The organism is Duganella sp. Root336D2, from assembly GCF_001425005.1.
In the GTDB taxonomy this organism is placed as follows: domain Bacteria; phylum Pseudomonadota; class Gammaproteobacteria; order Burkholderiales; family Burkholderiaceae_D; genus Rugamonas.
In genome coordinates, this window is record NZ_LMDB01000022.1 from 461,374 (window position 1) to 518,223 (window position 56,850).

Annotated in this window: 54 protein-coding genes and 2 tRNA genes (2 of these 56 cut by a window edge); 38 read left to right on the plus strand and 18 right to left on the minus strand. The window is 60.0% G+C overall.

Annotated features, from left to right (window positions below; genetic code table 11):
• From ASD07_RS17825 to ASD07_RS17955, 26 genes are all read left to right on the plus strand, one after another.
• Positions 1-658, plus strand: the end of a protein-coding gene (locus ASD07_RS17825) for a VapE domain-containing protein (RefSeq protein ID WP_156398048.1). The gene continues 1,856 nt to the left of window position 1, outside the view; 658 of the gene's 2,514 nt are visible here — the last part of the coding sequence; its start codon lies beyond the left edge, outside the window; its stop codon occupies positions 656-658.
• Between the two features lie 465 nt (positions 659-1,123).
• Positions 1,124-1,588: a hypothetical protein gene (locus tag ASD07_RS30915; protein ID WP_156398049.1), complete on the plus strand. Its 465-nt coding sequence runs from the start codon at positions 1,124-1,126 to the stop codon at positions 1,586-1,588.
• Between the two features lie 76 nt (positions 1,589-1,664).
• On the plus strand, positions 1,665-2,264 hold the full coding sequence (locus tag ASD07_RS17835) for a phage tail protein (protein WP_055933312.1): 600 nt from the start codon (positions 1,665-1,667) through the stop codon (positions 2,262-2,264).
• Positions 2,265-2,354: 90 nt separating this feature from the next.
• On the plus strand, positions 2,355-2,867 hold the full coding sequence (locus ASD07_RS17840) for a hypothetical protein (protein ID WP_055933315.1): 513 nt from the start codon (positions 2,355-2,357) through the stop codon (positions 2,865-2,867).
• Positions 2,764-4,863 (plus strand): phage terminase large subunit family protein, encoded by a 2,100-nt coding sequence (locus ASD07_RS17845; protein WP_373922085.1) that lies wholly within the window; start codon positions 2,764-2,766, stop codon positions 4,861-4,863. The genes ASD07_RS17840 and ASD07_RS17845 overlap by 104 nt, the downstream gene beginning before the upstream one ends.
• Before the next feature lie 6 nt (positions 4,864-4,869).
• Entirely contained in the window at positions 4,870-5,424 is a 555-nt protein-coding gene (locus tag ASD07_RS17850; protein ID WP_055933321.1) for a hypothetical protein, read from the plus strand.
• On the plus strand, positions 5,421-7,088 hold the full coding sequence (locus tag ASD07_RS17855; protein WP_055933324.1) for a phage portal protein: 1,668 nt from the start codon (positions 5,421-5,423) through the stop codon (positions 7,086-7,088). The genes ASD07_RS17850 and ASD07_RS17855 overlap by 4 nt, the downstream gene beginning before the upstream one ends.
• A gap of 67 nt (positions 7,089-7,155) precedes the next feature.
• Positions 7,156-9,201 carry a phage major capsid protein gene (locus ASD07_RS17860; protein ID WP_055933327.1) on the plus strand — a complete coding sequence of 682 codons (2,046 nt, stop codon included), beginning with the start codon at positions 7,156-7,158 and terminating at the stop codon, positions 9,199-9,201.
• Positions 9,202-9,257: 56 nt separating this feature from the next.
• On the plus strand, positions 9,258-9,545 hold the full coding sequence (locus ASD07_RS17865; RefSeq protein ID WP_055933330.1) for a hypothetical protein: 288 nt from the start codon (positions 9,258-9,260) through the stop codon (positions 9,543-9,545).
• 3 nt (positions 9,546-9,548) lie between these two features.
• Entirely contained in the window at positions 9,549-9,836 is a 288-nt protein-coding gene (locus tag ASD07_RS17870) for a hypothetical protein (RefSeq protein ID WP_055933333.1), read from the plus strand.
• Complete coding sequence (locus ASD07_RS17875) at positions 9,833-10,270, plus strand: hypothetical protein (protein WP_156398050.1); 438 nt, start codon at positions 9,833-9,835, stop codon at positions 10,268-10,270. Before ASD07_RS17870 ends, ASD07_RS17875 begins: the two co-directional genes overlap by 4 nt.
• Positions 10,271-10,325: 55 nt before the next feature.
• On the plus strand, positions 10,326-11,036 hold the full coding sequence (locus tag ASD07_RS17880; RefSeq protein ID WP_055933340.1) for a hypothetical protein: 711 nt from the start codon (positions 10,326-10,328) through the stop codon (positions 11,034-11,036).
• Positions 11,033-11,530 carry a hypothetical protein gene (locus ASD07_RS17885; RefSeq protein WP_156398051.1) on the plus strand — a complete coding sequence of 166 codons (498 nt, stop codon included), beginning with the start codon at positions 11,033-11,035 and terminating at the stop codon, positions 11,528-11,530. The genes ASD07_RS17880 and ASD07_RS17885 overlap by 4 nt, the downstream gene beginning before the upstream one ends.
• A 251-nt stretch (positions 11,531-11,781) precedes the next feature.
• Positions 11,782-14,418 (plus strand): phage tail tape measure protein, encoded by a 2,637-nt coding sequence (locus ASD07_RS17895; protein ID WP_055933347.1) that lies wholly within the window; start codon positions 11,782-11,784, stop codon positions 14,416-14,418.
• Positions 14,415-15,011 (plus strand): DUF2460 domain-containing protein, encoded by a 597-nt coding sequence (locus tag ASD07_RS17900; RefSeq protein ID WP_055933351.1) that lies wholly within the window; start codon positions 14,415-14,417, stop codon positions 15,009-15,011. Before ASD07_RS17895 ends, ASD07_RS17900 begins: the two co-directional genes overlap by 4 nt.
• Complete coding sequence (locus ASD07_RS17905) at positions 15,008-15,859, plus strand: DUF2163 domain-containing protein (RefSeq protein ID WP_055933354.1); 852 nt, start codon at positions 15,008-15,010, stop codon at positions 15,857-15,859. The genes ASD07_RS17900 and ASD07_RS17905 overlap by 4 nt, the downstream gene beginning before the upstream one ends.
• The gene (locus ASD07_RS17910; RefSeq protein WP_055933357.1) at positions 15,856-16,284 is read left to right on the plus strand and encodes a C40 family peptidase; all 429 of its coding nucleotides are present in this window, start codon (positions 15,856-15,858) and stop codon (positions 16,282-16,284) included. Before ASD07_RS17905 ends, ASD07_RS17910 begins: the two co-directional genes overlap by 4 nt.
• 4 nt (positions 16,285-16,288) lie before the next feature.
• Positions 16,289-20,023: a phage tail protein gene (locus ASD07_RS17915; RefSeq protein ID WP_055933361.1), complete on the plus strand. Its 3,735-nt coding sequence runs from the start codon at positions 16,289-16,291 to the stop codon at positions 20,021-20,023.
• Positions 20,020-20,421, plus strand: a complete 402-nt coding sequence (locus ASD07_RS17920; protein ID WP_055933364.1) for a hypothetical protein — start codon at positions 20,020-20,022, stop codon at positions 20,419-20,421. Before ASD07_RS17915 ends, ASD07_RS17920 begins: the two co-directional genes overlap by 4 nt.
• Positions 20,411-20,836 (plus strand): hypothetical protein, encoded by a 426-nt coding sequence (locus tag ASD07_RS17925; RefSeq protein WP_055933367.1) that lies wholly within the window; start codon positions 20,411-20,413, stop codon positions 20,834-20,836. Before ASD07_RS17920 ends, ASD07_RS17925 begins: the two co-directional genes overlap by 11 nt.
• Before the next feature lie 80 nt (positions 20,837-20,916).
• Positions 20,917-23,634 carry a tail fiber domain-containing protein gene (locus ASD07_RS17930; RefSeq protein WP_055933370.1) on the plus strand — a complete coding sequence of 906 codons (2,718 nt, stop codon included), beginning with the start codon at positions 20,917-20,919 and terminating at the stop codon, positions 23,632-23,634.
• A 1-nt stretch (position 23,635) separates the two neighbouring features.
• Entirely contained in the window at positions 23,636-24,001 is a 366-nt protein-coding gene (locus tag ASD07_RS17935; protein WP_055933372.1) for a hypothetical protein, read from the plus strand.
• 2 nt (positions 24,002-24,003) lie between these two features.
• Complete coding sequence (locus ASD07_RS30920; protein ID WP_156398052.1) at positions 24,004-24,483, plus strand: hypothetical protein; 480 nt, start codon at positions 24,004-24,006, stop codon at positions 24,481-24,483.
• Positions 24,484-24,542: 59 nt separating this feature from the next.
• Positions 24,543-24,821, plus strand: a complete 279-nt coding sequence (locus ASD07_RS17945; protein ID WP_156398053.1) for a hypothetical protein — start codon at positions 24,543-24,545, stop codon at positions 24,819-24,821.
• Positions 24,808-25,326 carry a lysozyme gene (locus ASD07_RS17950; protein WP_055933381.1) on the plus strand — a complete coding sequence of 173 codons (519 nt, stop codon included), beginning with the start codon at positions 24,808-24,810 and terminating at the stop codon, positions 25,324-25,326. Before ASD07_RS17945 ends, ASD07_RS17950 begins: the two co-directional genes overlap by 14 nt.
• Before the next feature lie 43 nt (positions 25,327-25,369).
• Positions 25,370-25,834: a hypothetical protein gene (locus tag ASD07_RS17955; RefSeq protein ID WP_156398054.1), complete on the plus strand. Its 465-nt coding sequence runs from the start codon at positions 25,370-25,372 to the stop codon at positions 25,832-25,834.
• Positions 25,835-25,850: 16 nt separating this feature from the next.
• On the opposite strand, the gene ASD07_RS17960 is transcribed toward ASD07_RS17955, so the two are convergent.
• Together ASD07_RS17960 and ASD07_RS17965 are read right to left on the minus strand one after the other, a co-directional pair.
• Entirely contained in the window at positions 25,851-26,066 is a 216-nt protein-coding gene (locus ASD07_RS17960; RefSeq protein WP_055933387.1) for a hypothetical protein, read from the minus strand.
• A 155-nt stretch (positions 26,067-26,221) separates the two neighbouring features.
• Complete coding sequence (locus ASD07_RS17965) at positions 26,222-26,962, minus strand: TraB/GumN family protein (RefSeq protein WP_055933390.1); 741 nt, start codon at positions 26,960-26,962, stop codon at positions 26,222-26,224.
• Between the two features lie 485 nt (positions 26,963-27,447).
• On the opposite strand from ASD07_RS17965, the gene ASD07_RS17970 reads away from it, so the two are divergent.
• Complete coding sequence (locus tag ASD07_RS17970) at positions 27,448-27,867, plus strand: hypothetical protein (protein ID WP_156398055.1); 420 nt, start codon at positions 27,448-27,450, stop codon at positions 27,865-27,867.
• An 87-nt stretch (positions 27,868-27,954) separates the two neighbouring features.
• A complete protein-coding gene (locus ASD07_RS30925) occupies positions 27,955-28,584 on the plus strand; it encodes a hypothetical protein (RefSeq protein ID WP_156398056.1) in 630 nt (209 codons plus the stop codon).
• Here ASD07_RS30925 and ASD07_RS17975 read toward each other — a convergent pair.
• Positions 28,554-30,116: a hypothetical protein gene (locus ASD07_RS17975; protein WP_156398057.1), complete on the minus strand. Its 1,563-nt coding sequence runs from the start codon at positions 30,114-30,116 to the stop codon at positions 28,554-28,556. The two genes, ASD07_RS30925 and ASD07_RS17975, sit on opposite strands and share 31 nt — an antisense overlap.
• A 49-nt stretch (positions 30,117-30,165) precedes the next feature.
• Entirely contained in the window at positions 30,166-31,185 is a 1,020-nt protein-coding gene (locus ASD07_RS17980) for a site-specific integrase (RefSeq protein ID WP_055933398.1), read from the minus strand.
• Positions 31,186-31,254: 69 nt separating this feature from the next.
• On the opposite strand from ASD07_RS17980, the gene dusA reads away from it, so the two are divergent.
• From dusA to ASD07_RS18010, 6 genes are all read left to right on the plus strand, one after another.
• Positions 31,255-32,280, plus strand: a complete 1,026-nt coding sequence (gene dusA, locus ASD07_RS17985) for a tRNA dihydrouridine(20/20a) synthase DusA (protein WP_055933402.1) — start codon at positions 31,255-31,257, stop codon at positions 32,278-32,280.
• A 338-nt stretch (positions 32,281-32,618) separates the two neighbouring features.
• The gene (locus tag ASD07_RS17990; protein ID WP_055933405.1) at positions 32,619-34,349 is read left to right on the plus strand and encodes a methyl-accepting chemotaxis protein; all 1,731 of its coding nucleotides are present in this window, start codon (positions 32,619-32,621) and stop codon (positions 34,347-34,349) included.
• 51 nt (positions 34,350-34,400) lie between these two features.
• Positions 34,401-34,733 (plus strand): energy transducer TonB, encoded by a 333-nt coding sequence (locus ASD07_RS17995; protein WP_055933408.1) that lies wholly within the window; start codon positions 34,401-34,403, stop codon positions 34,731-34,733.
• A gap of 35 nt (positions 34,734-34,768) precedes the next feature.
• Entirely contained in the window at positions 34,769-35,101 is a 333-nt protein-coding gene (locus tag ASD07_RS18000; protein WP_055933573.1) for an energy transducer TonB, read from the plus strand.
• Positions 35,102-35,181: 80 nt separating this feature from the next.
• Positions 35,182-35,745 (plus strand): hypothetical protein, encoded by a 564-nt coding sequence (locus ASD07_RS18005; RefSeq protein WP_156398058.1) that lies wholly within the window; start codon positions 35,182-35,184, stop codon positions 35,743-35,745.
• Between the two features lie 81 nt (positions 35,746-35,826).
• Entirely contained in the window at positions 35,827-36,168 is a 342-nt protein-coding gene (locus ASD07_RS18010) for a hypothetical protein (RefSeq protein WP_055933414.1), read from the plus strand.
• A 214-nt stretch (positions 36,169-36,382) separates the two neighbouring features.
• On the opposite strand, the gene ASD07_RS18015 is transcribed toward ASD07_RS18010, so the two are convergent.
• The 6 genes from ASD07_RS18015 to ASD07_RS18040 all read right to left on the minus strand — a co-directional run bounded on the left by ASD07_RS18015 (position 36,383) and on the right by ASD07_RS18040 (position 41,853).
• Positions 36,383-36,823: a hypothetical protein gene (locus ASD07_RS18015; protein WP_055933416.1), complete on the minus strand. Its 441-nt coding sequence runs from the start codon at positions 36,821-36,823 to the stop codon at positions 36,383-36,385.
• 78 nt (positions 36,824-36,901) lie between these two features.
• On the minus strand, positions 36,902-37,606 hold the full coding sequence (locus ASD07_RS18020; RefSeq protein WP_055933419.1) for an NIPSNAP family protein: 705 nt from the start codon (positions 37,604-37,606) through the stop codon (positions 36,902-36,904).
• A gap of 31 nt (positions 37,607-37,637) precedes the next feature.
• A complete protein-coding gene (locus ASD07_RS18025; RefSeq protein WP_055933422.1) occupies positions 37,638-38,960 on the minus strand; it encodes an adenylosuccinate synthetase in 1,323 nt (440 codons plus the stop codon).
• Positions 38,953-39,930 (minus strand): hypothetical protein, encoded by a 978-nt coding sequence (locus ASD07_RS18030; protein WP_055933425.1) that lies wholly within the window; start codon positions 39,928-39,930, stop codon positions 38,953-38,955. Before ASD07_RS18030 ends, ASD07_RS18025 begins: the two co-directional genes overlap by 8 nt.
• 19 nt (positions 39,931-39,949) lie before the next feature.
• A complete protein-coding gene (locus ASD07_RS18035) occupies positions 39,950-40,873 on the minus strand; it encodes a hypothetical protein (protein WP_055933428.1) in 924 nt (307 codons plus the stop codon).
• Positions 40,874-40,932: 59 nt separating this feature from the next.
• Positions 40,933-41,853: an NAD(P)-dependent oxidoreductase gene (locus ASD07_RS18040; RefSeq protein WP_156398059.1), complete on the minus strand. Its 921-nt coding sequence runs from the start codon at positions 41,851-41,853 to the stop codon at positions 40,933-40,935.
• 65 nt (positions 41,854-41,918) lie between these two features.
• On the opposite strand from ASD07_RS18040, the gene ASD07_RS18045 reads away from it, so the two are divergent.
• A complete protein-coding gene (locus ASD07_RS18045; protein ID WP_055933434.1) occupies positions 41,919-42,245 on the plus strand; it encodes a helix-turn-helix domain-containing protein in 327 nt (108 codons plus the stop codon).
• Positions 42,246-42,278: 33 nt separating this feature from the next.
• On the opposite strand, the gene ASD07_RS18050 is transcribed toward ASD07_RS18045, so the two are convergent.
• The 4 genes from ASD07_RS18050 to ASD07_RS18065 all read right to left on the minus strand — a co-directional run bounded on the left by ASD07_RS18050 (position 42,279) and on the right by ASD07_RS18065 (position 45,427).
• A tRNA-His gene (locus ASD07_RS18050) sits at positions 42,279-42,354 on the minus strand.
• Between the two features lie 82 nt (positions 42,355-42,436).
• A complete protein-coding gene (gene murI, locus ASD07_RS18055; protein WP_055933436.1) occupies positions 42,437-43,273 on the minus strand; it encodes a glutamate racemase in 837 nt (278 codons plus the stop codon).
• Entirely contained in the window at positions 43,274-44,800 is a 1,527-nt protein-coding gene (locus ASD07_RS18060; protein WP_055933439.1) for a fumarate hydratase, read from the minus strand. It lies immediately after the preceding gene.
• Positions 44,801-44,818: 18 nt separating this feature from the next.
• A complete protein-coding gene (locus ASD07_RS18065) occupies positions 44,819-45,427 on the minus strand; it encodes a TIGR00645 family protein (RefSeq protein ID WP_055933441.1) in 609 nt (202 codons plus the stop codon).
• Between the two features lie 113 nt (positions 45,428-45,540).
• Between ASD07_RS18065 and ASD07_RS18070 the strand changes: the two genes are divergently transcribed.
• From ASD07_RS18070 to ASD07_RS18080, 3 genes are all read left to right on the plus strand, one after another.
• Positions 45,541-46,689, plus strand: coding sequence for an acyltransferase (locus tag ASD07_RS18070; RefSeq protein WP_055933444.1), 1,149 nt, complete (start codon positions 45,541-45,543; stop codon positions 46,687-46,689).
• Positions 46,690-46,749: 60 nt separating this feature from the next.
• Entirely contained in the window at positions 46,750-48,741 is a 1,992-nt protein-coding gene (gene acs, locus ASD07_RS18075) for an acetate--CoA ligase (protein WP_055933447.1), read from the plus strand.
• Between the two features lie 123 nt (positions 48,742-48,864).
• Positions 48,865-48,955: transfer RNA gene (locus tag ASD07_RS18080), tRNA-Ser, on the plus strand.
• A 548-nt stretch (positions 48,956-49,503) separates the two neighbouring features.
• Here ASD07_RS18080 and ASD07_RS18085 read toward each other — a convergent pair.
• The 4 genes in view from ASD07_RS18085 to ASD07_RS18100 are tightly spaced (at most 19 nt apart) and all read right to left on the minus strand, a layout consistent with a single transcriptional unit that may run on beyond the window.
• Positions 49,504-51,096, minus strand: a complete 1,593-nt coding sequence (locus tag ASD07_RS18085) for a di-heme oxidoredictase family protein (protein WP_082507402.1) — start codon at positions 51,094-51,096, stop codon at positions 49,504-49,506.
• A gap of 11 nt (positions 51,097-51,107) precedes the next feature.
• Entirely contained in the window at positions 51,108-54,725 is a 3,618-nt protein-coding gene (locus ASD07_RS18090) for an Ig-like domain-containing protein (protein ID WP_162246572.1), read from the minus strand.
• 19 nt (positions 54,726-54,744) lie between these two features.
• Entirely contained in the window at positions 54,745-55,422 is a 678-nt protein-coding gene (locus ASD07_RS31285; RefSeq protein ID WP_162246573.1) for a hypothetical protein, read from the minus strand.
• Positions 55,423-55,439: 17 nt separating this feature from the next.
• Positions 55,440-56,850: the end of a hypothetical protein gene (locus ASD07_RS18100; RefSeq protein WP_055933460.1), read on the minus strand. Its footprint extends 1,874 nt past the window's final position; 1,411 of the gene's 3,285 nt are visible here — the last part of the coding sequence; its start codon lies off the right edge, out of view; the stop codon is at positions 55,440-55,442.

Here is a 56,850-nt window from a genome sequence, read left to right on the forward strand (position 1 = left end):
GCTGCTGTATGAGGTGGCGGAACTTGAGCAGTTCAATCGCTCCGAAGTCACGGCCATCAAGGCGTTCATGTCCAGCACAGTGGATCGCTTCCGGGAGCCGTATGGGCGCCGCATGAAGAACGTGTTGCGTCGATGCGCCTTTGCGGCGACCACCAACGAAGACGCGTACTTCAAGGACTCCACCGGCAACCGGCGGTTCTGGCCGGTGAACACCGGGAAGATTGATATCGAGGCGCTCAAGGCGGATCGGGATCAGCTTTTCGGCGAGGCCATTGCCATGATGCGCTCTGGTGTTCAGTGGTGGCCAACACCCGACCAGCAACGACGCCTGATCGATCCGGTGCAGGACGACAGGGAGATTCCTGATCCGTGGCGTGGTCGCCTCTACGAATACGTGGAAGGAAAGGACTCCGATGGTAAGCCGACGCTCTCGGGCAAGCTCAAGCGCGTTACAGCGCGAGAGCTGCTCACGAAGGCGCTGCACTTCGAAATGTCCAAGCTTGGGCCGGCCAGGGCCGAGATGATGCGCGTGGGCGCCATCATGCGCAAGTTCGGTTGGCTAAAGAAACGCGAGCCGAGCGGCGCGCGCGAGTGGTATTACGAACGCCCCGAGGCGGAAGCGGAGCAAGGGGTAGGCAGCCATGGAGGTGCGCAATGAGCGCGCTCGTGGCTATTCAGAAGCGCGGCGTTGTGCCGGCGTCTCACCAGGGATCGTGGGCGGTACAACCGCGTGCGGAAAAGGTGACGTCGTTGGTGAACGGCATCGGTGCTTCCGTCCATTGTGGACAATCCGTCCAACCTGCGAATTTCGAGGTTAGACGGCTGGAACCCGCATGGATACGGGCTTCGTCTAACCGTCCAACCTCGCCAACCGACACGCGCACGCATGTGCGCGCCACGCGTATACGTGCGCGACGAGTGGGCAAGGTGGAAATCCGCATTGGCAAACATCGAAAACAAGTTAGACGGGTTAGGAGGTTAGACAGACCTAGCATTCATGCGGGTTTCAGCCGTCTAACCTTATGGACCAACCTTTTTAAGGTTAGACGGAATTGAAGGAACGGCGGCAATATTTGGTGGGCTGGCGGTGGGCGAAAAGCGGGCAAAGAGCGAAAGGTATCGAATGGGCATAGAGATTGAAGTGAATGGCGTGGTGTACATGGAGGAAGCAGGTCCGATGACCACGCGCCGTGTGAACGCGAGTGACATCGTAGTTCCTGTAGCTGCACGAATTGAGACAAAGGCGTTGGATTACTGCCTGGATGTGTGGATGCGCTGGCAGCGGCGTGACGATACGCGCCTGGGCTGGCGTGGACGCAGTGCGATGCTCCAAAGCGACTACGACGATGACGTCGAAGGCGATTCGGAAGAACTGTACGAAGACATGGACACGCGGGTGGCAGAGGCAGTCGAGGCCATGATGGTCAGTCTGCCTCGTCATCTTGACTGGGCGATTCGTCGGCGCTGCAATATCGCGACGGTATGGCGCTTTCCATCACTCGATTTTACGAACGTGCTGGGCGAAGCCGAAGGCGCGCTGGAGACATTGTTGCGAAAGAATGTTGCAACGCGCGTTTTCTTTGATTAGAATTCGCCTCGGGGCAAGTCACGCCCATACAAAACGAACCTCGCTTATGCGGGGTTTTTTTTCGCCCGGAGATTCGATGGCAGTCCAGTTCAATGTGCGTGGCGGTATGGACAAGATCATTGCGGACATCCAGGGCAAGAAGTCGGGCGTGGTTGAGAAGGCCATACCACGCGCCCTTAACCGTGTGGGCGCTATGGCTATCACGCAGGCATCGCGTGAACTGCGCAGTGAGGGGTACAACTTCGGCGCATCGGAGATCAAGGCCGCCATGTACCAGCGCAAGGCATCGCCGTCCAACTTGGTGACGACCATCAAGGTCCGGCGCAAAACAAAGAGCCTGATGGAGTTCAGTCCCCGCGAGAGCAAGGCCGGCGTGACGGTTCGCATTCATGGCCAGGCCAAGCTGATCAAGGGCGCATTCATCGCCCAGCGCCTCAACGGGAGGGCGGGCGTGTTCATTGAAGATAAGGCGGCCGGGAAGATTATCTTGCGCCGGCAGAAGCAGTACAAGCGTGGCAGCCGTGGTGGCTGGCATAGCCTGCCTGCTCGCAAGCTGTACGGCCCAAGCGTGGGCGGCGTGTACGCGAACGATAAGGTGCAGCAGGTCATGCGCCGGTTCATCACCGAGAAGTTCGCGGAACGCCTGAAGCACGAGATCAAAAACCTCTCCCGATAAATTTCCCGGGTCCTTCCTGGCGTTGGGAACACGCGGGTGCCATGACCCCGAATTCTCTCTAGTTTTGAACAACCCAAGGGGGCTATAGAAATGGCACTGACCCAGACGGAGATCGCATCGCATCTCGACCTTTCGCAAGCAGAGGTAAGCAAGTTCTTGCATGCAGTCGGCATCGACTGGAAGGAGTCCTCACTTGATCATATCCGAATCCAGTACATCCGCAGACTGCGCGGTAACGCCGCCGGCCATAAGACCGATGACGGCGCCGACCTGGTGCACGAGCGCGTGTTGACGGAGCGGGTTGACCGGGAGTTGAAGCTGTACACCCTCGCCGAAAAGAAGAAGTCGCTCGTCAACGTCGAGCAACTTGAGGGCGAGCTGCAGCAAATGGTCGGTGCTTTCAAGGTCGAATTGCTGGGGCGCGATGACAAACTAAAGGCTGAACTCGATGCCGCGCATGGCATCGACGTTGACGTGGGCCTGCTAAACGAACACACCTATGCTGCCCTCTCTCACCTCGCTCGATACGACGCAGGCGAACCGCCTGCTGGTGTCGCGCCTGGCGCAGACGCTGCGGCCGCCGGAACGAATCGGACTGACTGAATGGTCCCGTAAATACCGGCGCTTGTCCGCCAAGGCGTCCGCAATGCCAGGTCGATACGACCCGGACAAGACGCCATGGATCAAGTTCATGCATCAAGCCCTGGATGACCCACGGGTCAAAAAGCTGGTTGCCATGAAGTCGGCGCAGATCGCGTGGACGGACGGCGTGCTACTGAACTACATCGGCAAGAAAATCGATGTAGACCCGACGCCGATGATCGTGATGTTCGCCAAGGAGAAGGCGGCGAAAGAGTTCAACGTGGAGAAGTTCGGCCCGATGGTCGAGGTTACACCGCAGGTTTCGGCGAAGCTGCAGATCACCAAGGAAAGCACCTGGGATAACAAGGCTTTCCCCGGCGGCTTTCTCAAGCTGGTTGGTTCGAACTCGCCCAGCTCGGTCAAGTCCACGCCGGCGCCGGTTGTCGCTATTGAAGAGCCGGACGACTGTAACGACAACGTTCGCGACCAGGGCGACACGATCACCCTGCTGGAGGAGCGGGTTAAAACGTTCGCTCGAAGCAAGGTCATTTTTGGCGGAACACCGACCATCGAGGACATTTCGCGCATCAATGCCGCCTACCAGGCCAGCGATAAACGCGTGTTCATGGTCCCGTGCCATGAGTGCGGCGAGGCCCATGTCCTGGCATGGGAGAACGTCAAGTACACGGAGCAGCCCGATTTGGGCCATGAGGTCTACGGCAAAGTCGATCTGATGTCGGCACGGTACTGCTGCCCGCACTGCGGCTGCCTGTGGACCGATGAGCAGAAGCGTCAGAACGTTAAGAATTTGTACCCGGTAGCGACGGCGCCGTTCTACGGCATCGCAGGCTTCTACATCAACGAGCTGTATTCGTCATTCCCTGGTAGTGCGTTGCATCTCCTGCTGGCCAAGTACCTGACCGCGACGTCACAGCTTGCGAAGGGGGACGACACGAAGATGCGGTCGTTCCGCAACAACACCGAGGGCCTTCCCTACGCATACAAGAGCGACTTGCCGAAGGCAGAGGCCTTAGCCGAGCGCGCACTGGACTATGCGGAGAAGTCGGTGCCGTGGGGCGGCATGGTCCTTACCGCAGGGGTGGACGTGCAACACGACCGCTTGGCAATCGTGATCCGTGCTTGGGGCCGGGACATGGAGTCATGGCTGGTGTATTGGGGCGAGATCCACGGCCAAACCTTGATTGCCAACGCTGGCGCCTGGACGGACCTGGACCTGTTGCTGGACCAGCAGTTCCGGCACGGCAGCGGTAACTTGCTGACGATCCGCGCCGTTTCGGTGGACTCGTCGGACGGTACGACAACCGATGCGGTGTATGCCTATGTGCGGAAACGTCAGCATAAGGGATACATGGCCATCAAAGGCGCCTCTGAGCAAAGCGCCATGTCGAAGGAGATCTTCAGCAAACCTCGGGAATCCGTTGACTTGGGCGGTAAGAAGCACAAGCCTCATCCGTCCGGGGTGACGCCCTACATTGTCGGCACGCAGCGCGCCAAGGACCTGATGATCGAGGGCCGACTGCGACTTGAAGGGAACGGCCCCGGCCGCATCCACTGGTACAAGACTGTGCGCCCCGACTATTGGGACCAGATCACTAGCGAGATTAAGGCGCCACACAAGAGCATCAAGAACCGCAAGGTTTGGCAAAAGCGGGCCGGCGTGCGGAACGAGGCGCTGGACTGCGAGGTGTACGCACTACATGCGGCGATGTCGCTGAAGCTGCATTTGATGAAGCCGGCAAATTGGGATGGCATTGAGCTGCAGTTGCGTCAGCGGCAGATCTTCGCGGACACGTCGCTGGATGCCGAGGAGTTGCCAGCACAGCCCGACGCAAAGGAGGAGGGTGAGCCGGTCATCGCGGAGGCTTCTGTGCAGACGTCTGTACAGCCATCGGCAACCGTGCCGCCGCCGACGCCACCGCCACCGCCACTAAAACCGCCCGTAAGGGCCAGAACCCGTAGTCGTGTAAGCAGCGGCTACTCAGCCAAGAACTGGTAAAGGACTATGAAAATCTTCTCCGTATTGACGGCGGGAGACTCGGCCAATTGGCTGGAGCCACCGCTGAAACGTCGTGACCATATCGAGCCGCTAATTAGCGCGGCATGGACACTGACGTATGAGCTGCGCGGGCCGTCCAGCCTGACGCTGGCCGGGGTGCCAGATGGTGACGGTTGGCGCGTCAAAGTCTCTCCGACCGATAGCGCGGCACTGGAGCCTGGTGCATATACAGCAGTCATGCAGATCGTTCGACCCGATGAGCGTCTGACCGTTGGCCGCACGAACGTGACGGTCATGCCTGATCCGTTGAAGATCACAGCGCCAATTGATGCCCGAAGCATCGCGGAAAAGGCGCTGGCGGATTGCGAAGCCGCTCTTGCATCCTTTAGCGGGTCAAACGGGAAGATCAAGAGCTACACCATTGGCGGGCGCAGCACCGAGTTTCAAAGCCTGGCTGACATCATGTCGCTACGCAATTTCTGGAGCAGACAGGTTCGGCTCGCTCGCGCCAAGGCATCCGGCCGAAAGAATCCATCAGCGTTGATTGCGAGGTTCCCATGACACATTGGTTTAACGAGGCCCGCGTACGGCAACCCGGCTCCGTAGTGCTGCAGGAGTGGAACGCGAAACGTTCGGCGGCGCGTGCGACGTTGGCAAACGCCAAGGAACGTAAGCGCCAATATGCGGGCGCGGCGATGGGGCGTAGCGCGTCGGATTGGAACGTGCTGAATACCTCTGCGGACAGCGAGATCATCACAAGCTTGCGGACGCTGCGCGCCAGGTCGCGCGAGCTTTGCCGTGATAACGAGTACGCCAAGGCAGCAAAGCGGATCATCGTCAACAACGTCATCGGGACCGGCGTAGGAATGCAAGCGCAGGTTTCTACTGCCGGCAAGAAGCTTATCGGCCGGATTAATCAGGCCATCGAGGATGAGTACACGGACTGGTCCGATAAGGATACTTGCGACCCGGCCGGCAAGCTGCACTTTCCCGATATGGAGCGGCTAATCCTCGGCTCCCTGGTGGAGAACGGCGAAGTCCTGGTGCGGAAGATCCGCCGTCCCTTCGGCCGTGGGCGCATCCCATATGCCTTGGAGTTGATCGAGGCCGACCGCCTGGTCGATCAGTGGAGTGTCGCTCGGGCCGGTAACGGCAATCAAATCCGCATGGGCGTCGAGCAGGACGAGTGGGGCCGTCCAGTTGCGTACTGGCTGTACCCGACCCATCCAGGTGATTACCAGTTCTCGGCGTTCGTGGAAAGCGCTTTGATCCGCGTGCCGGCTGACGACATGTTCCACCTCTTCATACCGGACCGTGTCGGCCAGACGCGCGGCGTGCCGTGGTTCCACGCGATCATCAAGCGGTTGCGCAACATGGCGGGTTACGAGGAGGCTGAAATTGTCGCCGCCCGAGCGGCCGCATCTATCGTGGGCATTATCCAGACGCCTGACGAGCTGGTGCCTGATAGCGAATCGTTCGTGGGCGAAGGCGAGGCGGGCGCGCACCAGGGCCCGACGTTGAGCATGGAGCCGGGAACGTTCCAGCAATTGGGACCGGGTGAAACGTTCACCGGCTTCAATCCGAGCCGGCCCAACCAAGCTATGGACCCGTTTATGCGTTTCATGCTGCGGGCCTTCGCTACCGGTGTTGGCGTCTCGTATGCGAGCGTATCGGCGGACTACTCGCAGTCGAACTACAGTTCGTCGCGCTTGGCTTTGCTGGACGAGCGGGATTGCTGGCGGGCGCTTCAAGGCTGGTTTATCCGTGCCTTCCGCCAAGAAGTCCACCGCGACTTCATGAACGCCTCCGTGCTGGCCGGTGCGTTGTCGTTCCCCGACTACTTCTCGAACCAACGCAAGTACTGTGCGGTCCGCTTCAAACCTCGCGGCTGGTCGTGGATCGATCCGACGAAGGAAGTGACAGCATATCGAACGGCGGTCCGTGCTGGCTTTATGACGGTGTCTGACGTGATTGCACTGACATCCGAACACGCGGATGCGGAGGACGTATTTAACGAACGCGCGGCCGAGCTGGAGATGATGGCCGAGAAAGGGCTGGTATTCGACACGGACCCCGGCCAGACGGACCAGAAAGGGGCTGCGCAAGGAGCTGGAGCTGATCCAGCTTCCGCCGAGGCTGACCAGGCAGAGCCGGCTTTGGACGAGGAAGAACCAGATGACGAATCATTAGACGATCAGGAGGAGTCAGCCGAAGCGACGACATAACCACACCGCAATCTATCAACCAGGCCCGCCGGGAAACCGCGCGGGCCTTTTCTTTTTGGAGTCAGCAATGTCCAAGAAACGCAAGCTCGACGTTGGCACGCAAAAGATCGGTCCGCTCTATCGCGGCGCCCGGCTGCTGGCCAGCGTCGGCGAAGCGGACGAAGTACAGGTCGGCATCGTTGATGTGGAGACGCGAACGGTCACTTTCTCGTTTTCGAGCGAAGCCCCTTGCGCTACGTACTGGGGCGCCGACGAGATCCTGAGCCACGAGCCTAGCGCTGTGAAGCTGCAGCGCATCAACGCCGCTGGCCCATTCGTCTTTAACCACAACCTGGACGACGTCTTGGGTGTGGTCGAGAAGGCGTGGCTCGGCAACGACCGCCGCTGCTACTGCACCGTGCGCTTTGGCAAGGACGCGCGCGGCGAGTGGGCGATGGGACAAGTCAATGACCGCATCCTGCAGAACGTGTCGTTTCAGTACCGCGTCTTTACCTACGTCACCGACGTGGACAGCGATGTCTACACCGCCACCAGTTGGGAGCCATTCGAGGTCGCCCTGGTCAGCGCGCCCGCCGATATCACCGTCGGCATGGCGCGTAGCGCCGCAAACGAAGAAATGGACGTGGTCATCACCCGTTCGCAATCCAATCCGGCAAACGCCGACAACCCTGAAAATGAGGAAGATCCAATGTTCATCATCAAAAAGCATAAGAAGCAAGAAGTGGCCGAAGGTCAACGCAGCGTTGGCGGCGCACCAGCCGCACCGGCACCGGCCCCGTCGCAGCAGGCCGCGGTCGATCCGCAGAAGCTGGAGCAAGACCGCGTCACCGAGATCGAGGCCATGTGCCGGCAGTACCAGATCGCGGACGAAACCCGTACTGCGCTAGTTCAATTGCGCACGCCTATCGAGCAAGCGCGCGGCGTGGTCCTCAACGAAATGCTGGCACGCGGCCGTGGTACGGCGTCCCTGAACAACAGCCACAACCCGGACCTGACCGAGAAAGAAAAGGCGCGCTATAGCATGCTGCGCGCAATCAATGGCTCGATTCGCCAGATGCAAGGTGACTCCGCAGCATGGAAAGAGGCGGGCCTGGAGCGCGAGGTGTCGCTCGCTATCGCTCAGCGCAGCGGCAAGCAAACGGCCGGCGTGTTCATCCCGACCAACTTGCGCTTTGCAGCGCGCGCGGCGGACTACAGCTTCGGCACCGGCGCCGGCCTGTCGGCCTCCTCGGGCGGCGCCAATCTGGTTGCCAACAACCTGATGGCAGGCAGCATGATCGAGCTGCTGCGCAACAAGGCGCGCGTGCTGAGCCTGGGCGCGCAGATGCTTTCCGGCCTGGTGGGCAACGTTGACATCCCGCGTCAGAAGGCCGCCGGCTCGACCTACTGGGTCGGCGAAGGCCAGCCCCTGGGCCAGACCGGGGCGCAGTTCGACAAGATCAGCCTGACGCCAAAGCATATCGGCGCGATCACCGTCATCACCCGCAACATGCTGCAGCAGTCCACCCCGGACATCGACATGATGGCGCGCGCGGACCTGCTGCAGACGCTGGCCCTGGGCATCGACCTTGCCGCGCTGTCCGGCAACGGTGCCGGCAACATGCCGCTGGGGATCGCGAACCAGCCAGGTGTCAACCCGATCATCGGCGGCGCCAACGGCGCCGCGATTACGCTGGATCACTTGATCGACATGGAAACCGCAGTTGCAGACCGCAATGCCGACAGCGACAGCATGGCCTATCTGTGCAATGCCCGTACGGTCGGCGCGTTGAAGAAGCTGAAATCGACCACCGGCCAGTATCTGTGGACGAACAACCCAATCGGCCAGCGTAGCGGCACTCCTGGCGAGATCAACGGCTACACCGTCTCGCGCAGCAATCAGGTACGCAAAAACCTGACCAAAGGCACCGGCACCAACCTGTCCGAGCTGTTCTTCGGCGACTGGTCGCAGGTAATCGTTGGCGAGTGGGGTGTGGTAGAGATCCTGCCGAACCTCTATGCGCCTGGCGTGTACGAGGCCGGCGGCGTCGAGCTGCGCGTGCTGCAGACCGTGGACGTCGGAGTACGTCATGGCGAATCCTTCTCGATCATGGCCGACGCCATCACCAACTAAACCGCTGTGCGGCGCCGGCCTGGCGCCGCGCTTCATTGCCGTAGAAAGGAAACAACATGCCAAAGCAATACAAGGTCCGTGAAGGCTTCTCATTCGTGGACGATAACAACCTCATCGCCGGCGGCGAGACGATCAGTCTGGAGGCCGATGTCGCTGAAAAGCAGATGCATAAGCTGGAAGAACTCGAATCCGCACCAGCGCCGAAGCAAGTCAAGGGCTCGAAGGCGCCGGCTGCGAAGACCGCGGACGACCAGGCTCCGGTAGGCAACCCAGCGCCGGCGGTTGACGAGTTGCCTGCAGGTGCTGCAGCTGTGACCGGTGACGACGCTCAGAAAGCCGACTAAGCAATGATCCAGGAAGATCTAGACGCGTTTCTCGTCGATCACGGCGTCGAGTTCAAGGTCGGAGCGGTTCCCTTTATGGGCATCCTGGATAAGGTCGATTCCGAGCTGGATATCGGCAAGGTTCGCACCACGTCCACGATGTACACGCTCCTGGTCAAGTCCTCGGTCGTCGCTGACTACAAGTTGCGTAACGGCAGCGAGATCACCATCGGCGCCAACCGTTACGCAGTGCGCGAGCCGGAGCAAATTGACGACGGTGCCTTTACTCAACTCAACCTCACCAAGAAATGACAACCTCCTCCGTTTGCAAGAAGGTCATCGACCGGATGGTTGCTGCATTGGTCAATGCGACAGGTGCTGGCGACCGGGTGTTCGACTCGCGGGAGGCAGCAATCGCGCGGGATGAAATGCCCTGCATCGCGATCACGCCGCCGGACAGCGAGGATACGCAAGCCTTTGCGCAGGACGTGGACCAGAACACGGCGCTCGTCACCATGGAGGTAATCGTCCGCGATGACGACTGGCGCCCGCTGGCCGACGACATTGCGGTCGCGGCGCATCGTGTCCTGAGCTGCGACAGCGAGCTGCAGGCGCTCGTCGTCAGTTTGCGAAAGGACGGCCGCAAGTGGGCCGGCGCTGAGGCCGACCAGACGGCGGGCATCGACTCGATCACATACCGCGTGACTTACCTGTCCCTGTCGAACGACCTGACATCAACTATTTAACCAAGAAGGAAAACACATGCGACATTTCGGTTCTGGCGTTCTGTGGGCAACCCCCATGCAGAATGCCCTCGGCAGTGCATATGCAACGCCAACCCCGTTTCAGTTCGGCATCCTGCAGGACGTAGGCATTGACGCCTCGTTCGAGGAAAAGCTGCTGTATGGAACAAACAGCTTCCCGGTCGATAGCGGCCGTGGTAAGGGCAAGATCGGCTTGAAGGCCAAATTTGCCAACATCAACATCCTGCCGTTCACGGCAGCGTTCTTCGGCCAATCGTCCGTGAAGGGCCTGATTGTCACGGAGCGTGATGAGGTCGGCAAGCCGGCGGCCGCTAACATTACTGTGGCGCCGCCAAATGGCGCTACCTTCTTTGCGAGTCTGGGCGTGCGCATCGACGCGAACGGCACTCCGATGATCCGCGTCGGTGCGAATCCCAAGTCAGGCGAGTACACGACCGACGGCGCCGGCGCCTATGTCTTTGCTGCAGCGGACGTGGGCCGCCGGGTGTTCATCGATTACCAGCACATTACGCAGGACATCGGCGAGCTGCTGACCGTGCGCAACCTTCCGATGGGGCTGACGCCCACGTTCAGTCTGGACTTCTCCATGCGTCGTAACGGCAAGGTTCTGACGCTGACCTGGCCGAACGTTACCAGCTCGAAGCTGGCCCTGTCTTCGAAGCAGGAGGACTTCATGGTTCCTGAACTCGATATGAGTGCGCTGGCTAACGAGGCCGGCGAGGTTTGGAAATGGAGCGCAAGCGAATGATCGTGAGAATGTTGAAATGGCTGTTGGTACTCTGTGGCCACCAGCACCAGGAGGCCGCGCAAGTCGCTGTGGCCTTGCCTAACCCCGGGCCGGAGTCTCCGGCACCAGTAGCGGCCCAGCCGGCACCGGAAGGTCTACCAGTGGTCCATGCGCAGGGCACCATGCGGGTGCCAGGCCGCGAGCTGCAACTGGCAGGTGAAATGTACGTCATCGCGCCGCTCAACGCTGCAGCCGTGAAACGCTTCCGTGACCAAATCAAGAACGTTTTCGTCGGGGGGCTACCGGATATCGAGCTGGTAGCACAACTGGCGCTCTGCAGCCTGCAGCGCAACTATCCAGGCATGACGCTGGCCAGGGTCGAGGAGCTGATCGACTACGACAACTTCTTCGAAGTCTGGGAGACGCTGTTGAACGTGTCCGGCCTGGTCGCGCAGGCAAAGGAGATGGCGCGGCGGGTACAGGAGCAAATGGAGCAACCAGCCTCGATGGGCTGATCGCGCTCCTGGTGGCTAGTACCGGATGCACGCCGCAGGCGGCGTGGTCTGAGTGGGACATCCCCTCGATCATCGCGCAAATCGAGTATTGGCGACTGCATCCGCCGGTACACATCCTGGTCGCAGCTCATGTGGGCTATCAGGCTCCCCAAGAAGGGAAGCCGGAAGCAGAGCTTGGCCCGGACGAACTAATGGAAATGTTCCCGATGCCCGCCTGACCTGGTGGGCATTTCTTATTGGAGGACGACGAAATGGCCAGCAACGAGAACGAGTACGAGATCTCGGCCAACCCCAACCGCTACCTGGCGGCGATGAACCGGATCGCGGACGAGACTCGGAACACGGCCAGGAGCATTCAGGCGAGCATGAGCAGCATTGACTCGCACTTGGGGCAGGTCTCAAACACACTCAGCACGATCACCGGCATGTTCGGCAAGATGACGGCGATCATCGCCGGCGGCGCCGCGTTCAAGGAGGTGATCGGGAAGTCTGTCGAGTGGATTGGCGAATCGAAAACACTGGCGAATCAGCTGGGCGTTACCACGGAGCGCGCAAGCGTGATGATGGTCGCAATGCGCCACTTGGGTATGGATTCGGAGCTGGTGACACGCGGTGCTGTCAATATGACAAAGCAGATGGTGTCCAACGCTGATGCGTTCGAGAAGCTTGGCGTCAAGCTCAAGGACGCGAACGGGCAGTATCGCCCGACGACAGAACTGCTTGCTGAGGTCAATGACAAGCTGCGAGAAATCAAGAACCCCATCGAGCAAAACATCGTGGGGATGAAGATCTACGGGGAAGCCTGGAACGAGGTGCGCGGCGTCCTCAAGCTTTCGTCCGAGGAATTGAAAGCTGCCGAACAAAAGGCGAAGGGCTTGGGCCTCGTGGTTGGCGAAGAAGGCGTCAACAACGCGAAAGCCTACAAGCAGTCGTTGAACGATATGAAGCTGGTCATCACTTCGTTAGAAGTGCAGACCGGTAACGCGTTGCTGCCTACGTTGGTGAAGATGGGCAGTTGGATGAGCGGTATGGCGCCGGCCGCCGGTAAGGCAATGGGCATGGTGCTGGAATCGCTCGGGGAAATTATTGAGAGCCTGGCCGAGATTGTGACGGAGCTGTGGCAACTGGTGTCACAAGGGTTCAAGGAAATCGGCGACCTGGTGGCGGAGGTAATGGGCGGCAAGGCGCCGGATGCCTTTGAATTCTTCGGGAACTGCCTCAAGGTGGTCGAGATCGCATTCCTCGGCTTCAAGGTGTTGTGCCAAGAGGTCATCGCGGCCGTGGTCGGCTACATCGAGCTGCTGGTGGCCAATGCCATGCGTATGGCTAGTACCACAGAGCGGGCGCTGAGCGGCGACTTTAGCGGCGCAAAGCAGGCCTGGGCAACCGGCACGGCCAACATCGAGGACCTGCAGAAGAAGCATTGGGAGAAGATGAAAGGCATCGCCAGTGCCGGTAAGGATAAGTTGGACGAGATCATTTCCCGAGGTGCGGCAAAGGCACCGGAGATCAAGGACAAGAAGATCGAAGGCGGTCCGACCTACGGCTTCGATAAGGACAAAGATAAGGAAAAGAGCCGCTTTCAGGAGTGGGACGCAAAGCTGGCGGCGGACAAGGACGGCTATGCCAAAGAGCACGCCATGAGCGGCACTGCGATGGAGTACAGCCTGGCTATGGAGCGTAACTACTGGAAGCGCATTCTCGACACGGTGTCGATGAACAAGGAGGAAAAGGCTCAGGTCGAGCGGAAGTATTACACCGTCATGGCTGCTATCCGAAAGGAAGACTTCGAGAACGATATCGCCGGCGAAAAGCTCAAATTAGAATCGTTCAAGAATAACCATTTGGAGCGGCTGGAGATCGCAAATCGGATCTACCAGCAAAACATCGACCGCTTCGGCATGGAGTCCAAGGAGGCGCAAGCGGCCCTGGGCGAGGTGATGAAGGTGCAAGCCGCTTACAAGGACCAGGTGCTGGCGACAAACAAGGTGATTGCCGAGTCTCGGCGAAACGCGGAGCTGGCGAGCATCGATGCTGCGGAGCAGGACGCCGAGCAGCAGCTCGCGATGCGGCAATTGACGGTCGGGCAGATGTTGGAGCTGGACCGCCAATTCGAAGCGAAGCGCTACCAGATCCGAATGCAAGCGCTCCTGCAGCAAGAAGCGATGATGAAAGGGCCGGACGAGGACCCGGTCGCCCTGGCACAGATTCACGCCCAAATCGAGGCCGTCGAGGATCAGCACCAGCGCCGACTCACGCAGATCAAGCGTAAGTCGGAACAGCAGCAGACGGCTGGCACCCGGGCGATGTACGGGACGATGCAGCAGGGCTTTGCCAGCGTGATCTCCAACACCGTCAAAGGCACGATGACGATGTCTCAGGCGCTGCAGGGCGCCTTCACTGCTGTCGCCGGTTCGTTGATCGACATGGCAGCGCAGACCGCCGCCGAGTGGTTGATGAATATGCTGCTTGCCGACTCCGCGTCGAAGGTGTCAGCGGTAGGGCAGATCTCGGCCAATGCTGGCGTAGCCGGCGCGGCAGCGACCGCATCCGCCGCCGCGATTCCATTCTATGGCTGGGCCATGGCGCCGGAGGCAGGTCTGGCGGCTTCGGCGGCGGCAATGGCATTTATGCCGATGGCCTCCGCTGCCGGCGGTTATGACATCCCGGCTGGCATTAACCCGATTGTGCAGACGCATGCACAAGAGATGATCTTGCCGGCCAAGTACGCGAACGTGATCCGCGATATGGCGGGTCAGGGCGATTCTGGCGTCAGCGGTGGCCAGACCATCAACTACCACGATTACTCAGGAAAACTGTCGCCGGCGGAGATCCGCCGGAACGTCAAGGTGATCGCGGATGCATTGAAAGACCATTCGAAGAAATGAGTGACATTCGTTATCCGGTGCTACCAGGTGCGACGTGGGATCTGACCTGGTCGCCGAAGTTTCATACCAAGATCCAGTCGGCCGTCAGTGGCAAAGAGTACCGCGCCTCGATGATGGCCAACCCGTTGTATTCCATCTCCATCAAGTACGAGTTTCTGCGCGCCGGCGCCCGCCAGGAGTTGCGCCAGTTGGTCGGCTTCTACTTGGCGCGGCGCGGAGCTTACGAGAGCTTCCTGTTTAAGCATGACGAGGATTGCTCTGTAGTAGGCCAGGCGGTGGGCGTCGGCGACGGCCTGGCCAAGTCGTTCCAACTGGTGCGCAGCTATGGAGAGTTCAGTGAGCCCGTGCAGAACATTGACCAGGTAACGGAGCTGCGGGTCAACGGCAACCTGGTTCCGCCATCGGGATATAGCGTTTCGCCAAACGGTCTAGTCACCTTCGCGGCGCCACCGGTAGGGTCGATCACCTGGACCGGCAGCTACCTCTATCGCGTCCGTTTTGAGGACGACGAGGCCGAGTTCAATCGTTTTATGAGCAAGCTATGGAAGGCTGACTCGGTCAGCCTGATCGGTAGCCTGGGGAATCGAATATGAGAGAAGCATCACCACGCCTGCAGCAGATCCTTGCCGGCGCAACTTTCGTGAAGTGCAACCTGTTCACTATGACGCTTGCCAGCGGTGCAATGTATTTCTGGACCGATGCGGACGTGGACATTGTTGTCGAGAACCAGGTGTATGACTCCTCCGGTCCCAACATCCGGGGAGCGCGGTATAGCCTGGTACGTGGAATGCAGGTCAGTACGCTGGACCTGACGGTGCTGGTGAAGCCTATCGACCGGATCGCCGGCGTTCACTGGTTCCTGGCTGCGCGCTCCGGGGCGCTGAAGAATGCCGAGATCCTGATCGAGAAGGCGTTTATGCCGGCGTGGGGTGAGCCGGCCGAGAAGCTGCCGATCTTTCGCGGGTACGTTGACAGTAGCAGCGATGGCGAGCAGGACGTGGTCCTGAGCGTCGTGTCCGACAGCAACCGCCTGAACACGCAGATTCCGCGTGAGCTGTTCCAGGCCGGCTGTATGCGCACACTATATGACCCCGGCTGCGGCGTTTCCCGTAGTGCTTACACGGTGGAGTCCACGGTGAATGCGGCGCCAAACCGGTACTCGTTCACCTCGGGTGTGGCGCAATCGGACGGCTATTTCGCGTTGGGCGAGCTGATCTTTACGAGCGGCGCGAACGCCGGCGTGCGCAGGTCGGTCAAGTCGTTCGTCAACGGCGTCATCGAGCTGTCTTACCCGCTGGTGTTCGACCTGCAGCGCGGGGACGGATTCCTGGTGCGCGCCGGCTGCGACCGGACGCGCGGGCCGAACGGCTGCGGGAAGTTCAACAACCTGCCCAATTTCAAAGGGACGCCCTTTATCCCGCCACCGGAGGCAGCAGCATGACCCCGCAACTGCGTCAGAACGTCGTCAGCGAGGCGTTGACCTGGTTGAATACGCCGTACCACCACCAGGGCGATTTAAAGGGTGTAGGCGTCGATTGTGTGATGGTGATGATCGAAGTGTACAAGGCATGTGGGCTTGTCCCGTCAACGCTCGATCCTCGGCCCTACACGCACGATTGGCACATGCACCGCAGCGAGGAGAACTACCTCGCTGGCGTGATGGATCTCGCGGAACGAGTGGACGAGCCTCAGCCCGGCGACATTGCTCTGTTCACGTTTGGGCGATGCGTGAGCCATGGCGGCATCGTCATCAAGTGGCCGGTCATCATCCACGCCTATATCGAACACGGCGCGGTCGTCCTGACTGACGTTAGCAAAAGTGCGGCTCTGCTGGCCAGGCTGCACGGTTTTTATTCTTTGAGGTAGCAATATGGGTGGACTTTTCGGCGGCAAAGGCGTCAGTAATTCGGCGCCGGTTATTTCCTCGATCCAGTTACAGACATCGAGCTTCGGCCGAGCGATTCCCTGGATCTTCGGGCAACAGCGCGTTGCGCCGAATTTGATCCAGTACGAGGACTTTACCGCCATCCCTCACACCACTCAGCAAAAGACTGGCAAGGGCGGCGGTGGCAAGTCGAAGAATACGGAGTACACGTACACCGTTGCGGCGGCGATGGCCTTGGGATCAGGGCCACAGTCCAAGATCGGCCGCGTCTGGAAGGACAAGGAGCGTACGTCTCTCGCCGAGCTGAACCTGGACTATTTCAGCGGGACGGAAACCCAAGGCCCGTATGCGTACTTCGTGACCAAGCATCCCGACCGCGCCTTGTCGTACCGTGGCATCGCCTACGTGGCCAGCGGCGCGTATGACTTGGGATCGAATGCCGGATTTGGCAACCACACGTTCGAAGTGCAGGCCTACGGGAGCATTGGCGAGAAGTACGCCGGCTCAGAGGTGCCGGACGCCGAACCGGTTGATGTCATCGTCGCATTGCTCACCGACTCGATACAAGGCGTTGGCCTCGATCCTGAAACGCTGGGCGATCTATCCGCCTTCCGCTCGTACTGTCTGGCGAACGGTTTGTGGGTGAGTCCGGCCTACACGGACCAAAAGGGCGCCTACGAATACATCAAGTCGCTGCTGACCATCGGCTTTGCGGACTGCGTGTACTCAGGTGGGAAGTTCAAGATCGTTCCGTACTCTGATGTACCGGCGGAGGGGAAACTGGCCAAGTACCAGCCCACTATCGCTCCTGTTTGCGATTTGGGCATCGATGACTTTATCGCGGATGACGACGATGCGGTGCGGATCTCGCAAAAGTCGGCGGAGCAATGCTATAACCACGTCCGCGTCAAGTTTCGGGACCGAGCGAACGACTATAACGAGAACGTAGCGGAGAGTAAGGACGACGCGGATATCGAGCAGCACGGCCTGCGGTCCATGGACGTGGTGGACATGCCCGAGATCGCGGATGCAGCCGTCGCGCAGAAAGTCGCCGACTTCATCCTGCACCGTTCGCTGTACATTCTGAACACCTACGAATTCCGTCTCCCGTGGAAGCACGTTAGGCTTGAGCCGATGGATGTAGTGACGCTGACCTATGGTCCGAAGTTCCTGGACCAGACGCCAGTGCTAATTACGAGCATCGATGAGGATGAGGAGGGGTTGCTGACGATCCAGGCGGAGGACTACCCAATCGGTAGCAACCGCCACACGATGCAGCCCGCTCCTGATATTGGCAGCGACGCGCCGAACTATGCGGTGAAGCCTGGCGACGTGTGCGATCCGGTCCTGTTTGAACCGCCGCCGAAGTTGACCGGCAACGATTCTCAGTTGTGGATGGCGGTCTCAGGCGGAGAGCATTGGGGCGGCGCCGTCGTGTGGGCATCCACCGACGACCGAAGCTATCAGAAGATCGGGACGGCACGCGCCGGCGCTAGGCACGGCGTGCTGACTGGTCCGCTGACCGTTGGACCTGCGCTTGACCAGGTGGGCCAACTGGCGGTGGACCTGTCCGTGTCGGCTGGCGAGCTGACTGCGGCAACTCCCACCAGTGCCGAGGATCTGTTGACTACCTCGTATGTCGGTGGCGAGTACATCGCGTTCGCCAATGCGACGTTGACGGGCCGGAGCGCATACAAGCTTTCCTACCTTGTGCGCGGCGCCTATGGGTCCCCGGTCACGGCCCACGCCGCCGGCGAGCCGTTTGTTTTCCTGGATACGGCGGTGTTTCGCTACTCGTATCCTCATGCTTGGATCGGCAAGACGGTCTATATCAAGCTGACCAGCTTCAACAAGTTCGGCGGCGCCATGCAGGACCTGTCGCAGGTCAAGGCATACGAGTACAAGTTGGAAGGCTCCAAGGTAGCGGGGCTGACCTTCCTGAATGCGATTGGACGTGTCTTTGCTATTCAGGTCGAATGGGGATTGCCACTCGACGCGGCGCTGTACCTGGATCATACGGAGCTGTGGTTTGGCCCTACGCCCCGCCTGGCAGATGCTGTCAAGCTTGGGGCGTTTGCTACGCCTCAGAACGCCCACACGGTCACGGGACTGCCGGCCGGACGAGAGCTGTACTTTTGGGTGCGCGTCGCCGACAAGATGGGCAACGTCGGACCATTCTATCCTGCAGGCGACGGCGTTAAAGGTCAGACCGTAACCGATGCCGGCGACATCTTGAGCTACCTGGCCGGCGCCATTGGGAAAACGCAGCTCGCTGGCGACCTGTTGGCGCCTATCGAGTCGGCCGAGCAGATCATCGGCCCGGTGATGGACAAGATCAATGCGGTCCTGCACGGTGGGCAGAACGAGCAGCTAGCGGCGACGCAACTGCTGGGAACAATCAGCGCGGACAGCGCGTTGACGGCCGCGCGGAAGAAGCTCGGAGAGAACATCGCTGCGGCAGTGGCGACCGAGCGTACGGAACGGGCCACCGCGACTGAGGCGCTGGCGTCGCAGATTACGACCGTTGCTGCGACAACGAACAACAACACCGCCCTGATCCAGGAGGAGATGACCGCTCGAACTACCGCAGTCGAAGCGGTGTCGTCGCAACTTACGGTCGTGGCGGCGAATGTTGGTAAGAACACAGCGGCGATTCAAACAGAAGCAACCGCGCGAACAACTGCCGAGTCCGCGTTATCGTCACGCATCGATGTGGTAGGGGCTAACACCGACAAGAACACGGCGGCAATTCTCACCGAGCAGACTGCGCGGACCAGTGCGGAAGGCGCAATGTCTACCCGGATAGATGCGGTTGTGGCAACTGCCGGCGCCAACACCGCAGCAATCACGACGGAGCAAACTGCCCGCGCCAGTGCGGACAGTGCGCTTTCAACCCGCATTGACTCTGTAGTGGCTACGGCAGGCGCCAACACGGCGGCGATCACGTCGGAGCAAACGGCACGAGCAAGCGCGGTAGGCGCGCTCTCGACGCGGATTGACACGGTTACGGCTTCGGCCAACGGTGCCAATGCTGCCGCGCAGGCGGCTTCGACGGCCATTGCTGATACGAATGGCAAGCTGGCGGCGATGTACACCATCAAAGTGCAGACGTCTGCAAACGGTCATAAGTACATGGCTTCGCTCGGCGTGGGGGTTGAAAACAACGGCGGTGTGACCGAGTCGCAGATCCTGGCCAGCGCTCAGCGTTTTGCGATCATTGACGAGAGTAGCGGCAACTTGGTGACTCCGTTCGTGGTGCAGGGTGGACAGGTGTTTATCAATGAGGCGTTTATTGGTAATGCCTGGATCGGCAATGCTCAGATCAAGACTGCGGCGGTGGACACGCTGACCATTGCCGGCAACGCTGTCACTCAGATGGCGACAGCACAAGGCACGAGCAGCGCTGCCATCACCGTGGTGACGCACGGGGCGCCGGTATTCCTGTCGGGTTCGGCCAGAGCGCGGTGGGGAAGTTGGAACAACTCAGATACGTGTTCGGTGATTTTGACAATGAAACGGGATGGAGCTGTGATTGAGACTTTTCCTATTCGCCAGTGGAAGGGCGGCGATAGTGGCCTGCTTGAGCTGGTTGCCACTGGAGTGTTCATTGATACGACTGTGCCTGCTGGTACGCACACTTATACGTTTGACGTGTCGGCTTCAGGCTACCCACTTGAAGTGACGTCGGTCAATGGCGCAATTTTGGAGGCCCGCCGATGAAAGACTTTCTGATCTACAACGCCGTCGGCCAGATCATCCAGACCGGTTCAGTCATCGAGGCAATGTTGAGCTTGCAGGCGGACCCAGAGAAAGGGCGTTTCATGTTGGAAGGTGTGGCAAGTCTCGAGATCGACCGGGTCGTAGAGGGTAAGGTTGTGCGGCGGCCGGACATGCCACACACGGTTTCTGCACTGACCGTTCCAGCCGATGGGAGCAGTGCGATCACGTTGAGGGGCGTTCCTGCAGGCGCATCGGTGCGTATCGCAGGACCGACCTCTGCCAGCGGGACCGCAGACGGTACGGATATCGCTTTGACTTTTTCGCTTCCCGGCCAATACTCTATCTCACTAGAACTGTTCCCATACATCGGCGCCAAGGAGGTGATCAATGCGATTTGACTTGCATCCCTTTAGCGGGATAGACGCGGCCCGCGAATGGGCGCGAAGTGAGATCGACGGCGCCGCTGCTGTGGCGCGCGGACGATTCCTTACGCTATCACCTGGTCAGGAATCGATCTACCAGGCGAAGTATGAAGAAGCATTCGAGTTCGCCAGCAATGGCTTTGTAGGCGATGAAGGCGCATACCCTTGGCTGGTGGCGGAGGCACTTCACACCGGTGTACCACTTCGCGAAGTTGCTGAGCGCATCAAGGAGAAAGGCGACCATTGGCGCCAGATCTACGGTCCCCGGATCGAGGCGTTGCGTGTAGCCGCAAAAGCCCAAGTCGCACGCTTAGATGAGATCGGTCAGGTCGTAACGGCGGCTCGCATCGCCGTATTGGCTCTCCAGAAGGTCAAGGAGGAGGGCGCATAGCCGGCTGCCATAGAACACAATTTCGTCACCTGATTTACTAGCCGCCATTGAGCGGCTTTTTTTTGTCTAAAGGAATTTTCATGGGATGGTACAAAAACGGTTCCGTCAGCCTTATCCAAGGTAACAACCAGGTGGTGGGCGTGGGGACCGACTTCGTCACGAACGTGAATCCCGGCGCCATCTTCTGCGGGCCGGATGGCCGGATTTACGAGGTGGACTTCATTACCAGTGCGACAGTGCTGTCGCTTGTTCGTAGTTACGCCGGGAGCAGCGTGAGCGGCACCGCTTACGCTATCGCACCGACGCAGTCCTACATCGTTGACCTGGCGCGACAGGCCACTGCACTGCTGAACACTTTCGGCTCGCTGCGAGAAGATTACGAGGCCGGCAACCTGGTCGGCGCTGGCTTGAAGCTGAAAGGTGTGCTTGCTGACACGTCCTCGCTGCCGGCTAGCCCTGCAGAGGGGGATGCCTACCTGGTCGAAAGCAGCATCTATGTCTGGGCCAAGACCCGTTGGGAACACAGTTCGATTCAAGGCCCAAAGGGCGAGGTCGGCGATGCGAATCCCGATACCATCGCTGCAGCTGCCGCTGCACTTGATTCTAAGGCTAAGGCAGCAGCAAGCGAGGCGAGCGCACAGGCCAGCAAGAATGCGGCCGCGTTCTCCGAATCGAACGTGCTGGCCAACGCTGTTTCTGCGGCGAATTCAGCGACTACTAGCGCCACGAAGGCAGGGGAGGCGGCGGCATCGGCCACTGCTGCAGCAGCAGCGGCGCAAACGGCTCAGGCCGCAGCTAATCAAGCCTCGTCTGGCCAGGTGCAGGCCGATTGGACCGAGAGTGATCCGACTAGCAAAGGGTTCGTCCATCATAAGCCGTCCTTGGCGGCTGTCGCAACAAGCGGCAACAAGGCCGATGTGGGCCTCGGCCACGTGGACGACATATCGGCAGCGAACATGCCGGTGTCGATTGCTACACAGGCCGCATTAGACGCAAAGGTCAACGCTGCTGTACTTGGTGCAGCGAACGGGGTTGCGACGCTGGGAGCGGACGGTAAGGTGCCGGCCGGGCAGTTGCCATCATATGTGGACGATGTGATCGAGGTTGCGACAAGTTCTGCGCTTCCCGCTGCCGGCGAATCCGGCAAGATTTACTTGGTCATCGCTGACGAAACTCGTAGCAACACGACGCAGCAATATCGCTGGGGCGGTTCCGTCTACATTCGCATAGCAACGTCGCCTGGGACAACCGACGAAGTTCCAGAAGGGGCGATTAACAAGTATTTTTCGGAGAGCCGTGTACTTGCTACGCTTCTCAATGGCCTCTCCACGGCGACAAATGCGGTTATCGGTGCAGGCGATTCGGTCCTGGCCAGCATCGGCAAGCTGCAGGCTCAGATCACCGCGGTCATTGCTTCAAAGGCTTCGAAGGGCGCGAACAGCGACATTACCTCGTTGACAGGTCTGACTAGCGCGACCTTTAGTGGCAACGTGCCATTCGTCTACTTTGATGAAGCCGATCAAACAGGTGCGGCCGGAAAGTGGCGCATGGTGGCGGATTCCGGAGGTTGGCGTCTCGACAAGAATACCGCTGCAGCTCGCGATTTTTCGACCTATTTGACGCCGATCAACATCACCTCGGCTGGATCTTGTGTGACGTCCGGCAACGTTCAGCAAGGCGGGGGAACCGGGCAGGGTGTCAATAAGGTCTATATCGGGTGGGGGACCAGCAATGGCTTGAAGTGTACGGTCGACGCTACGGACCAGGGATACTTTCCCTTCTCGTCCACCAATCCGACGGCAGGCACCATCACCTTCGGTGGCGCGCTATCGGTGGGTGGCACAGTTTCGGCTGCGGGTTTCTCCGGCACGTTGACAGGCTATTCGTCTGGCCTCACTGCATACGGGCTTGGCGATCTGGCTTCCACCCTTCCGGGGACAATGCGCCGTGGCGTCACTTACAGCCTCGTACAAGTCGAGCACGGCTGGCCAGGGTGGGGCGGTGTTTTGCAACTGAACCCTAATGCCGGTGTCGGAACCGGCGGTGCACTGCAGCTCTATACACCTTGGGGCGCGAGCTCCGGCGGTAACGACCTGCAATTCCGTCAAGGTGACTATCAGCAAACAGGCTGGACCGGCTGGAAAAAGCTGATTGACCACACGATCATGCAGTACTACACCGCCGGCAACGCGAACTCAATCAGCAATGCCACCGGTGGCGCGTATACGTGGACGAATCGCAACTGGTTCCGAAACAACACCGGTGCGTCGAGCGGCTACGCCGCAGGGGCCAATTCGAATTTTGGCGTGTATGCCGATGACGGCATGTCGGCAATATTTTCCTTCCTTCGCAGTGGTGCGTATGGCGTCAACATGAGCCTGGATTCGGACAGCGTGTTTCGCATTGGCGGTTGGTCGGCAGGGCCCAACATTCTCCAGCTCGACATGAGCGGGAACCTTACGCTGTTTGGAGACGTCGCCGGCTATTCGGACGAAAGGTTGAAGACGAATTGGCGTGACGTCACTCCAGGCTTTTTGGAGCGCTGGGCCAAGGTTAAACACGGAGTCTTTGATCGGATCGACGCGGACAAGACCCAAGTCGGACTTTCGGCGCAAGGTGTTCAGGAGATCTTGCCGGAGGCTGTCAACCAGCTGGCGGATGGCTACCTGTCGCTTAATTACGGCGGCGCGTCCGCAGTGGCAACGGTGCAGCTAGCCAAGGCGTACTTGGCGCTGCGTGAGGAACTGACACAGATCAAGGCTCAGTTTAGGGATCATTTGGAGAAAGCGGCTGCTTAGTATGAACACGACAGAAACAATCACGAACATCCTGCCAAGGTTGAATGCGTTCGGCCTGTTGGAGAGGATTACTTTTACTGTCGTTGCAGCGCTCGATATTAGCGTGGCCACGGCTGAGCTAGTGGTCACAGAGCGTGGCGATTTCCCGGCGCCGGCCGGTGAGCCGGTTGAGGTCGAACAAATGGCGCCTGGTCCAAACGGCGAAGAGCTTGTTCGTATCAAGCGCTGCCCGCCATACACCGACGCCGAGTTACAAGCGATCTGCAAAAGCGTGGCTTCTCGAAGGGGTGCATTCGACCAGGTGCGCTTTGAGTTGCTGCGCAAGATCACGCCGGTTTATGTCGCTCCGCGCGCTCCAGGAGGGTAGCCATGACAACGCCAACCGGAACTATCCGCCTGTCGGATGTGAATGCGGAACTGGGACGCCCCCGGAACCAGCGTATCAGTCTCAACGACGCCGCTGTACGCGCATTGGCGCAGCGGCCGAGCGGTTGGGTGAATATGGGAAGTTTGCGTGGCAAGTCGAGCTATACCGCGATGACGGTGACGCCGCAGGACGATTACCAGTCTTATATGAGCACGTCCAGCGGAACCGCTATTGCCAGACCGGCCGTTTCTGTGTCTGGAGGTTCTGGCGGTTATTCGTACACGTGGAGCTTTACCAACAACCCACAAGGCGCTGCGCTTGCTAACGCCAACTTTTCCCAATGCTCGGTATCAAAAAACTTCAACAGGTATTCATATGGTTCTTTCAGCGCCACCTTGCAATGCGTAGTGCAGGACAACACCGGGCACACCGTCACCGTGGGCAACATCAACTGCGGTGCAGATTGGGAGTCGGGCATGTAATGGCTGGCGCGAGTCCGGCGATCTAGCGAACCTCAAAGCGCGCGCCACAACGGATCGGAGTGGCACGCACCAACCAATTATCCAACCCGCTATGGCGGGTCTTTTTACGTCCATTTTGCGCAATGAAAATTTTCGAAGCAGCTACATCGGCGGGGGCAAGAGTCACCGTCAAAGAGATCCCGCCGGCGGCAGTGGCGGGCATGAATGTCGCGGGCATCACGTTGCCCGAGCTGGTCCAACTGGTGACGCTCCTCTGGCTGGTCATCCTGATCGTGGACAAGCTCTGGTCGCTGATCCAGCGCTGGAAGAAAGGGCAGGCTGAAGATGGCCCAGTTTAACCGCCTTGGCATCACGATGGTAAGCGCGGCCCTGCTGGCGGCGCTTACGCAGCTTGAGGGAACCAGGTACGTGCCTTACGAGGACATCGTGAACGTGTGGACAGTATGTCAGGGCTACGCTGGTAAGGATGTCGTGAAAGGGCGGACCTATACGCCGGCCGAGTGCAAGGCGATGGTGGAGAGCCAGCTTGCGGCAAAAGGTGCCGAGGTGTTGCGCTGTACGAAAGTCGATATATCACAGAACGAGTACGACGCCTACACGCTGTTCGCCTACAACGTTGGGACGACGGCGTTCTGCAGTTCGTCGCTGCTGAAGAAGTTGAACCAGGGCGACCACGTCGGAGCCTGCAACGGGCTGCTTGCTTGGCGCTACGCCGGCGGCAAAGAGGTTCGGGGCTTGCTCTTGCGCCGCGAGTTCGAGCGAAAGATCTGCCTCGGGGAGGCGAAGCTGGCCGGCGTGACGGTCGGCGGCCAGGACTACCGTTACCGAGGTGCCTATGTTTAGCCGGCTAAGTTCCTTTGTGCTGCCCGTGCCGGTGCGCTGGGGCATGTATGTCACTGCAGCGTCGGCGCTGTTAGCCCTTGGTGAGATCGACGGCCAGCGGCGTGCTGGGCAGGATCATATCGATTACGTAAGCGCCCAGGCGCAGCGCACTGTCGCTATCGCAAAGGCGCAGACCAAAGTAGTAGTTCAGACCGAGATCAAGTACCGCGACCGGATCAAGACGATCTACCTGAAAGGAGAAGTAATTGAAAAGCAAGTTCCTGTCTACGTCACTGCGGTTGACAACGCTGAGTGCCGTATCAATGCTGGCTTCGTGCGGTCATACAACGCCGCCTGGTCAGGTGAGCCTGCCGGAACTGCCGCCAGCACTGACCGCGAACCCGCCGGAGTTCCGCTTGCTGAAGTCGCAGAGGCCGACGCCTTCAACGCAACAGCATGCATCGCCTGGCGTGCAAAAGCCATAGGCCTCCAAGAGTTCTATGAAGAGCAGCGAGCCATCACAAAATGACCCGGCAATTTCCCGTTTAGGCGCGCCGGTCGGCGATGAAGTGTTTTCCGAACTGGCGCCGTTGCATCGGGAATCCAAGCACACGTTCAATAATCGTGCTGTCGATCCCGCAGTTGATTCGGTATAGCAAGGCTTTGTGTCTGCCAGAGATGTGCAGTAGGGTGATACCGCGTTGGACTTTTTCTGCTGTATTGACATCGCGTCGGCGAAAGTCGTTGTTTGGGTCAGTCATGTCCCACCCCTAGTTTTTTGCTATCGGGATGAAATTTATTTTACTTCTCAGATAGGAGTTTGTGCAGACGTCTGCACAAACTCGCATGAATAAAAAAAGCCCGCCGAACCGGGCCAACCCTGTGAAGCAAGAGGAAGCGGCCCGCCGAGTAGGGCTTAACAAGCGACGGCATTGAATTCGTGTCCCAGTAGCTCTAGCAGATTGCCCGGCCCGTATAGGTGCAGGGCACCGATTGCGATCAAGACTCGCTTAGAAGTATTGATTCTGTTTTGCAAAATGGGAACCCAAGCTTCATTTCTGTTTTGTAGAACTGCCTTGCGCATGCCTGCGAACGCGAAAGCTGGCGATTTGGCAGCAACGGCGTAAAGCGAAGGTAGGTCGCCCGCAATCCACGCTCTGTACATTTCCTCTACATTGCGCTGAGGGGCTGTTAAGTCATCGGCTAAGGATTCGATAGCTCCTATGACATCCTCGAGCGGTGCTTTCTCTAGAGCGGCATTCAAGTCAGCCCCCGTTTCGAAGAACTGCACGGGTTTGGATTGTTCAGCGGCACGCTTTAGGAAGATTGGCTCGACGCCTGGCGCAGCGGGGGACGCAAAGCTGCTGGAAAGTAAGAAAGCTGCCCATGGTTGAACTTGCGCTAACGGAGGAATGTGCTCTGATTCGCGCCACACATTCTTCAATTTCCCCCACGTTGACACCGAAAGGTGATCGTTAAGAACTATGCCGGCGGTTGAACGAAGGTGGGGCAGAATTGCCATAGGGTCACCTTCGAACATCAATTCCTCACACCAATCGAACGCACGATCCGCCCATGTAGGTAAACCGGCATTGGGAGGGAGCATATGCATCGAACCCATGATGCGGACGTTCGTTCCAGGTAGTTCGAAGTACATCGTATGTGTCCTTTTGGCAAATATTTCGATGATTTTGCCTTTTTGCTCGGCAAATCGCTATACTGTATGAATGTACAGTAAAATTGTTCAATTGTGCTATCGAGGAGAACCACGCTCGGATGCGGACATCGTGTCTGATCCAGGTGTGTATGGTGTTTTATCGATGGTTTGGTGGAAGGGGCGACCGAGACTAACGTGTCAAGCATGGGGTGTCCAAAATGAAATCGGTAAGTTGCTGCCCGCGCTTCACCACGTTCGACTGATCGGCCTGCTCGGAGCCAGCTTCACATATGAGGGAATTCAGCGCACTCGATTAGCGGATGGGACTTTTTCCGCTTGCTATCAACGATGGCAGGTTGAAGTTCTCGGATTGCAGCCGCCTAAGGCGCTGTGCGGTCGGCTGTCTTTCTAATGCGTTTATCTTGAGCAATTGCAGGAACGCATGTTATAAAATTGGTTTCCCACCGTTAATGCAAAAGCCAATCATGAAGAATCTCCTCATAGTTTTTGTATTGAGCACCCTTACTGCGTGTGCCACTAGCTTCTCCGTTATGGATGAAACTCTTCCAAAGCTGGTCGGCAAAAAATCATCGGAAGCGGTCAAATATCTTGGTTTCCCATCGGGGGAGCAGTCCGTGATGGGTAAGAAGGTCTATGTCTGGTCAACGCGAACTTGGATGCCGAACTTTGCTCCGGCGACAACCAACACGACCGGAACTATTGGGGCAAGGCCGTTCACTGCTACATCCACGACTTATGGCGGCGGTGGTGGAATGGACCTGAGCTGCGAATTGAAGCTCATTGTTGGCGAGAGCGAGGATTTGATCGAGAGGTTCCAATACGAGGGAAACAATGGGGCGTGCATGCGGTTCTCAGAAGCGCTGAAGCCTTTGAAGGGAACCTAATAATCTAGGCGAATTCACCTTGTCTCGGGGCGTTAGGATTCGGCGAAGCAAACTGGGATAATTCTTGGTTTAACGTCGGGAGTACTCATGCAAGAACTCGATCTCCATCTGGCAATTCAACGATCAGAGCGTCTTTCAGATCTATTCCAGGAAACTCTCGGAGCTCAGGCGACCCTAGAACCGCGCGGGCATATTGCGATAGCGTACCTTAGTCTCTGTCTCGCTCATCGGGAAGCGATTCTAACGTTAGTGAAATGTGACGCAGCCCCAAGCGCGACCGCGTTGCAGCGTGCTTTACTCGAAGCTTTCGTAACTGGTGCTTGGGTCGATAACGCTGCGACGGACGCTGAGTTGAGGGAAGTAGCGCCCTTAGGACCAAAGCCTCGGCCTAAATTTGAAACAATGGCACAGAAGCTTCGAGAGAAGCACGTCCTCGGCGAATGGTTTGAAGCCTTCCGAGGTCATTACAAGGTCTTGGGAGATTATGCGCACGGTTATGAACGACAGTTGTCACGTTGGCTAAGCGCCGAAGCAGTCGAGCCACAGTACAGCAATGGGCAAATGATCGAAGTGCTCCAGCATACTGATTTCATCGGCGTATTGGCGGCGATCCATAGAGAACAGATAGCGAATCGCCCATACGCTCACTTACTTCAAACGCTTGAAGCCATAATGCACAAACGTGATTATCCTTCAAGCGAAGACAGAACAAGATAATCGCCTTCATATTTCCTTCGGATTTCTGCGCCGGCCTCGATCAAGTCTGTTTTTGAAATCTTCTCACCCCGCTCACGAAGCAAAATTCTTTCGATAATCTTCTGATCTGAAATCATAGTAAAGTTTCCGTGACCATTGGATAGGACCTTTCCAGTCATAGTGACAAATGCGCCTACAAGTATGTTGCCGATGGGAGCAAAGTGGAGCGCAAGAAATACTGCCGGCTTTGTGATGGGAAGGGCTGGATCAGAAGAGAAATCGAACTTTATGTTGCATGCATCAGGACGCAATAGCTCTTCTAACTTAATAATTTTTTCCGACTTTTGGGTCGCCTCAAGGAACGAAATCTGAGCTCCGTCAATATTGAGGGCGGTGAGAACTTTAAGACCCGCCTCAACTGCATCTAGCGCTGGCTGAACATTAAAAATCGGTTTCTCACTTGGGCCTTGAATCGTCACTTTCAGAGACGGGAGCGACGGCATATCGAGCTCAAGGTACACGGGGTTTTCAGATTGACACAGCAATTGACAAGACTTTAGCCCGTCTCGTAGGCGTCGAATTTGCATCGTTTCGACCGGGGTTCGGACTTTGCAAGCGACTTCGCTTGTATGCATTTTGACGACGAACTCAAAGAAATCAGCCTTAATCCTGATCTTCCGCATGTGCAAGGGAGCGGTGGAATTAAACTCAGAAACATATAGTTCAGCAGGAAGAATAAGTGGTACGCCGAGTTTGTCGAGCTTGAACTTAATACGCCCTTCATAACTGGGCTTCACATCAGGCATGCTGATTTTGACGGACTTTTCTTTTATAAAAGGCGCGGACACCTTCATGCCAAAGCGTTGCCGAATTGCCTCCACATCGGACACTTCTGTCTCAACATCAAGCCCCAACGACATGTCAATTAGATCCTGAATCGTGTCGTCGCTAACAGCCGTGAATGTCAACTCAGCAAAGCCGTTCTCAAGGCCCGCTGAAGCCAGATAGTTATTCTTTTGAGTGACGTATTCTGCGATGTTCCCGCCGACATACCTTTTTATAGCAGAAGAGAAGGCCGCTCCTGATGCTTCCTCAAGTAAGTGACCCTCATCGTATTTGATAACCATCTCCAGCTTGTTTAGCCGGTGGATTTGTCCTTCGCTCTCCGCGTCATGTATGCGGCTGAGCACCCTGAGACATAGCGATTGATCAAAGTGAACTAGGAACAGTCGTTGAGGCATCGATTTCCCATCAAACTCAATGAATAGAACGAACGTCGGCATTGCCGCCGTTGCCAAACGCTTGAGATTCGAAAGTTTAATGCTACATTTGCGGCTTCGTTTGTCAGTGGATTTGACCTGCACTTTGCATTCGAGGGCTCCTTGGTGGATCGTCGAGATTTCAGGTGTTGATGGTGAATCGAAGTTAAACTCAACCAGGTAATCCCAGCCTGTTTTATCCGCCTCCAAGCTCCTATTTGCTGTCAGTCCGACGCTGGCGCACAGGTGCCCGAAAGCAAGTTCGCCCATTCTGCCAAGATCTCTAGTTTCCATTGATGCGCCTCTACATGTTAGTTACACCTTGTTATATCACTTGTTATGGCTATGTCCTGTGTAGATCGCGAGCACGCAGGTGCAAGTAGCGAGAGAGCATTTTCCAATCTCGATGTCCTGAGACCAATGCGACCTCTTCGATTGAATATCGTTGTTCGAATAGTCGAGACACTCCTTCGTGCCGCAAGTCATGAAAGCGCAGATCTTGGATGCCCAGTTTGTTGCAAGCACGAGGAAATATCGAGCTAACAGTCCCGTCAGTTACCGGGAAGATTCGGCCCTCATCCCTATGACGTGGTTGCCGTTTCACAATTTCAAACGCGGACCCGAGGAGTGGCACTTCCTGATCGTTGCCGGTCTTTTCAGTGGGGTGCTTACGGTTACGGATAATAATTGTCCGATGCTCTTCGTTGAGGTCGTCCCATTGCAGCCGAATGATCTCACCTAATCTCATGGCCGTTTCGACGGCGAAGTCGATTATGTCGGCCATAGGGACTTTTTGGCGCTTGATGGCGTTGAAGTGAGCTTTCAGGCTAGTTAGCTCTTCGGCGGTAGGGCGCCTGTCTCGTTCGATGGATTTTGGCGATAAACCGAGATATTTCATGTTGTCGCGAGCTGCCGCAGTTACGGTCGGATCAACAGGGAGGCGCCATAGGTTCTTTGCAGCCTTTAGAACGCTGCCAAGGTAGGTTAGATCGACCGCAATAGTCACGCCGCCGGCGCCGGCCCTCTGCCTTGCTTGAAGGTGCTGTGTCAGGCGCTCTACCGAAAGGTCCGGTAGCAGCGTTTCGCCTAGTTGAATACGTAGCGCGCCTAAAACCGCCTTCTTGTTCTTGCCGAATGGCTTAACTGCGCCTATTTCTTTTGTATACTTGTCGATCAAGTCGGCGACCGTCATTTTTGATATGATGCGCACGTCCTGATGCTTGAGCGCCATCATGTTCGCTTCTGTCGTCGCCGCCCACGCAGTGGCCTGGCCCTTGGTGGTGAAGGTGCGTGTTTCAGCCGGGAAGCCCTTGCGCCGCACCTGCGCTCGCCATTGATTTCCGATCTTAATTACCGATGCCATTTCGTAGCAATCCTGTAGCACTGCGTTGTGAATTTGAGTGATTGAACATTATATACAGTGATACAAAGCATGTCCGAAAATCGCATCGCCATAGAGGGAAAAGCAGAGCAATCAGGTGTTCAGGCCAGTCGCCGAATTAGCGTGGCGCCGATGATGGATTGGACCGACCGCCATTGCCGCCATTTCCATCGCCTGATCTCGCAGTACACCTGGCTGTACACGGAGATGGTGACCACCGGTGCGCTGGTATACGGCGATGTGGAGCGCCACCTGCGCTTCAATGACGAGGAGCATCCGGTGGCGCTGCAGCTGGGCGGATCCGATCCGAAGGATCTTGCCAGCGCCGCCAAACTGGGCGAAAAGTGGGGCTACGATGAAATCAACCTCAATTGCGGTTGCCCGTCGCCGCGCGTGCAGAAGGGCGCATTCGGTGCCTGCCTGATGACCGAGCCGGAACTGGTGCGCGATTGCGTCAAGGCGATGAAGGACGCGGTCGACATCGAAGTCACCGTCAAGCACCGCATCGGCATCGATCACGAGGAAAGCTACGATTTCGTGCGCGATTTCGTCGGCACCGTGGCGGAAGCCGGCTGCACGACCTTCGTGGTGCATGCCCGTAACGCGATCCTGAAGGGCCTGTCCCCGAAGGAGAACCGTGAGATCCCGCCGCTGAAATACGAATACGCCTATCAGCTCAAGAAGGATTTCCCGCAGTTCGAGATCCTGATCAACGGCGGCATCAAGACCCTGGAAGAAATCGACACCCACCTGCAGCATGTGGATGGCGTCATGCTGGGCCGCGAGGCCTACCACAACCCTTACCTGATGGCTGCCTTCGACCAGCGCTACTACGGCGCGGCTGAAGAGCCGCGCAGCCGCCAGCAGGTGCTGGAAGCGATGATGCCGTATATCGAGGAACAGCTGGCGAAAGAGGGCGGCAAGGGCTTGAAAATCAACACCATCACGCGTCACATGCTGGGCCTGGCGCAGGGCTTGCAGGGTGCGCGCCAGTATCGCCAGACCCTGTCCGACGCCAAGAAGCTGGCGGCCGGCGATCCCCGCATCTTGCTCGAGGCTTTCAGCCGAACCAAGTAAACACAAGTTGTCCTGCGCATTCACTTCCGATTTGCGCTGCTGCTGAGCTGTTTCCCCGAAGGAAGTTCAATTGCTCACACGGTAAGCAAAATTTGCTTGCCGTGTGGAAACCTCGAGTCTATAATTTCCCTGATTCACACATGCTATTTACGGTTCCTACCGTGTGTTTTAGGGATGAAATACGACAGGTTTCATCCCACGGCGATAGCGGTCTTTGCATTCGCAGTCATAGTTTGCTACTGTCGCTACTTGCGTAGCAGCAAGGGTCAGTGGATTCGGTAAATGTTTGACACCGTTATCCTTTAGGCAATCGAAAATCTTTCTAAATAAGAGCCGAAATGAATTTGAGTAAACTGAAGGTAGGGGCCCGTCTTGGCCTCGGTTTCGCACTGGTACTGGTGTTTCTCGCCATTATCACTGTCGTCGGCATCTGGCGCATGGCTCAGATTCAGGACCGCCTGGATCATGTCGTGAGTGTGAATGCCGTCGCGACCCGCCTGGTGATCGACATGCGCAACAACGTTGAAAACGTCAGCGACCTGAAGATCCTGACCCTGATGTCCGAGCCTTCCGACATGGAGCCGGAACTGGCGCGCATCAACAAGGAACTGAAGGACTACCAGGATGCCGACGCCAAGCTGGCCGCCGTGTACGCCAAAGATGCCACCCCTGAAGAAAAAGCGTTGCTGGCGCAAGTGAAGGCGCAGGAAACGCTGGTGCTGCCGGCCGTGAAGAAGGCGTCCGAACTGTGGCTGGCCAACGATGCCCTGGCTGCAACCAAGATCTACCTGAAAGAAATCAAGCCGGCGCAGAAGAAGTGGACCGAAGCACTGGGCCAGCTGGCTTCGCTGGAAGACAAGATCAACGAAGAAATGAAGGTTGAAGCTGCCGAAGGCTTCTCCTCGGCACGCCTGTTCATGATCGTGGCTGGCCTGGCCGCCATGGTGGTGTCGATCTTCGCGGCCTGGGTCATCACCCGCGGCCTGCTGAAGCAACTGGGCGGCGAGCCTGACTACACCGCTTCGATTGCCGGCGCCATCGCCAACGGCGACCTGTCGGTGAGCATCCACACCTCGTCCACCGACAAGGATTCGCTGCTGGTCGAAATCAAGGAAATGCGCGACAGCCTGGTGGACATCGTCGGCCAGGTGCGCCAGGGTACCGAAACCATCGGCACCGCTTCGCGCGAAATCGCCGCCGGCAATATCGACCTGTCGTCCCGTACCGAAATGCAGGCTTCGAACCTGGAGAAGACCGCTTCCGCCATGGAAGAACTGACCTCCACCGTGAAGCAGAACGCCGACAATGCACGTGAAGCCAACCAGCTGGCGGCATCGGCCTCCGACGTGGCGCTGAAAGGCGGCCAGGTTGTGTCGCAAGTGGTTGAGACCATGAGCTCGATCAACGCTTCGGCCAACAAGATCGTCGACATCATCGGCGTGATCGACGGCATCGCCTTCCAGACCAACATCCTGGCGCTGAACGCCGCTGTTGAAGCAGCACGTGCCGGTGAGCAGGGCCGCGGCTTCGCTGTGGTGGCATCGGAAGTGCGTAACCTGGCCCAGCGTTCCGCTGGCGCTGCGAAAGAGATCAAGTCCCTGATCGGCGACTCCGTCGAGAAAGTGGAGCGCGGTTCGAAACTGGTGGGCCAGGCTGGCGTGACCATGGATGAAGTGGTTGCTTCCGTGCGCCGTGTGACCGACATCATGAGCGAAATCGCCAGCGCCTCGCAGGAACAGAGCGCCGGCATCGAGCAGGTGAACCAGTCGATCATCGAGATGGACGCGATGACCCAGCAGAATGCCGCGCTGGTTGAAGAAGCCGCTGCCGCTGCGCAGTCGCTGCAAGACCAGGCTGGCGAACTGTCGCGCGTGGTGTCGATCTTCAAGCTCGATGCTGAAGCTGAATATGCACTGACCGCCGCCAAGCCGGCTGTCACCCAGACCGCTGTGGCCGTGGTACCGAAGGCGCCAGCGAAACGCGCGCCTGCTGCCAAGCCGGCCGCGGCACCAGCACCTAAGAAAGTTGTCGCCGCCACTGCCGGCAGCGACGAGTGGGAAGAGTTTTAATTAATCGGGTACAGACCCGCAGTTTTTCATAATTTTTGATTGGGATTTGAAATGAACAAGCGTCTGATTGGTTTTGTCGCAGCATCCATCGTTTCCGCTTCCGCGTTTGCGGGCGAAACCCCGGCAGTATTCGATGCCAAGAACTGCAAGGCTGAATACCCGAAGGCTTCCCTGCTGAACGAAGAACAAGGCCAGGTCACCATGTCCTTCCTGGTTTCGGCTGGCGGCGAAGTGATGGATTCCAAAGTCGATAAATCCAGCGGCTTCAAGAACCTGGACAAGGCTGCGGTCAAGGCCATCAGCGCTTGCAAATTCAAGCCAGGCACCAAGGATGGCGCCGTAGCCCAGACCTGGACCAAGGTCGACTACGTCTGGTCCCTGTAATTCATTTCTTTCTCATTCAGTAGGGGAACATCATGATGACCAAGTTGAGTGTTATGGCTGTAGCGCTCGCAATGGGCGCATCGGCCTTCGCGGCCGAAGTACCGGCATCGTTCGATGCCAAGAATTGCAAGGCTGAGTATCCAAAAGCGTCCCTGATGAATGAAGAGCAGGGCACCGTGAGCATGTCCTTCCTGGTTGCCGCCAACGGCGAAGTCAAGGATTCCAAGCTGGACAAGTCGTCCGGCTTCAAGAACCTGGACAAGGCTGCAATGAAGGCGCTGAGCGCCTGCAAATTCAAGCCTGGCACCAAGGACGGCGCACCGGCCGAAACCTGGACCAAGGTGGACTACGCCTGGAAACTGGACTGACCTGGTGTTCCTGTATAAGAAAACGGCCCCTCGCGGGCCGTTTTTTGTTAATCTGCGGGTATCACGTCTGGGTAGCCCGTATGAAAGTTCTGTTTCTCATTCCACTAGCCGGCATTTTGCTATCCGGTTGCGCCATGTGGCGCAACCCGAATGACCCGGCGCGCAACAAGCAGTATGTTGTTGTCGTAAATTCAATGACATGGCCGAATGCCGCCAGCGGCAAGGTGGATGGCACGCGCACCGTCTGGCAGTTGCCGGAATTAAGCAACAATGAGGAAATCTTCCCGCTAGCCCAGCTCAAGCACTGCCCGGATGCCCTGCCTTGCGCCTGGGGCGTGCTGCTCGCCTCGCGCAACGTGACGCGCTATAACTACGAACCGGGTGGCGTTACGCTCGACCTGGGCCTGAATGTCGATGTGCACCGCCGCCAGCAGGATCGCCGGCGCAACTTCCATACCTCGATCGCCGTGCCGGCGGATGTGCCTGCCCTGAGCTACCAGCACGTGCTGCAGGAAACGGTGTCCCTGCCATACGGCAAGGTGTACCGGGTCGATATGGATTTCGGGATCACTTACCAGCTATGTGCCCAGCGCGTCGATGCGGCAGGTAAACCGGTCGACAAATGCGATATTCCGTATATTTGAGTTGCTCGCGGTAAGCATTTGTAAAAGCTGCGACATGCGCCCGAATTTTCCCTATAGTTGAATCCTGGGAAGGAGAATGCCATGAAAACTTTGATGATCTTGCCGGTACTGGCCCTGGGCCTGGCCGGTTGCGCCCAACAGCCGGTGCGCTATGCCTCCAGCAATCCATACGAATGGCGGACGGTGTCGGTCACTCCGGTGGCGAACGGTACCGCAGCGCGCTCTGGCGCCCCGGTGAGCTATTCGAGCGAGCCGGTGTATGTGGAACAACAGCCTGTGTATGCGGCGCCGCAGCCGGTGTACGTAGCGCCAGCGCCGTATTACGCGCCAGCGCCGGTGTATGCTTACCCGCCGGTGACCATCGGCTTTGATTTCCTGTTCACCAACGGCCACCGCCACGGCTATCGTGGCCGCCGCTGGTAATCAGTGGAAGAAAAGGGGGATGTGCATCAGCACGTCCGCCGAGCACAGCAGCCAAGTTGCCGAGGCCACCAGGCTGAGCAGCACAGCGCTACTGGTGAATGGATGGTGGGACATGGGATGCTCCTGCCTAAGATCATGATCTCATCTTAATCAAGTGCAAACAAAAAAGGCATCGGAGAGTCGCCGATGCCTTTGTAGGACTATTGCTCGTCCGCTATTTCTTGCCCCACAACACCACGGCTGCTTCCGGTGCGGTATCCAGGGCGTTCGACAGGTTCAGCCAATCGTTCAGCCGGTCCGGCTCTTTCAGCGTGATGCCGGCGCCGTCTATGTAGCCAACCTGCTCCAGGAACTTGGCATCCATCTTGGCTTTGGAAACGGTCGGCGCTACGGCGACCATGCGGTCGTAGGCTTTGCGCGCCTTGTTTTCCCATTTATGCAGGGAAGAATCGTCGAAGCGGTTGGCTTCAAAATAGATCGTCAGCGAACCGTCGGGATTGCCGAAGCCGACAATGCCGGCGCCTTTGCGGATGGTGCTGGAGTTCGCCACGTCGAACAAGTCGGTGGGGACGAACACGCCGGCGCGGCCACCAAGGGCTGGCAGGCCTACCGGGGTGTCCTTGCTGTAAGTGGATAGATCTTTCAACTCAGACATGATTTCTTTCGTAGGCGCAATATTCTCTGAGTCGTTATTTTATCCCCAAAACAAATGCCGCAGCACAATGGCCGTTGCTTATATTTTTGTGTTGTACCGCAGGCGCGACCGATGCGTCGGACGCAGCAGGATGCGCTCCGGCGGCTCGCGCAACAGGCCGTACGCTGCGTCAGTGAGTGCTTCCAGCGCGGGCGGTTGACAGCCTGGCGCGGCGCTGCCCAGCCACACCAGGTGCGGGCCATCGCCGCGTACAGGCAATTGCGGGAAGTTGTTCGGCATGTCGAGCGTGACCAGGGTGCCGGCTTCGTGCCAGCCGCCTTCGCGCCAAGCGGCGAAGGCCGGTGCGGCCAGTTCAGCAAATTGCTCCACCTGGCCGGGTTTGACGCTGCACAGGATGGCGACCACATCGCCCTGCGCGCCTTCAGGTTCCAGCACAGGATCGACAGCGGGCATTGCCGGCACGCCGCTGCCGGGCCGCCAGGGGCGCAGCAGCAGGACGTTATCGCTGTCGGTCATCAGGCCGTTCAGCGTAGCCTTATGCTCCTTCCATACCGGGCCGTAGTAGAAGGCGGCGTTGACCACGGCGCGCTGCTCCCAACTGGTGAAGCCGCGCATCCAGAGGAAGCTGTTCGGATTGCCGCGCTCCGTGAACTGGCCGAGCGCCAGCGCGCCCAGTTGCTGGAAGGCTTCCGGGAACAAGGTTTCGAAATAGCGCGAGAACGCTGCCTGCCCGCCTTCTACAGTCGTGTAGCGGCGGAATTCAATGACTGGGTAGGTATCCATGCATGCCAGCTTAGGCGGCAATGCGGTCGGATCAGGCCCTATTTGCGGGAAGTGCCGCAACGTCGCGCCAGGTCGGGCCATGTGAGCCGAGGACGACTGGCAGTTTGCTGATTGCTTCCAGTTCGCGCAAGAACGCTTCGGCATTGGCGATAGGTGTGGCTGCGTAGTTCGGGCTTGCGGCGTTTAGCTGTTCGCATAGTGCCGCCGTGTGTGACAGGTCGAGGTGCCCGGATGGCGCGAGGTCGTGGACTTCGTGGCCGTGCAGGTTGTAGCTGTGGGCCCAGCGCAGGCCTGGCGCGCTTTCGAATGCGTCGAGGTGGCTGACCAGCAGGCCGTCGATACGGCGCGCGGCCGCGAGCGCATAGCGCAGCAGGACGGCGTCCGGGTGGCCTCGGCGGAAGCGGCCCTGCCAGCCGCTGTCGTTGTTATGCGGCTCTGCCAGCCTTCGCAAGGCGTGGTCCTCCGTTGGCATCGGGCCCTGGCCGTGGCGGGTGAAGTAGCTGCGCATGGCGCCGAGATGCGTGATGCGCTCGGAAAGGCCGTAGCCGGCCAATGCTGCTTCGGCAGCAGCGGGACCGGTGCTGCTCCACGTTGTATGGGGGTGGAAGCCGTGCCATTCGTCGAGCAGCATGCCTTGCGCGCCTTCCATCACGATGTTGCCTGGACGGGCCAACTGCGCGGCGATCCGGCCCGGCGCGCAGGGCGGCACTGCGGCGATGAGGCGTCGCGCGTGCTCGAGCCACAGCAGGCCGAATCCAGGATCGTCCAGGATTGCCGCATCTTGCGGGTTGAGCGCCGCGGCCTCGCCGGACAGCGTGGCGCGCAAGCTTTGGCGCATGGCTTCCAGCTTGTCGTGGGCGCGCGAGGGATGCAGCAGGTCGGCATAGCGCAGTGCTTGTTCGGGCCGGGCCAGCGCATGGCCCACCGTTTCACCGAAGCCTACGCCGCAGCTGCCGTGTGCGGCGGGGCCACGCGCACGTTCACGCAGGCGGCCGGCGGCTTCGTGGTAGGGCGTGGTGACGAGGCAGCGTGCATCGATGGACAGGCGATCCAGCGCGTCGCCGACACCTGCTCGCTGCAAATAGGCTTCCTCAACCAGCAGGGCAGTGGGGTGAATTACGACCGGCGCCGACAGGACGGTCGCGACGCCGGGATTAAAGGTGCCGGCGCCGAATTGCGAGAAAGTGTGATGACGGCCATCAGGCAGGACCACGTTGTGCCCCGCTTGCGCGCCGCCATTGAAGCGCACGACGGTGTGCGCCGACTTCGCGCGGCAAAGGTAGTCCGTGAACAAGCCTTTGCCGCAGTCACCGAAGGCGAGTCCGATGACCGATACGATCCTGCCCTCAACCAAACAGACGCCTCCACCATGGACGTTCGCCGAGCGCCACGGCAGGCGACGACACCGGAATGTCATGCGCTGTGCCGCCATCCAGCAAGGCTGCGTATGGGCGCAGGGCGCGTACGATGGCGGAAACGCGGCCGCCATCGATACCTTCTCCTGTCAGCACGGTTGGCAGCGCGTCCAGCTTCGGCAAGGCGCCTTCAGTCAGGGCTACGATAGAAGCTGCGACGGCGCAGGCATCCTGTGGGTCTTCCATGCAGATCACATGGTCGCCCAGCAGCTCGCGCCAGCGCGCCTCGCAACGCTGGCGGCGCTGCAGGTCAGGAATCAGGAAGAACAGGTGGAAGGTCTCGGAAGCGGCGGCAATCACCTCTTCGATCGGCAAGTCCTGGTCCAGGCGGTCGCCAACCAGGGCTTCGATCTGGTGGCGCGACACCGCTGGGTAGGGCAATTCGTCGCCCGTCACGAACAGGTAGCCTTTCTTGCGCCGCTTGGCCCAGCAATCGAGGTCGGTGTGCTGGGCTGCCATGTAGAAGGCCAGTTCATAACTTTCTTCACCAGACCCGCCGCCGCCGCCTTCGATGTAGCTCCAGGTCAGCCACTGGTCCATCAGTTCCGCGGTCGACTCGAATTGACCGACCTGCAAAGGCGCGTGGTCCGATACGGCATCGCCGATTGCCATGAACTGGATTTGCGGGTCAGCGACGCCGCAGGCCATCAGCAGGCGCATGAAAGTCGGCAGCTCTTTGGTGGCCAACTGCTGCGGGATATCCCCCATCGAGCCGGTTACGTCGAGCGCGAAGACGATGCCCAGCGAATTCGGGTGGTCGGCATTGTCGCGCGACTCGCGCATCTTGATGTCCTTGGGGTTCATCAGCGGATGGCAGTTACGTTGCTGGAATACTTCGGTGCGCGAGGCGGACGCCCGGTCTGCGACCAGGGCGGCGTGCGCCGAGAAGGAGTAGTTACCGTGTCCCATTTGGCTCCTTTGGATACGATTAATGTGTTGGTTGGAAGTGAAGGAAACGCGGCGCGCCGAATGCCGCCGCTGCCGCGCTGGTAACCTCGTGGTGCAGGCCGGCAGCGCCGCGCGCGCGCAGCCAGCGAGCGTCGGAACTGGCGCGCTGCAACAGTTCCGCCAGCGGCGCCGGCAGCGATGCCGGCAGGGCAGGGGCGTCATCGCCGGCATGCTGACCGGCCAGCAAGGCGCGCATGCTCCACGCCAATTGCATCAGGTCGCGCGACTCGTCGCCATGGCGTTTCGCGCGCGACCAGCCGACCATGAATATGCCGTGGTCGGCCGGGTGCACCAGCATGTGTTCCAGGCTGACAGCGCCGTGGTTCCAGCCGATGCTGTGCACATGCGCCAGCACCTCGAGCACGCGGCGCCACATCCAGACTACATGCCGTGCATCCAGGCCAGTCCCGTAATGACGGTGGACTTCGGCCAGGCTGCCCCAGTAGCCAGGCGGGTGACGCAGCACGTGCACCGTGCCGCCATTGCCATCCGGTCCCAAGGCAATGGATTCCGGCAGGCGCTGCGAGAAGTAGGCGGAGCCGGAGGAGGTGTCCGCCTGCAGCTGGCGCAGGCCATCACGCTCGAGCTCCAGCTTTGCGGCGTCGGCGAATTTGAGGACGACGTGTTCACCCAGGCGTCCGCAGCGGCGCGCCAGCATGACGCGTGAAGCGGCACCCTGGTACAACTGGCGCACGATGCGGTAGCGCCGTTCGCCGCAGCGGGCGTCCTGGCCGGCGGGATCGTTCTGGAAGCGCTGCAGCGCTTCGTGGAAACGGGCGATGTCGACCACCGAATCGGAACGGGTGACGGTGGCGTCGCAATAAGGGCAGGCGACTGTGCGCCAGACTGCCTGGCGCGGCAGCACCCCGCCACATTGCGGGCAATTCAAAGACTGGAAATCCACGCTGGTCCTGGAGGGTTGTCTGAAATTAATTATATTTCAGGAATGCAAAGTTACCAACCTCAGGATTTTACGCCGATCACCTTTACGGCTGCTGCCAGCTCTTCGCCGCCATAGCCTTGTGCCACGGCCCGCTCAAGCAATTGCGCAATGACCGCCGGCAGCGTTGCGTCGAGGCCTGCTTCATGCATCGCGCCATGGATGCGGCGCGTGGCATTGACCGAGATCGAAAGCGGGCTTTGTGTGACGGCGAAATCGCCGCTGGCTATCACCTTGGCTTCATGCCGCAGGAATTCGCCGAACGAAGGCGACATGGCCTGCACGATAGCGCCGTAGTGCTCGAGGTCCAGGCCTTCCCTTTGCGCCAGTGCCGCGCCTTGCAGGAAGCCTGCCGTTGCGCCGTACACGAAAGACAGCGTCGCCAGGTCCATGATGGCCGCTGCCGCGGCGCGTTCACCGAGCCAGACGACGTTGCCGCCCAAGGCTGCCAGCACTGCGTTGGCGGAATCGGCTGCGGTGCGCGGGCCGGAAAGCAGGATCGTGGTATCCGGCTTGCCCATCTGCTCCGGAGCAACCTGGATCGCGCCGGACAGGTAGGCCATGCCGTGTGCACGCGCCGCTTCGGACGCCGCCGCTGCTTCCTGCGGACTGAAGGTGGTGAACTGCAGCAGCGCCTTGCCTTTCAATGCGTGCCATACGCCTTGCTGCGAAAGGATCTCCATTGCCGCAGCGTGATCGTGTACGCACATCACGGCGAACTGCGCGCGGCTGGCGGCATCCGCCGGCGTTGCTGCGAGATGGGCGCCGGCTTCGGCCAGGGCTGCGGTCTTGCCGGGGGAACGATTCCAAACGTGGACTTCAAAGCCTGCCTCGAGCAAAAGGCGGGCGAGGGTAGAGCCCATCTGGCCAAGGCCAATGATAGCGATGCTTTTCATTTCAAACTCCTTAATGTGGGTAGGAGTTGCCATATCTTGGGGTACCATAAAGCTCGGCAAGTACCTACTTTTTTGTGGGGTACTTCCTATTTGGTAAGTTTTGTGGAAATTCAATGGCTGCGAGCAAACCTTATAACTGCGGCATCGGCCCGGCCTTCGAGGTCATTGGCGGCAAATGGAAGGCGCTGATCTTGTACGAACTGCAGGCGGGACCGGTGCGTCCGGGCGGCTTGCGCCGCGTGCTGGGCGACATCACGGAGAAAATGTTGATTCAACAACTGCGGGAAATGGAAGCTGACGGCATCGTGCGGCGCGAGGTGTTCCCCGAGGTGCCGCCACGGGTCGAGTATTCGACGACTGAGCTGGGTGCGGAGCTGAATGCCGCGCTGGGACCGGTCGCGCGCTGGGGCGAGAAGTTTGCACAAACAAAAAAGGCCTGATAGCGAACTATCAGGCCTTCTTCATGAATTCGGTGGGGTGGCTGATGGGGCTCGAACCCACGACAACAGGAATCACAATCCTGGACTCTACCAACTGAGCTACAGCCACCACTGAAAACTGCTTTTCTATCGCCCCGTAGCGCGACAGAGCCGAGATTATATAGGGACTCCGATAATCTGGCAAATATATTTCAAACGACCACTGATTCGACCTTGGGGTGCAGGCCAAGCAGGTTGGCGAACTGCTGCTGCAAGGCTGCTGCGTTGCCGCTGGTGTAGCCGTGCAGGTGGGCAGGCGTGCCGCCCGGACGCAGCAGGCCGGCGCCTTCCAGCAGGCGTGCCAGCTGGCGGGCTACGGCGTCGCCGGTGTCGATCAGCGTGACCGCTGCGGCGTCGCCGCGTTCCGCAACCAGTTGCGCGATGGCGTCCCGCACAAACGGGTAGTGGGTGCAGCCGAGGACCAGCGTATCCGCGCCTTGTTCCAGCAGCGGCTCCACATAGCCCTTCAGCATGGCCGCAGTTTCTTCACCGGTCAGGTCGCCCTGTTCGATGCGTTCCACCAGGCCGACGCATGGCTGCAGCAGGAAACGCGTGCCGCTGGTGCCGGAGATCTGTTCGCGCAGCGCCAGGAACTTCTCTCCGCGCAGCGTGCTTGCCGTCGCCATGACGGCGACCGTGCCATTGCGGGTGGCCGCGGCGCCAGGCTTGAGGCCAGGTTCCACGCCAACCACCGGCAGCGCAGGGTAAGCCGTGCGCACTGCCTTGATGGCCGCCACGGTGGCGGTATTGCAGGCCACCACCAGCGCCTTGGCGCCCTTCTCAAGCAGGAAGGCTGTGACGGCGACTGCGCGCTGCACCAGCCATTCGTCCGTCTTCGCACCGTAAGGCGCAAAGGCGGAGTCGGCGAAGTACATCACGTGCTCGTGCGGCAGCTGCGCGTGGATATGGCGCAGCACGGAGAGCCCTCCGACGCCGGAATCAAAAACGCCGATCGGCGCGTCGGCGGAGGAGGGGATTGGATGGATCATTTATGCTGGCTGCGCCGCTTTCAGGGACTCGATCTTCACCTGCCATTCTTTCGGGCCGGTGTTGTGCACGGACGTGCCGGTGGAATCGACGGCTACGGTGACTGGCATGTCGACCACGTCGAATTCATAGATCGCTTCCATGCCCAGGTCTTCGAAGCCGACAACCTTGGCGCCCTTGATCGCTTTCGATACCAGGTAAGCAGCGCCGCCGACAGCCATCAGGTAGGCCGACTTGTGCTTCTGGATCGATTCGATCGCGGTCGGGCCGCGTTCCGCCTTGCCGACCATCGAGATCAGGCCGGTTTTTTCCAGCATCATGTCGGTGAATTTGTCCATGCGGGTCGCGGTGGTCGGGCCGGCTGGGCCAACGACTTCGGTGCCGACCGGATCGACCGGGCCAACGTAGTAGATTACGCGGTTGGTGAAGTCCACCGGCAGCTGCTCGCCCTTGGCCAGCATGTCCTGGATGCGCTTGTGGGCGGCATCGCGGCCGGTCAGCATCTTGCCGTTCAGGAGCAGGGTCTGGCCCGGCTTCCAGGAAGCCACTTCTTCCTTGGTCAGGGTGTTCAGGTCGACGCGCTTGGACTTCTCGGTATCGGCAGCCCAGGTGACATCAGGCCAGTCGGACAGCTTCGGCGGCTCGATGTAGGCCGGGCCGGAACCATCCAGCACGAAGTGGGCGTGGCGGGTGGCCGCGCAGTTCGGGATCATGGCGACCGGCTTGGAGGCGGCGTGGGTCGGGTACATATTGATCTTCACGTCCAGCACGGTGGTCAGGCCGCCCAGGCCTTGCGCGCCGATGCCCAGGGCATTGATCTTGTCGCACAGTTCGATACGCAGTTCTTCCAGCTTGTTTTGCGGGCCGCGCTTTTTCAGCTCGAACATGTCGATGTCTTCCATCAGCGATTCTTTGGCCAGCAGCATGGCTTTCTCTGCGGAGCCGCCGATACCGATGCCCAGCATGCCTGGCGGACACCAGCCGGCGCCCATCAGCGGCACGGTCTTCAGCACCCAGTCAACCAGCGAGTCGGATGGGTTCAGCATGACGAACTTGGTCTTGTTCTCGGAGCCGCCGCCTTTGGCCGCAACGGCCACTTCCACGGTATTGCCTTCCACCAGTTCCATATGGACCACGGCCGGGGTGTTGTCCTTGGTGTTCTTGCGCTCGAAGTGCGGGTCGGCCACGATGGACGCGCGCAGCTTGTTGTCGGCGAAGTTGTACGCGCGGCGCACGCCTTCGTTGACGGCGTCGGTCACGGTGCCTTTGAAGCCTTCAAAGCGCACACCCATGCCGATCTTCAGGAAGACGTTCACCATGCCGGTGTCCTGGCAGATCGGACGCTTGCCTTCCGCGCACATGCGGGAGTTGGTCAGGATCTGGGCGATCGCATCTTTCGCTGCCGGGCTTTGCTCGGCATCGTACGCGCGCGCCAGGTGCTGGATGTAATCGGCTGGGTGGTAGTAGCTGATGTACTGCAGCGCGGCGGCAACAGATTCGATCAGGTCGTCTTGCTTGATGATGGTCATGATTGGCTCGTTGGCTAATTAGTGTTGCTTGGAATCGTGGTGCGTCAGGGTGGTGATGCGATCGGTGTACGCAATCGCCATTGCGGACAGCAGGAATGCGATGTGAATGACGGTCTGCGCGATCAGGACCTTTTCGTCGTACGCGTGGGCGTTGATGAAGGTCTTCAGCAGGTGGATCGAAGAGATGCCGATGATCGCCATTGCCAGTTTGGTCTTCAGCACCGAGGCGTTCACGTGCGACAGCCATTCCGGCTGGTCTGGGTGGCCCTCCAGGTGCATGCGCGAAACGAAGGTCTCGTAACCGCCCACGATCACCATGATCAGCAGGTTGGAAATCATCACCACGTCGATCAGGCCCAGGACCACCAGCATGATGGTGGTTTCGGTCAGTTTGGTCGGCGCCTCGGTTCCCTTGACGGTTACCGCTTGCAGGATGTGGTCGAGCGAGGAAGCGTTGCCAAGTGCTGCGCCAATCAGGTCCTTCAGCTCGACCCAGAAATGGAACACGTAGACGCACTGCGCCAGGATCAGACCCAGGTACAGTGGAAGCTGCAGCCAGCGCGACATGAAGATAAAGGCGGGGATCGGGCTAAGGCGTTTGCCGTTGGGGTTCAGTGGTTCGGTCATCTGCGGTTATTGTTCAAGCGTTGAAAAACAGCCGATATTCTACACGCGCAGGGGCGCCGCTGTAGCGACCGGGCTGTGCTACATTGCCGTTTTGTCTAATTTGCCTGAAGATTATGAAGCTCGATTGGGTGCAGGGGCTGCGCGGGATCGCCGTGCTGCTGGTGGTCCTGGCACATGGCCGGTATTTCCTGGACGGTACGCCGAATGAAGCGCTGGCCACGGCCCTGTTCCTGCCGGGCGCGATGGGCGTCGACCTGTTCTTCCTGGTCAGCGGCTTCATCATGGTCTACACCACCCAGGCGGCCAGCGGCCCGCGCGATGCGCTGCTGTTCGCGGCCAAGCGCTTTGCCCGCATCTGGCCCGCCTATGCAGTGGTGACGCTGGCCTGGATATTCATCAAGCGCGACGGGCTGTGGTTCTTCGACGATCCCGAGCGCCTGCAGGCGCTGTTCCAGTCGCTGGCAATGCGCCCGGTGACGCCGCAGGATGCACCGTTCTTTGGCCTGGTATTCCCGCTGGCGTGGACACTGGCGTTCGAAATGTACTTCTACCTGGTGTTCGGCGCCAGCATGCTTGCGGGCCGCATGCGCTGGCTGGCGCTGGCGAGCTGGATGGCGCTGACGCTGATCGTGCTGCCGATGACGGCAGGCGGGCCAACGCTGGACGCACGCCAATACCTGATGTTCGATATGCCTTACCTGCACCTGGCGACCAACTCGATCATCTGGGAATTCGTGGCGGGTATGGCGATCGGGCTGCTTTACCTCAACCCAAACGTACGTTTCCCCAATTTGTCGCTGGCCTGGCAAGCGGTGATCTGCAGCTCAGGCTTCGTGCTTTGGTGGGGCTGGTCTGGCGTGGGAGGATTCCACGGGCCGGCAGGGTGGGGCTGGCCGCTGGCGCTGATGCTGCTGGCGCTGGCCATTGCCAGCAAGACGGTCACGCTGCGCACGCCCGGCTGGCTGCAATGGGTGGGCAACGTGTCCTACTCAATGTACCTCACACATTTTCTTGCCCAAGTGGTCTTGACCCGCTGGCTCGATCAGCACTACCTGCACTCACATAGCTGGAACGAGGTCTATCTCGCGCTATTGCTGGCGATCCCGGTTGCATCGGCTTCGCACTGGCTGCTGGAGCGCCAGCTGGGCGGATGGACGCGCCGCAAACTGGTATTGCTCGTTGACCGCGTGCTGCCGGCGCCGCCTGTACCAGAGGGGCTGGATGTGATTAAAATGGCAAAAGTAGCGCCTCGAAAAATGTAAGGGCGCAGTAAGCGACAAGCTCTATTGTTGCAAGCAAACCATCACTAACCGGAGACAAGCATGACCAACCAGGGCGCCGACCAACAGGGACCAATGGAATCGCGTATTTTTGCGCCGCCAGCGGCATTCGTCGAAAAGGCCGCAGTATCGGGCATGGCCGCCTACAAAGCGCTGTGCGACGAAGCGGAACGCGACTATGAAGGCTTCTGGGCGCGCCTGGCGCGCGAGCACGTGGAATGGCAAACGCCGTTCACCCGCACGCTGAACGAAGACAACGCGCCGTTCTACAAATGGTTCGAAGACGGCAAGCTGAATGTCTCGTACAACTGCCTGGACCGCAATATCAAGAACGGCCTGGGCGACAAGACCGCGATCATCTTCGAAGCGGATGACGGCCAGGTGACCCGCGTCAGCTACCAGCAGCTGCACGACAAGACCTGCAAGTTCGCCAACGGCCTGAAGGCACGCGGCATCAAGAAAGGCGACCGCGTCGTGATCTACATGTCGATGTCGGTTGAGGGCGTGGCGGCAATGCAGGCTTGCGCCCGTATCGGCGCCACCCACTCCGTGGTGTTCGGCGGCTTCTCTGCCAAGTCGCTGCAGGAGCGCATCATCGACGCCGGCGCTGTCGCCGTGCTGACCTGCGACGAGCAACTGCGCGGCGGCAAACAACTGCCGCTGAAAGCCATCGTCGACGAAGCCCTGGCCATGGGCGGCTGCGACACCATCAAGAACGTGGTGGTGTACAAGCGCACCGGCGGCAATATTGCCTGGACCGAAGGCCGAGACATCTGGCTGCACGATCTGGTTGAAGGCCAGGCCGCCACCTGCGAACCTGAATGGGTGGACGCGGAGCATCCGCTGTTTATCCTCTATACCTCCGGCTCCACCGGCACCCCGAAAGGCGTGCAGCACTCCACCGGCGGCTACCTGCTGTGGGCCGCGCTGACCATGAAGTGGTCGTTCGACCTCAAGCCGGAAGACGTGTACTGGTGTACCGCCGATATCGGCTGGGTGACGGGCCATACCTATATCGCATACGGCCCGACCGCCGTTGGCGCGACCCAGGTCGTCTTCGAAGGCATCCCGACCTTCCCGCACGCCGGCCGCTTCTGGGAAACCATCGCCAAGCACAGGGTCAATATCTTCTACACCGCACCGACCGCGATCCGTTCGCTGATCAAGGCCTCCGACGTCGATCCGAAAGTGCATCCGAAGAACTTCGACATTTCCTCGCTGCGCCTGCTGGGCACCGTGGGTGAACCGATCAATCCGGAAGCCTGGATGTGGTACTACAAGAACGTGGGCGGCGAGAAGTGCCCGATCGTCGACACCTTCTGGCAGACCGAAACTGGCGGCCACATGATCACCCCGCTGCCAGGCGCCACCCCGATGGTGCCAGGCTCGTGCACCTTGCCGCTGCCAGGCATCATGGCCGCGATCGTGGACGAAGCAGGGCACGACGTACCGAACGGCAGCGGCGGCATCCTGGTCGTCAAACGCCCATGGCCTTCGATGATCCGCACCATCTGGGGCAACCCGGACCGCTTCAAGTCCGGCTACTTCCCTGTGGAGCTGGGCGGCAAATACTACCTGGCCGGCGACGGCGCAATCCGCAACGCCGAAACCGGCTACTTCACCATCACCGGCCGTATCGACGATGTACTGAACGTGTCCGGCCACCGTATGGGCACGATGGAGATCGAATCTGCGCTGGTCGCCAATCCGATGGTGGCGGAAGCCGCCGTGGTGGGCAAGCCGGATGAAACCACCGGCGAATCGATCTGCGCCTTTGTAGTGTTGAAGCGCGCCCGCCCGACCGGCGACGAAGCAAAGCAGATCGCCACCGAACTGCGCAACTGGGTAGGCAAGGAGATCGGCCCGATCGCCAAGCCGAAAGAGATCCGCTTCGGCGACAACCTGCCGAAGACCCGCTCCGGCAAGATCATGCGCCGCCTGCTGCGCGTGCTCGCCAAAGGCGAAACCATCACCCAGGACGTCTCGACGTTGGAGAACCCAGCCATCCTCGAGCAACTGAAAGAAACCTCCTAAGCCTGAACAGGCGGGTCAGACCCTTGGGTCTGACCCAGGTTTGCCGGGTTTAAATAGAAACCCTTTGCACTCTCCCATAACCCTGCTATAATTCGGGCCTCTCGCGATAAGCGTGAGAATGTAGGAGAGATGGATGAGTGGTTGAAGTCGCACGCCTGGAAAGCGTGTATAGGTTCATAGCCTATCCGGGGTTCGAATCCCCGTCTCTCCGCCAGAATGTGCGTAAGTAGTTGATTTACTTGCGAAAAAAAGCCAGCTTAGATAGCTGGCTTTTTTGTTTTTTGGCTTTTTCGCAGAGTTATTGGGTTAACTTTGGGATAAATCGGTCATTCCCCCTGCTCCCCTCAGCTCAGGCCGCTGTGTGAATTCTGACCCATCAATTTTCGGTCAGCGCCAACACCCTGAAAGCTGTTGCAACGTCAGAGTTTAAGACGCGACCAGCGAACCAGGCCGCCACGACTCTCAGTGCAGCATTTCAAAAAGCCGGGTTGAAATAGCAAGGGAAAGTAAAAACCGGCGCGGGGCCGGTTTTTACAATGAGGCCGTTATCGCCGCCTGTATCTTCGCCAGCTCTCTGGAGATGATTGAGAGCTGATTGTTCCGGCTTTTATTGCTTTTCCAGGTCCCCATCTTCAATGCGGCCTTGATCTCAGAGTGGACGAACGCATTGACCGACAAAGTACTTCTGACAGCGTCGCCAGCAGGGCACCGTTTGGCCATGCGCACGGCGTTGATGATGCCCTCTTGGCGAGCCAGTACAGTTTATCGCTGGCTCGTCCTTGGCTTGAAGTTCTCATCGACCACCAGGGCGGTAGTGCCGGGCGGCAGGACTTGCAGCGACTTCAGGAATTCAATCAAGGTGTCCTGGTCATATTTACTGGCGGCCTGGTAAGCCTTGCGCGAGGCAAGGGCTTCGCCTGCATGTCCCAGTACCGCTTCGCGCATGGTGCTGTACATGCCGTGATGGAAATACGGGCCGGAATTGGCAACACCCCATAGCCGGCGCGTCAGGAAGCGCCGGTTACCTTCGGGGAACTTGGGCGCCCAGACAGGCCAGTTCATGTCCAGCGATTCGAGCGGCATGGGATCGGACGGGTCGGAAATGTCGTGCAGTTTGAAGTCGGTGTAGGCCGGCACCATCATCACCAGGTCGTCGGGATGTTCGGGGGCCAGGCGCGGCAGCGGCAGCGAAGGATCGTTCAGGTCGACCTGGACGGTCCTGGCATCGCCCGCGCGCAGGTTGCCAACCGGGTTGAAGGGGCCAGGTTCAGTGAAGGTCCAGCCTTCGCGGCTGAGCGGCAGGGCCGGCACGTGGCAGCTTGCGCAGCCGAATGAATTGAATTTCGCCTGGCCGTGCACGATCGCTTGCGCAATTTTGGGATTGCCTGGAATGACCTGGCCCGGCACCGCCATGGCAGCCTGGAAGATGGAAGCAGCGGTCACGTCGGCGCGGGTCAGCTCGTTGCTGAAGCCATCTCCGTCCTGGTCGGTATTGGCGCCGAAGCGTTCGGTCGACTGCATGCCATGATGGTGGTTGAACGAGGTGTTGGTGAAGTCGCGCAGCGATACCGAATTGCCGGCCTGGTGCCAGGGCCTGATCAACAGCGTGGGCGGGTCGATTGGCGTGGCCGTGATCAGGCTAAGGCGCGGCAGTCCGGTAACCTGGCTGACATCCCACAAGCCGTCGCTGCGCCGGGTCAGCTTGCCGAAACTGACCCCTTTCGCGGTCAGTGCCCGCGTTTCGCCGCGCTTCATGCTGTCGCGGATGCGCTGCAGGTCGGCGGTGATCTCGCGTGCCAGCATCTCGATATAGCCGGCGCCGAACATGCCCGGCGTATGGCGAGAGTTGCCGATGCTGGCCAGAGTGACCGGCTTGCCGCGTTCATCGAGCGCACCGCGCGTCGGCACCAGGTCGGTCCGCTCAAATGTTGCGAAGTCGAAGCGCTGGCCCTGCACGAACACATTCGCCACGAAATCGCCGCTGCCGCCTGTCACGCCGAACGGCTGGTTGTGGCAGCCCATGCAGGAGTTGGCATCCGGGCCGGAAATGCGGTTGAAGCCGCGCGCACCAACCAGCGGCATCGACACATCGGACAAGCCGCGGCCATTGCCCTTGGTGAGCGGGCGGCCGCCGCCTTCGGCCTTGGTCCAGTTGGCGGAGAACACGCGGCGCCCATGTTCGAGCAGCCGTTCCAGCGGCGCCGTGTACTCTTCGTCGTCCTGCATGTGGACGGGCAGGCCCAGCTCAAGGCCGATCTCGGTCTGGCGCAAGGAGGCGTCGACCAGCACGCTGGTGGCGGCTGCGCTGGCGGCAAGTGCAGCCAAGGCCAGTGCGGTGAGTAATTTCCTTTGCATCGCCGGTCCCCTTATTTCTTCTGTGGCGCCTCGGGCGACACCAGTTCGATTTGCAAGGCGCCGCCGTCGGCAGCGGAGCGGCCGGTGCCGCGTCCGAGCATCATGCCGTCGCGCCAGACTTCGACGTTGATGCCGCCGGCCGGCACGCCGCTTAGCGTGAAGCGGCCCTGGCCATCGGTATTGGCCATGCCGAGATACCTGGCATTTGCCGAAGAGCGCACCCGCACTTCGGCATTGGCCAGGGACTTGCCGGCAAGGATGCGTCCCGGGCGCTGTGCCGCGGCGCGTAACTGTGCCGGCGCGGCCTGCTGCGCCGCTGCGCCGCCGCCGGACAGGGCGGTAGTGGCAGCGCCCATTGCCGGCAGCACGGTGCGCACGCTATAGCCGCCGCCTGGCGCCGGCGTCAGTACGACAAAACTGTTATCCAGGTCGAACGGGCTGGCGCCGGTAAAGTACTCGTAGACCGCAGTGGCGGCCGGGACTTCCAGCGTCGGCGTGGCACTGAAATCGACCTGCTGGAAGGGTGAATTCGGGCCCGGCGTGATGCCGGTGATCGCACCGCTCCTGAGTGCCGTGATGCCCTTGAAAGCGAATACGATGCGGCCGTCGCGGAACAGCTGGATCTGCAGGGTATTGCTGCCGCCTTCACCGTATTGGCGGGTGCGGTCGTACGTGACGATGAAGCGATCGGGCAGGGTGTCGTTGATCAGCACGCCGCCGCCGCCGATCAGGTCGTCGAAGAAGGCGGAAACGCGCTTGCGGTTGCTGAAGTCCGCCACATTCTCGGCGTAAGTGTCGTCGCCCGAGCCAAAGGTAATGTAGCCATTGGTGCCGACATAAGCGGTGTTCTCGTTCTGGCCGTAGAACGGGAACGGGAAGGGCAGGCTACGGCCGGTGTAGCAGTCGTCGCAAGTGGTCCATAGCGTGCCATAGTCGGTTTCGAAGCGGACGTCGATGACGCTGATGCGCCCTACATCGGTCTGCCCGCCCAGGACCGGCGCCACGGCCGCCGATGAGCCATTGCGCATGGCGCCGCCTGGCGGGGTGTAGGACGCTTGCAGCACCAGGTTGCCAAGCACGGTGGGTACGCCGCTGATGGCGAAGCGGCCGTCGGCACCGCTGGTGGCGCTGCGGCCACCCGGAGCGGTGACCAGGGCCCCCGCCAGCGGCGTGCCTTCGGCATCGGTTACCTGGCCGATCGCCTGGGTCAACGGGTCAGGCGCTACGCTGACGGTAACCGCCTGGGCGCTGCCTTCATTGCCGCCCAGGTCGCGCGCCACCGCACCCAGCTCCAGGCTGGAGACGCCGGTCGGCACGGTGAAGGTGTACTGGTAGGGCGCGCCGGTGCCGGTGAATGCCGGCTGGCTGTTGACCAGGAAGCGCACCGAGGCGACTGTAATGTCGTCCTGGGCGTCCACCGCAATGGTCAGCGGCGCTCCTTCATAGACCAGGGCACCGTTGGCCGGCGCGGTAATGGCGGCTGTCGGCGGTACGCCGGCCAGGTCGATGCGTGGCTGGTACTGGCCGATGTACAGGCGGCTGTCGCCGCTGCTGCCGCCGCGTGCCAGGCTGTTGCGGTCGGCGGCCAGGTAGATGTAGCTGTCATCGGCGGCAATGCCCATGCCGTTGTCGTCGCGGGCGCTGAAGTTCAGGATCGCGCGCGGCTGCAATACCTGCGGGTTGCTGGTGTCGACGATAGGAACGCCGTTGACGAAGAGCACGTCCGCCCCCAGCGCGAAGTTGCCGCTCAGGATCACGTTGTTGAGCAGGCCGCCGAGCGACTGCTGCGTGCGCGACAGGATGGCCGGGGCTGCCAGGTTGGCGATGTCGACCGAGGTCATGCTGTTGGCGTAATCGGCCACGATGGCTGTATTGCCGCGCAAGGCAACGCCGCGCGCATCGCCGGTGGCCGCCGTGCCGCGCAGCAGCGGCGCCGACACGTTGCTGACGTCCACCAGTTTCAAGCCGGCTTCGCCCATTGCCACGGCCGCCAGGTTGCGGTTGGGATCGAGGTCCAGGTTCCAGGCCGTGCCGCCCAGGCCGATGGTGCCGGCCTGGATCATGGCGCCGGGATTGGCCACGCTGACGAGGTACAGGCTGCTGCCCGATACCACGTAGGCCATGCTGCCGCGCACCTTCACGCCCATCGCGTTGCCCACCGCTGCGAAGGTGCCCAGCAGGCGCGGTGCGGCTGGCGTGGACACATCCACTACCTTCAGGCCGCCGCTGGTGGCCAGGTAGGCGATGTTGCCGGCCAGGGTGATGTCGTTGGCGCTGGCACCGAGGTTCAGGCTGGCCAGCAAGGTCGGGGTGCGGCGGTCGCTGCCGAGTGCCACCACGTGCAAGCCGGCCGAGCCCGCTGCGACATAGGCGAATTCACCGCCCACCGCCACGCCGTTGGCCAGGCCGGGAATAGCGACGAAGGACAGCGCTCCCGGCGCGAAATCCTGCACGGTTCCCAGCACGGTGGCGGAATGGCCGTTGTTGCTGACCGTGATGGTGCAGCTGCCCGCAGTGCTGGCGTAGACCCGGCCATCGGGCGCGCCGAAGTTGCAGGAGGCGACATTGCTGCTGGCGTATTGCGTCTGGCGCGCGCTGCTGGTGAGGTTGATCTCGCTGCCGTCGATCAGCGTCCCGGTCACGGTCAGCTGCACGCTGGCGCTGCCGGACAAGGAGTTGACGACCAGGGTGAAGTTGCCCGGCGTGACGCGGACGCCGGCCAACGCTGCGCCCAGGTTGACGCTGGCCGGGTTGGTCGGGTCGCTGCCGGTCTGGATCTCGATGCCGTCGCGTACGCCGTCGCCGTCGGTATCGGCGAGCAGCGGACTGGTGCAGAAACCACGGGTGCAATGCGCTTCATCGCCGTCGCTGAGGCCATCGCCGTCGGTATCGGGATTGCGGGGATTGGTGCCGGCGCGGTATTCGTCCACTGCGGTCAGGCCGTCATGGTCCAGGTCGAGCAGGGCGTCGGCCCCGTTGTTGGGATTCATGCCGAGGCGCAGTTCTTCATCGTCCGGAATGCCGTCGGCGTCGCTGTCGGCGCCAGACAGGGCGACGCGCAGCTGGGTGATGCCTTGCGTCCCTTCGTTGGTGGCCTGGATCGCCACGGTGCCGCTGCGCACGGCGGTCACCAGGCCGCTGGGGCTGATGGTGGCAATGGCCGGATTGCTGATGCCGTAGCTGGTGCCCGTGGCCGTGACATCGACCTGGTTGCCGGCCGGGTAGGTCGCCAGCGCCTGCAGCTGGGTGGTAGCGCCAGCGCTGGTCAGCACCGGCGCGCCCAGGCTGACGCGCAGGCTGGACGGGATCGGGGTGGTGGGGCCAAGCAAGATGGGCGGCAGGGAGACCGAGCCGTTGGCCGGAATCGTGAATTCGCTCGACTGTCCATACGAGGTGACGCCGCTTTGCACGCAAGTGGCGCGGGCCCGTACCCTGCCGAAATTGGCCGGCAGGTTGGGTAATACCCAGGTGCCGTCTGCCTTGACCTGAACATTGCGGTTAAGGACGCTGACTGTGCAGTTCTCGTTGAGTCCATTGGATTGCGCATACGCAGGCATGCCGGAGAGCAGCAGGGTGCACGTTAACGCCGCTGCCAGTGCATCTCTCACGCCGTCAAATAAGAACTTCATCGCGCCCCCCGGGTTCGGTTTATTTTGTGCTGCCCAGCGCCGCAATGACTTCGGCATCGTCTGCATCGTAAATATCGAGTTCGTTCTGGAACATGGTGGTCGGCTTGCTGCCATCGATTTCGCGCATGACGAAGATGATGTACTTCTTCCGCAGCTGCACAACCACATCGGCCAAGCGGTAAGGATTGTCAAGGCCGCCGACAGCGACTGGCACCACGAAGAACTCTTTGAGGTAGTCCGGCGCCTTCAGCAGGGGCGCACGCGCGTTTGCCAGCGCATTCTGGTACTGGTCAAAGACCACCAGGCTGCCGCTGGCCTTGCGCTCGACATCGCGGCTCAAGGACAGCGCCTGGCTGTCCGAAAGCGCCGCTTTTCCTTCCGCGGGGCGGTAGGTGACCAGTTTCAGCGGGATGGTTTTGCCGGCGACGGCTTTGCCGTGATCGAAGCGTTGGCTAATCTGGAATTCCAGCTCTTGCATCCCCCTGGCGTTGTCCAGGACTTCCATCTTATGGCCCGGTTGCGCGGCGATGAAGCGGCCTTCCGCGATAAACGCAGCGTTGCCCATGCTGCGCTGGACCTTTTCGGCGGTCGAAAGAATTTGCTTTTTACCGCCCGGGTAAAAGACGTCCTCCGCAAGGACGGCCGGTCCTGCGCTGCAGATGATTATCATGAGTAGTCCTTTGATCAATCGTTTCATGCCTTCCTCCTCTTCGATCAATACGTTACGCCACTTGGCACTTCCACCGTCACACCGCCCTGGCATTGGAAGCCATAACGCATCTCCCCTGCGAAATCGGTATGCGCCGCCTGGCGTGCCACCATGGCGCTCCAGTCGGCGGAGAGCTGTGTCACTGCGGCGGTTTTTGCCTGGTTACATGCCTGCATTGATGCGTACTTTGTGCCGACGATGCCTTTTGCCCCGTTGATGACTGACATCAGGAGGCTGGCGTGCTTCAGTTCATGCGTCGTGGTGCGCGAAATATTGGCGGCGGTGCGCGTGATCGCGCCGCAGCCGGCAACTTGCGCCTTGGTGTGAATGGTGACACGCCAGGCGGCTTTTGGGGTGATGTCGCCGTTCATTGCCGCCTGTTCGCTGCCGCCGGCACAGATGGACGCGCAGCTTAAGGCCTCATCGTAACCAAAACCGGTATTGGCACCGAACTCGCCAAGTGCGACCGCATCGCCATTGTCGTTGCTCGCCGCTGGTGTTGGCGATGCAGGCGGTGGCGGAATTGCCGGACTATCGGCCACCGGCACGCAGGTGCTGCCCTGGCATTGCTTGCAGGTGGGGCAGGTGCCGGCGGAGCCGGAGGTGTTCGGGTCGCCGCCGCAGTGCCAGCCTGCCTTGATCACGCCGGCACCCGGATCGGAAGTGATGGTTGCGCCGTCCTCGCTTACCGTGGCGCTGCCGATGGCGACGAAACTCGCCAGGTCGTGGTCGTAGGAATACATCTCGGTCACGGCGCGCGGAGGCAGGCCGTCGACGTTGGGCATGGTCATGCGCGCGGCCGGGCTGAAATGGGTGCCGACCGGCTGGATGGTGACCACGAAGCGCGGCTGCTGGCCGAAGCCGGGCGCCATCGGCACCTTGTCCATATTGACCGGTGTGACCGATACGCAGCCGCTGCGCGAGCCGCCGGCAAAGGTGGCCGAACCGGGCGCGATGGCCAGGGCAAAGCCGGGCACCTCGGGCAGGGTCAGTGTGCCACCCGTGGTTTCGTTGACGCAGATGCGGTTGTTCGGGTTGATTTCGGGCAGGAAGACCGGCATCCCGAGGGTATTGTTCTGGCCCGCGACGGTGATCATGTCGAAGTCCAGCGTCGGCCAGGTGCCGGGGCGAGCGGCTGTGCCGCCGTCGGCCATCAGCTTGAACACGCCGACCGGTACCGGCTGCATTACGAACTGGCCTTGCGCGTCGGTTTGCACGGGCGTCGCCATCTCCTGCGGGATATTGCTGCGGTTGCCCTGGGTAATGTGCAGCAGGCGCATGGTAACGCCGGGGAGAGGGTTGTTGCTGTTGTCCAGCACCACGCCGGTGATGCGGGTTTGCGCCGCCGGTCCCGGCACCAGGCCGGTAGCGCTGAAGGCAGCCGCGAAGCCGGGGTTGCCGGTGAAATTGGCTTCC

Excerpts from the sequence above, each read along its gene's own strand:
- ASD07_RS18090 (WP_162246572.1), bottom strand. The coding sequence starts at position 54,725 with ATGAAGTTCTTATTTGACGGCGTGAGAGATGCACTGGCAGCGGCGTTA.
- ASD07_RS17915 (WP_055933361.1), top strand. The coding sequence starts at position 16,289 with ATGGGTGGACTTTTCGGCGGCAAAGGCGTCAGTAATTCGGCGCCGGTT.
- murI (WP_055933436.1), bottom strand. The coding sequence starts at position 43,273 with ATGATCCATCCAATCCCCTCCTCCGCCGACGCGCCGATCGGCGTTTTT.
- ASD07_RS17960 (WP_055933387.1), bottom strand. The coding sequence starts at position 26,066 with ATGACTGACCCAAACAACGACTTTCGCCGACGCGATGTCAATACAGCA.
- ASD07_RS17880 (WP_055933340.1), top strand. The coding sequence starts at position 10,326 with ATGCAGAATGCCCTCGGCAGTGCATATGCAACGCCAACCCCGTTTCAG.
- ASD07_RS30915 (WP_156398049.1), top strand. The coding sequence starts at position 1,124 with ATGGGCATAGAGATTGAAGTGAATGGCGTGGTGTACATGGAGGAAGCA.
- ASD07_RS18030 (WP_055933425.1), bottom strand. The coding sequence starts at position 39,930 with ATGGGACACGGTAACTACTCCTTCTCGGCGCACGCCGCCCTGGTCGCA.
- ASD07_RS17990 (WP_055933405.1), top strand. The coding sequence starts at position 32,619 with ATGAATTTGAGTAAACTGAAGGTAGGGGCCCGTCTTGGCCTCGGTTTC.
- ASD07_RS17980 (WP_055933398.1), bottom strand. The coding sequence starts at position 31,185 with ATGGCATCGGTAATTAAGATCGGAAATCAATGGCGAGCGCAGGTGCGG.
- ASD07_RS17910 (WP_055933357.1), top strand. The coding sequence starts at position 15,856 with ATGACCCCGCAACTGCGTCAGAACGTCGTCAGCGAGGCGTTGACCTGG.
- ASD07_RS18000 (WP_055933573.1), top strand. The coding sequence starts at position 34,769 with ATGACCAAGTTGAGTGTTATGGCTGTAGCGCTCGCAATGGGCGCATCG.
- ASD07_RS17840 (WP_055933315.1), top strand. The coding sequence starts at position 2,355 with ATGGCACTGACCCAGACGGAGATCGCATCGCATCTCGACCTTTCGCAA.
- ASD07_RS17860 (WP_055933327.1), top strand. The coding sequence starts at position 7,156 with ATGTCCAAGAAACGCAAGCTCGACGTTGGCACGCAAAAGATCGGTCCG.
- ASD07_RS18065 (WP_055933441.1), bottom strand. The coding sequence starts at position 45,427 with ATGACCGAACCACTGAACCCCAACGGCAAACGCCTTAGCCCGATCCCC.
- ASD07_RS18045 (WP_055933434.1), top strand. The coding sequence starts at position 41,919 with ATGGCTGCGAGCAAACCTTATAACTGCGGCATCGGCCCGGCCTTCGAG.
- ASD07_RS18085 (WP_082507402.1), bottom strand. The coding sequence starts at position 51,096 with ATGCAAAGGAAATTACTCACCGCACTGGCCTTGGCTGCACTTGCCGCC.
- ASD07_RS18040 (WP_156398059.1), bottom strand. The coding sequence starts at position 41,853 with ATGGTACCCCAAGATATGGCAACTCCTACCCACATTAAGGAGTTTGAA.
- ASD07_RS17855 (WP_055933324.1), top strand. The coding sequence starts at position 5,421 with ATGACACATTGGTTTAACGAGGCCCGCGTACGGCAACCCGGCTCCGTA.
- ASD07_RS17925 (WP_055933367.1), top strand. The coding sequence starts at position 20,411 with ATGCGATTTGACTTGCATCCCTTTAGCGGGATAGACGCGGCCCGCGAA.
- dusA (WP_055933402.1), top strand. The coding sequence starts at position 31,255 with ATGTCCGAAAATCGCATCGCCATAGAGGGAAAAGCAGAGCAATCAGGT.
- acs (WP_055933447.1), top strand. The coding sequence starts at position 46,750 with ATGACCAACCAGGGCGCCGACCAACAGGGACCAATGGAATCGCGTATT.
- ASD07_RS31285 (WP_162246573.1), bottom strand. The coding sequence starts at position 55,422 with ATGAAACGATTGATCAAAGGACTACTCATGATAATCATCTGCAGCGCA.
- ASD07_RS17975 (WP_156398057.1), bottom strand. The coding sequence starts at position 30,116 with ATGGAAACTAGAGATCTTGGCAGAATGGGCGAACTTGCTTTCGGGCAC.
- ASD07_RS30920 (WP_156398052.1), top strand. The coding sequence starts at position 24,004 with ATGACAACGCCAACCGGAACTATCCGCCTGTCGGATGTGAATGCGGAA.
- ASD07_RS17885 (WP_156398051.1), top strand. The coding sequence starts at position 11,033 with ATGATCGTGAGAATGTTGAAATGGCTGTTGGTACTCTGTGGCCACCAG.
- ASD07_RS18005 (WP_156398058.1), top strand. The coding sequence starts at position 35,182 with ATGAAAGTTCTGTTTCTCATTCCACTAGCCGGCATTTTGCTATCCGGT.
- ASD07_RS30925 (WP_156398056.1), top strand. The coding sequence starts at position 27,955 with ATGCAAGAACTCGATCTCCATCTGGCAATTCAACGATCAGAGCGTCTT.
- ASD07_RS18070 (WP_055933444.1), top strand. The coding sequence starts at position 45,541 with ATGAAGCTCGATTGGGTGCAGGGGCTGCGCGGGATCGCCGTGCTGCTG.
- ASD07_RS17905 (WP_055933354.1), top strand. The coding sequence starts at position 15,008 with ATGAGAGAAGCATCACCACGCCTGCAGCAGATCCTTGCCGGCGCAACT.
- ASD07_RS18020 (WP_055933419.1), bottom strand. The coding sequence starts at position 37,606 with ATGGATACCTACCCAGTCATTGAATTCCGCCGCTACACGACTGTAGAA.
- ASD07_RS17850 (WP_055933321.1), top strand. The coding sequence starts at position 4,870 with ATGAAAATCTTCTCCGTATTGACGGCGGGAGACTCGGCCAATTGGCTG.
- ASD07_RS17970 (WP_156398055.1), top strand. The coding sequence starts at position 27,448 with ATGAAGAATCTCCTCATAGTTTTTGTATTGAGCACCCTTACTGCGTGT.
- ASD07_RS17900 (WP_055933351.1), top strand. The coding sequence starts at position 14,415 with ATGAGTGACATTCGTTATCCGGTGCTACCAGGTGCGACGTGGGATCTG.
- ASD07_RS18010 (WP_055933414.1), top strand. The coding sequence starts at position 35,827 with ATGAAAACTTTGATGATCTTGCCGGTACTGGCCCTGGGCCTGGCCGGT.
- ASD07_RS17935 (WP_055933372.1), top strand. The coding sequence starts at position 23,636 with ATGAACACGACAGAAACAATCACGAACATCCTGCCAAGGTTGAATGCG.
- ASD07_RS18015 (WP_055933416.1), bottom strand. The coding sequence starts at position 36,823 with ATGTCTGAGTTGAAAGATCTATCCACTTACAGCAAGGACACCCCGGTA.
- ASD07_RS17875 (WP_156398050.1), top strand. The coding sequence starts at position 9,833 with ATGACAACCTCCTCCGTTTGCAAGAAGGTCATCGACCGGATGGTTGCT.
- ASD07_RS17920 (WP_055933364.1), top strand. The coding sequence starts at position 20,020 with ATGAAAGACTTTCTGATCTACAACGCCGTCGGCCAGATCATCCAGACC.
- ASD07_RS17995 (WP_055933408.1), top strand. The coding sequence starts at position 34,401 with ATGAACAAGCGTCTGATTGGTTTTGTCGCAGCATCCATCGTTTCCGCT.
- ASD07_RS17930 (WP_055933370.1), top strand. The coding sequence starts at position 20,917 with ATGGGATGGTACAAAAACGGTTCCGTCAGCCTTATCCAAGGTAACAAC.
- ASD07_RS17870 (WP_055933333.1), top strand. The coding sequence starts at position 9,549 with ATGATCCAGGAAGATCTAGACGCGTTTCTCGTCGATCACGGCGTCGAG.
- ASD07_RS17845 (WP_373922085.1), top strand. The coding sequence starts at position 2,764 with ATGCTGCCCTCTCTCACCTCGCTCGATACGACGCAGGCGAACCGCCTG.
- ASD07_RS18060 (WP_055933439.1), bottom strand. The coding sequence starts at position 44,800 with ATGACCATCATCAAGCAAGACGACCTGATCGAATCTGTTGCCGCCGCG.
- ASD07_RS17950 (WP_055933381.1), top strand. The coding sequence starts at position 24,808 with ATGGCCCAGTTTAACCGCCTTGGCATCACGATGGTAAGCGCGGCCCTG.
- ASD07_RS17955 (WP_156398054.1), top strand. The coding sequence starts at position 25,370 with ATGTATGTCACTGCAGCGTCGGCGCTGTTAGCCCTTGGTGAGATCGAC.
- ASD07_RS17865 (WP_055933330.1), top strand. The coding sequence starts at position 9,258 with ATGCCAAAGCAATACAAGGTCCGTGAAGGCTTCTCATTCGTGGACGAT.
- ASD07_RS17895 (WP_055933347.1), top strand. The coding sequence starts at position 11,782 with ATGGCCAGCAACGAGAACGAGTACGAGATCTCGGCCAACCCCAACCGC.
- ASD07_RS17965 (WP_055933390.1), bottom strand. The coding sequence starts at position 26,962 with ATGTACTTCGAACTACCTGGAACGAACGTCCGCATCATGGGTTCGATG.
- ASD07_RS17835 (WP_055933312.1), top strand. The coding sequence starts at position 1,665 with ATGGCAGTCCAGTTCAATGTGCGTGGCGGTATGGACAAGATCATTGCG.